Origin of the sequence: Crenalkalicoccus roseus, assembly GCF_004761865.1 — a bacterium.
Taxonomy (GTDB): domain Bacteria; phylum Pseudomonadota; class Alphaproteobacteria; order Acetobacterales; family Acetobacteraceae; genus Crenalkalicoccus; species Crenalkalicoccus roseus.
Window position 1 is genome coordinate 1 of the sequence record NZ_SJDM01000008.1, and the last position, 55,735, is coordinate 55,735.

Sequence of the window (55,735 nt, forward strand, 5' to 3'; positions counted from 1 at the left end):
CCAGCCTACCGGTTTGTCCACGCGGCCTAGAGCGGCCGGTTGGCGCGGGCGAGCACCGCTTCGAACAGCACCTGGCAGCCGGCCTCCGCCTCCTCCGGCAGGATGCTCTCCTCCTCGTTGTGGGAGAGGCCGTCCTTGCAGGGGGTGAAGATCATCGCCGTCGGCACGCGGCGGGCGACATAGACCGCGTCATGCCCGGCGCCGGAGACGATCTCCCGCGCCTTGTAGCCGAGCCGCGCCGCGGCCTCGCGCACCAGCGCCACGCAGTCCGCATCGAAGGGCTGGTGGGCGAAGCGGAACAGTTCGGCAAGCCGCAGCCGGCAGCCGGTCTCGGCGACCAGTGCCGCGGCCTCCTCCGGAAAGCCTTCGGCCAGGCGCTCGATCTCCTCGGTGCGCGGGTGGCGGAACTCGACCGAGAAGCGCACCTCGCCGGGGACGACGTTGCGGCTGTTCGGCACGACCTGCAGGAAGCCCACCGTGCCGCGGCCATCCTCGCCGCGCTCGCGCATCCGACGGTCCACGAGGTCGATCACGCGCGCGGCGGCGACCAGCGCGTCGCGCCGCGCCGAGGGGGGCGTGGTGCCGGCATGGCTGTCGCGCCCGGTGATCACGGCGTCCCACCACACCTGCGCCTGGGCGCCGGTGACGATGCCGATCATCCGGCCCTCCCGCTCCAGGATCGGGCCCTGCTCGATGTGCAGCTCGAAATAGGCGTCGGCGGGGAAGGGCTCGGCCTTGTGCTCCCCCTTGTAGCCGATGGCGTCGAGCGCCTCGCCGACCGTGACGCCCTCCACGTCCTGCCAGCCATAGGCCTGGTCCTGCGGATAGACGCCGGCCCAGACGCCGCTGCCCATCAGGGAGTGGCCGAAGCGGCTGCCCTCCTCGTCGGTCCAGTTCACCAGCTCGAGCGGCGCCTCGGTGACGAGGCCGAGATCGTTCAGCGTGCGGATCACCTCGAGCCCGGCGAGCACGCCGAGCGCGCCGTCGAACTTCCCGCCCGAGGGCTGGCTGTCGAGGTGGCTGCCGAACAGCACCGGCGGGCGGGAGGGGTCGCGCCCCTCGCGGCGGGCGAACATGTTGCCCATGGCGTCCACGCGCACCGCGAGGCCCGCCGCCTCGCACCAGGCGCGGAAGCGGTCGCGGCCGGCCCGGTCCACCTCGGTGAGCGTCAGACGGCGGACGCCGCCCCTCGGCGTGGCGCCGATCTCGGCCATCGCCATCAGGCTGTCCCACAGCCGCCTGCCGTCGATGCGCCGGTTGGTGCCGCTCATGCCCTCTCCTCCACCCTCGCCCTGCCCTTCCCGGCCGGGAGTAGGTCCCGGCGCGGAGCCCGGCAAGCCGCCCCCGCGTGCCCGCCTCACCAGACCGGCCAGAGCCCCGGCGTCGCCAGTTCCAGGAGGTGCCCGTCCGGATCGCGGAAGTAGATGCTGATGCTGCCGCGCGGCCAGCGGGTGCGCCCCTCGATCGCGACGCCCCGGGCGGCGAGGCGCGCCTCCCAGGCCGGCAGGTCCTCCGCCGCCACGGCGAGGGCGCAGTGGATCGGGCCATGGCCGTCATGCGGCGGGATGGTGCCGCCGGGCAGGTGCGCCGTCTCGGTGGCACCGCCGCGCTGGAAGATCAGCAGGGCGCTGCGCCCGCCCACCGGATAGGCGGTGAGGCGCGCGTCGTGGAACATGAGGGAAAGCCCCAGCACGCCTTCATAGAAGGCGCGGGCGCGGTCCATGTCGTCCACGTAGAGCGCCGTCTCCAGCACGCCGGAGAGCGACGGGGGACGGTCGGGCGGGGTGTCGCTGGCCATGCGCGCGATCCTCCGCCGCTCCTCCGGGGCGTGCAACCCACGCCTTGGCGACAGGCCGAACCCCGGCCCCGCACGCGTGTTTCTGGTTCCGGCGGCCGGCGCGGCGCGGCCGCCGGCCGTGGAGAGGGAGACGGCGGAGATGAGGCGGATTCTCGGCGCGGCGATGCTGGCGGCGGCGCTCCTGCTCGGCGGGGGCGCGGCGCTGGCCCAGGGCAGCCCGGCGACGACGGTGCCGGTGCCGATGACCGACCATCAGATCGAGACGGTGCTGCGCGCCCGCGGCTACTCCGAGATCGAGGGGCTGCGGCGCGAGGGCGAGGTGTTCCGGATCGACCGCGCGAAACGCTACGGCGAGGAGGTGACGGACCTCACCGTGGACGCGGCGAGCGGACAGGTGCACAACGAGACCATGAGCGAGGCCCAGGCCCGCGCCATGCTGCGCGAGCGCGGCTTCACCGAGGTGACGGAGGTGCGGCGGGAGGGCGACCTGATCATCGCCCGCGGCCGCCGCGGCGCCGATCCGGTGGAGGTGCGCATCGACCCGAGCACTGGCGCCGTCACCCGCCAGCAGCAGGCGGTGAACTGAGGGCCCGTCCGGGCCAGGGGCGGGAAGGGGTGGCGGCACGCCGCGCGCGGGCCCCTCCCCCGCGCCGCCCCTCTCAGGCGCCCTGGTCGAGCCCCGCCCGCAGCCGTCGCCCTTCCTCGCTTCCGGGCGGGATCAGCCCCTCGCGCAGGAAGAGGTCGATCAGCACCAGGTTCACGTTGAACTTGACCTCATCGGTGTCGCGCACCGCCTCCATCACCCGCGCGGCCGGCCACAGCTCGAAGCGCTCCACCTCGTCGTCCTGCGGATGCGGCACGAACTCCTCGGGCAGGTCGAGGTCGAAGCAGTGCAGCACGTCCCGCCGCAGCCCCTCCTCCGTGCGCATGACGTAGGAGACGCGACCCACCCGCCGCGCCGTGGCGGCAAGCTCCGGCGGCACGCCCGCCTCCTCCGCCGCCTCCTTCACCAGCGTCTCCTCTGCCGTGAGGCCGGCGGGGATGCCCCCCGCCACCAGGTGGTCGAGCTTGCCCGGCGCCACCGTCTTGTGCCGCGACCGCCAGCCGACCCAGAGGTGCAGCCCGTCCGCCCGGCGCACCAGCCCGTTCACGTGCACGCCCTGGGAGATGACGCCGAAGGCGGGGATGGCGCCACGGTCGAGGGTGGCGAGCACCGCCCCCTCCGGCGTGGCGCGGATGTCGAAGGGCTCGCCCCGCAGGCGGAAGAAGCCCCGCCCGGCGAGGGAGCGGGCGATGGTGGCCAGCGCCTCGGACCGCGCGCCCGGGCTGCGCAGCCGCCCGGCCAGGGCCGCGCCCTGCGCGTCGAAATGCACCTCGCGCGGAAAGAAGGTCAGGGCGCGGGCCAGATCCGGGTCGAGCCAGCCGACCCGTGCCTCGCCGATGCGGAAGGGGATCAGCCCCGCCGGCGAGGGGAGGTTGTTGCAGGCGGCGATGTGGCGCTCGAAGCCGGAGAGGGTCATCCGGGTGATGTAGGCCGGATCGCACGGGGATGCGAAGGCGGGGGAGGGCGCCGCCCAGGGCGGCGTCCCGCGGCCCGGCCATGCGGCGGCGGCGGGTTCCCGTCCCCGCGGCCAGGACCCATCTTCGGCGGAACGAACGGAGTCGCCCTTGTCCGCCACCAGAACCGCCGTGCCCGCGCGGCGCGGCCACCTGCGCACCCTGCTCGCCCTCCTGCCCTGGCTCTGGCCGCGGCAGGAGGCGGGGCTGCGGCTGCGCGTCGTCCTGTCCCTGCTCTGCCTGGTGCTGGCCAAGGCGGCGAACGTGCTGGTGCCGATCGTCTATGCCCGGGCGGTGGACGCGCTGGCGCCGCAGGCGGGGGCGGGGCAGGTGCTGGCCATCCCGCTCGCGCTCATCCTCGGCTACGGGGTGTTGCGGGTGGCGAGCAGCGGCCTCGGGGAGCTGCGCAGCGCGCTCTTCGCCGGGGTGCAGGCGCGGGCGGCGCGGCGCATCGCGCTCGCCGTGTTCCGCCACCTGCACGCCCTGTCGCTGCGCTACCACATGGACCGGCAGACGGGGGGGCTCTCGCGGGTGATCGAGCGCGGCACGCGCGGCATCACCTTCGTGCTGAACTTCCTGCTGTTCAACATCATCCCGACCATCCTCGAGATCCTGCTGGTGGCGGGCATCCTCTGGGCGATGTTCGACGTCTCCTTCGCCGCGGTGACGCTGGCGACGATCGCCGCCTATGTCGCCTTCACCCTGGCCTTCACCAACTGGCGCCTGCGCTTCCGGCGGGAGATGAACCAGACCGACCAGGACGCCAACACCAAGGCGATCGACAGCCTGCTCAACTACGAGACGGTGAAGTACTTCGGCAACGAGGAGCACGAGGCGCGGCGCTACGACGCGAGCCTCGCCCGCTACGAGCGGGCCTATGCGCGCTCCGAGGTCACGCTGAACATGCTGAACGCCGGGCAGGCGGCGATCATCGCCCTCGGCCTGACGCTGGTGATGCTGCTCGCCGCGCGCGGCATCGCCGGCGGCGCCATGACGGTCGGCGACTTCGTGCTGGTCAATACCTACCTGATCCAGCTCTACCTGCCGCTGAACGTGCTCGGCTTCGCCTACCGCGAGATCCGCCAGGGGCTGACCGACACGGAGGAGATGTTCGCCCTGCTCGACGAGCCGCAGGAGGTGGCGGACGCGCCCGGCGCGCCCGCCCTGCGCCCCGGCCCGGGCGAAGTGGCGTTCGAGGATGTCCGCTTCGGCTACCGCCCCGACCGGCCGATCCTCAAGGGCGTCTCCTTCCGCGTGCCGCCGGGACGGATGCTGGCGATCGTGGGGCCGACGGGGGCGGGCAAGTCCACCATCTCGCGCCTGCTGTTCCGCTTCTACGACGCCACGGGCGGGCGGATCCTGGTGGACGGGCAGGACATACGCGGCGTGACGCAGCGCTCGCTCCGCGCCGCCATCGGCGTGGTGCCGCAGGACACGGTGCTGTTCAACGACACCATCCGCTACAACATCGCCTATGGCCGCCCCGGCGCGAGCGAGGAGGAGATCGTGCGGGCCGCGAAGCTCGCGCAGGTGCACGACTTCGTCATGCGCCTGCCGGAGGGCTACCGCACCATGGTGGGGGAGCGCGGGCTCAAGCTTTCGGGCGGGGAGAAGCAGCGCGTGGCGATCGCGCGCACCATCCTCAAGGATCCGCGCATCCTGATCCTGGACGAGGCGACCAGCGCCCTCGACACCCGCACCGAGCAGGAGATCCAGGCGGCGCTGCGCGAGGTCTCGGCGCACCGCACCACCATCGTCATCGCGCACCGGCTCTCCACGGTGGTGGAGGCGGACGAGATCCTGGTGCTGCAGGACGGAGAGGTGGCGGAGCGCGGCACCCATGCCGAGCTGCTGGCGCGGGACGGGCTCTACGCCGGGATGTGGCGGCGCCAGTCCGAGGCGGTGGCGGCGGCCGAGGCGGCGGCGGCGGCGCAGCGCGCGGCCGAGCTTGACCAGCCGCGGGGCCGGGCGCTGGAGGCGCCGGCCGGCTGATGCCGGCACCCGCCGCCGGCGCGTGGCACGCGGGACACGCCCCCGCCGGTTGGCGGCGGAGGGGTTCCCCCGGCACCCCGGGCGACCTATCTGCCGGCCGGAAAAGAAAGGTGCCGCATGCAGCTAGACCCCCAGGGCGTGGCCCCCGAAGATCTCAGCCACGCCGGATCGGTGGTGGACAAGGCCATCGAATACATGATGGACCAGAAGATCGCGCCGGTCTCGATCGCCTCGGCCCTGCTCGGCGGCGCCCTCGGCATGCTCGCGCGCACCCTGGACGACCGTGCGGTGGCCGCGGTGCTGCGCAACGCCCTCGCCTCGGTCGAGGCCGGGGAGCTGCGGGAGATGCGGGGGCAGATGCCGGGCCGGCCCCAGGCGGGGCTCTGACACGGCCGGCGGCCTCACCGGGCATGTCCGCGCATCGGGCTGCCGCGATCCCGTCGCGGCGGGCTGCGCCGGGCCCCGGCGTGGCGGCCGTGCCATGCCACGCGGGCCGGGGGATGCGGCCGCCGGCATGAGACGCGGCGCGCCGGCTTGACGGGCCGCCCCCGGCCGGGCCATACGCCGCCGACCCAGGACACCTTCGGCACGCGGCCCCGGCCGCGTGCGCGCATTTTCGGGAACCGCGCCATGGCCCGCCGTTGCGGCATCACCGGCAAGGGCGTGCTGACGGGCAACAACGTCAGCCACGCCAACAACAAGACCCGCCGTCGATTCCTGCCCAACCTGCAGGAGACGTCCTTCTTCTCCGACGTGCTGGCGACCAGCGTGCGCCTGCGCCTCTCGACCCACGGCATCCGCACGGTGGAGCACAATGGCGGCCTCGACGCCTTCCTGCTCGGCACCCCGGACCGCAAACTGCCGGAGGAGGCGCGGGCGCTGAAGCGGCGGATCGAGCGCGCCAAGGCGAAGAAGGACGCCACCGCCGCCTGAGCCGGCAGGCCGCGGGAGAGGCCCGCGGCGCCTCCCCGCGGAAAAGCGGCAAGGCCGCCCGGCCGGGAGCGGCCCCCTGGCCCAGCCCCCGATCCCGGCGGCCAGGGCGTGGATGGTTAGGGATTTTTCAACTTACTGCTGCTAGGCTGGGGCCATGTTCGGCCTTCCCGCCTCGCTCGCCCTCGCCCTGATCGCCGCCGTGGCGGTGCTGTTCGCCTGGCGGCTCAACCATCGGCTGAGCTTCGTGGAAGCCGCCGCCCTCCGGAAGGGGCATGAGGCGGCCATGCGGGGCCGCACCCTCGGGCTGCTGGTGCAGGAGCTGCGTGCCGCCGGCCTTTCCCTGCTCGGCCATGGCGGCACCCTGCCCCCCGCGCTCGGCGCCACCGTCGCGGCGGAGGCGGACCGCCTGCTGCGCCTCGCCGACAACCTGTCCGACTGGCTGGCGGCCGAGGCCGGCCCGCGCGTGCTGCGGCCCGAACGCCTGGCCCTGCAGCCCCTGATCGAGGAAACGGTGGCGATGGTCGCGGCCCAGCTCGGCCCCGGGCAGCGGCACTGGCGCCTCTCCCCCGATTTCGCCCCCCTGATCCTGCAGGCCGACCGGCGGGCCCTGCGCGCCGCGCTGCACCAGGTGCTCGCCCGCGCCGCGCGCATGACCCGTGACGGGGACTGGATAGACCTGCGGCCGGTGCTGACGCCGGAGAGCCTCGCCATCGTGGTGGAGGACGAAGGGGCCGGATTGCCGGCCGAGGACCTCGCCGCCGGCGCCGAGGGCACGCGCGGCCTCTGCTTCGGCCTCGCCGTGGCGCGCTCGCTGCTGGAGGCGCATGGGGGCGGGCTCCGGATCGAGAGCGCGCGCGGCATCGGCGCGCGCGCCTGGCTCACCCTGCCGCGGGAGCGCGCGCCCGGCCTCGCCTGAGCCGGGCAGCCCCCTTATTCCAGATCGGCGAGCGCGGCCGCGATCAGCGCCGCGACCCGCTCCGCGTCGTCCACCTCCCGCGCCAGGAGCAGGGCGAGCTTGGCCAGGAACAGACGCTCGCGCTCCGGCCCGGCCGCGGCCACCGCCTCCGCCAGCCGCTCCCACAGCGCCTCCAGCGCCTCGCCTTGCGCCGCCATGCTCAGCTCCCTCGTCCCATCATGCGCGCCAGCGCCGCGCCGAAGGCGGAGGCGTCGAAGCGCCGCCAGCGCCAGGCCACATGCAGGTCCGGCCGCAGCAGGTAGCCGGCGCCGGGCGCGTCGAGGCCGAGCAGCGCCACGGCGCGCGCCTCCTCCCGCCCGATGCGCAGCAGCGCGAGGCCCGGCACGGCGGCGAGATGCGCCTCGGCCGCCGCATCCCCGGCCGCGAGCAGCGCCGTGGGCGCGGGGCCGAGCAGGTCGAGCAGGTGCCCTCGCCGCCCTCCGGGCAGGGTCAGCGGCACGCTCGGCAGCACGGCGCCGGGCGGCGGGCCGGCCTCCCACTCCCCCTGCTCCGGCGTCGAGAGCGGCGAGCAGGGCAGCGCGACCGCACTGCTCTGCCGCGGGTCCACCAGGGCGCGCGCCCAGGGGTGGGAGACGGCAAGCGACAGCGCCGCCTCGCGCAGCAGGGCGTGGCCGCGCGTCGGCGGGGTCATGAACAGCGTGCTCTTGCGCGCCTCGGCGATGTTGCGGCGGGCGGCGTAGACCCGCTCGGCCGAATAGCTGTCGAGCAGCGCCTCTCCCCCCTCCCCCCGCAGCACCGCGGCGAGCTTCCAGGCCAGGTTGCCGGCATCCTCGATGCCGGAGTTCATGCCGCGCACGCCGAAGATCGGCAGCAGATGCGCCGCATCGCCCGCGAACAGCACCCGGCCGTGGCGATAGGCGGGCAGGGTCAGGCAATGCGCGCGGTAGAGGCTGACGAGGAGAAGCTCGTAGCCGCCCCGCTCGCCGAGGGCGGCGAGGTGGGCGTCGATGCGCGCCCGCACCGCCTCCTCGCGCTGCGCCGCCTCCTCGTCCTCCTCCGGGCGGAGCTGGTAGTCCACGCGCCAGATGTCGCCGGGCTGGCGGTGCATCAGCAGGGTCGAGCCGGGGTTGGAGGGCGGGTCGAACCAGGCGCGGCGCTCCGTCGGGTGGCCGGAGCGCAGGCGGATGTCGGCGATCAGGTAGCGCCCCTCATGCGACTCCCCCTCCAGCCGCAGCCCCAGCGCCTGGCGCGCCGGGCTGCGCGCGCCATCCGCCGCCACCAGCCACTCCGCCTCCAGCGCGTAGGGGCCCTCAGGCGTGGCGATGGAGAGGCGCACCCCCTCGTCCCCCTGCTCCAGCGCCCGCATCTCGCTCCGCCAGCGGATCTCGACCTCGGGGCGGGAGGCCAGAGCATCGAGCAGCGCCTGCTCGGTGAAGCATTGCTGAAGGTTCAGCATGGGCGGGTGCTTCTGGTCGGCGTCGTGCAGCATGGCGAGGCGCAGCACCTCGTGGCGGCGCCAGAAGCTGCGGCCGGAGGTCCAGGGCAGGCCGAGCGCCAGGATGCGCGAAGCGGCGCCGAACCCCTCCAGGATCTCCAGCGAGCGGCGGGAGATGCAGATGGCGCGGCTGCCGAAGCTCGCCCCCTCGCGCGCCTCGATGACCACGCAGGGGATGCCGTGGCGCGCCAGGCCCGCCGCGAGGGTCAGCCCGACCGGCCCGGCGCCGAGGATCGCCACGCGGTGCCGCACCCTCGCCCCGCGCAGCTCCGGCGGGGCGCGGAAGGGGTGGCGCGGCAGGCCGTGATAGTCGAAGGCATCCTCCGCCATGGCGGCCCTCAGCGCGACGGGGGCGTGGACAGGAAGGCGGTGAGCGCCGCGGTGTCGCGGTTCGGCCCCGCCGCGTCCGCCGCCATCTGGGCGTAGAAGCGGGCGATGGCGCGGTAGATGCCGCTCGCCGCGTCGCCCTCGCCGATGAAGCCGGCGATCTCCTCCATCTCGCCCTCCCAGCGGTAGGCCTTCTCGAAGCTGGTCGGCACCATGCGCCTGAACCAGGCGAGGAGCTGCGGCTGGCTCGCTTCCAGCTCGCGGAACAGCCCCTCCGCCGCGCCGGCGCGGCCCGCCGCCAGCATCATCGCGCTGCCGAGGGAGACCAGCCCCTTGGTGATGCCGGCATAGGACATCTTCAGCGCCGAGGCGGCGCCGACCGGGCCCGGGATCACCCGCATGTCGAGCCCGCGCGCGCCGAGCGCCGCGAGCGCGGCGGCGCCGGGGCCGGAGGCGTAGAAGACCGGGGTGTAGCCATCGGGCCGCGGCGGGCCGCCGATGATGCCGGCATCGGCGAAGCCGCAGCCGGTCGGCGCGAGGACCTCGGCGATGCCGAGCACGGTCTCCGGGCTCACCGCGTTGCAGTCGGCGTAGAGCGGCTTGCGCGGGGCGGCGGCGAGGTGCGGCGCCAGGCGCTCGGCCAGCGCGCGCGCCTCCGCCGGCGGGACGATGGAGAGGATGATCTCGGCCCCGGCGATGGCCGCATCCTCCACCGCGCGCATCCCGGCGGCGGCGGCGCGCTCGGCGCTGCGGGGGCTGCGCCCGGCGAGGGAGGTCAGCACGGTCACGCCATGCTCGGCGAGGCGGCGGGCGACACCGGCACCCATGGCGCCCTGGGCGATGACGGCGACGACGGGGGGCATGGCGTCCTCCTGCTTGGGGCGCCCCCCATGATGGCGCTCCCCGCCCGGTTTGACAGGGGCCGCCGGCCGGGCGCTGATGGGCGGGGAGGAACGCCGCCCATGGACCCGCTGTTCGACCCCGCCGAGTTCCGCATCCCGCCCGGCGTCGCGCATGTCTGCGCCGGCGGCGAGACGCCCTTCCTGCGCCGGCACGACGCCGCCCTGCTCGCCTATGCCGCGGACAAGAGCGCCGGCGCGCCCGGCCGCGCGGCGCAGGAGGCGCGGGTGGCGCGCGCGCGCGACCTCGCCGCCGCTGCCTGGGGCGTAAATCCGGCCGATATCGGCTTCTGCGCCCATGTGGCCGAGGGCGTCTCGCTGGTGGTGGAGAGCCTCGACTGGCGCGAGGGCGACAACGTGGTCATGGACCCGGACGAGTATCCCTCCGTGGTCGCCCCCGCGGCGTTGCGGCGCCACCCGCGCGTGGAGGTCCGCCACGCCCGCATGAAAGACCCGGAGGCGGTGGCAGCGGCGGTGGACGGGCAGACGCGGCTGATCGGCGTCTCCCATGTCTCCTACCTGACCGGGGAGCGCTTCGACCTGGCGCCGCTGCGGCGCATCGCCGACCGGGTCGGCGCGCTGCTGGTGGTGGACCACACCCAGGCCGCGGGCTACCTGCCGATCCGCCCGCACCTCGCCGACTTCGCCTTCGCCGCGACCTACAAGTGGCTGCTCGGCATGACGGGAACGGCCATCGCCTACTGGAACCGCGCGCGCCAGCCCGCCTGGGCGCCGGCGACGGCGGGGTGGCACTCCCTCGCCACCGGCACGGCGCGGCCGGATTATGCGGGCGGGCTGGCGCTGGTGCCGGACGCGATGCGCTTCGCCCGCGGCAATCCCGCCCATGCCTCGCTCTACGTATTGGCCTCGGCGCTGGAATGGCTGTCGCAACACGAGGCCGAGGCCGTGCGGCGCCATGTGCAGGCACTGACCACGGCGCTGCTGGCGCGGCTGCGCGAGGCCGGGATTCCGAGCACCACGCCGGAGGATCCCGCCCGGCACGGCGCCAGCGTCTGCATCGCCACGCCGGAGGCGGCCGGGCTCGCGCGCGTGCTGCAGGAGCGCGGCGTCTGGGCATGGAATGGGCGCGGCCGCGTCCGCTTCAGCTTCCACGGCTACAACGGCATGGCGGATGTGGAGCGGATCATGGCGGCGCTCCGCGCGACCTGGCGCGCCTAGGCGCCGGCGCCGCCCCGCCCTATCCTCCCGGCAACCGCCGGGAGGAGGCACCGCTCCCTTCCGGCCGCCAAGGAGGAGAGGTCCGATGCCGCCGACGCTGAGCGAGGAGCTGCAATCCTGGATCGGCCGCACCCGCGAGGTGGAGGAGGAGATCACCCTCGCCGCCGTGCGCCGCATCGCCGGCATGCTCGACTTCGACCCCGAGGGCTTCCGCCGCGGCGATCCCCTGCCGCCGCACTGGTTCACCCTGTTCTTCGGCGATGCGGTGCGGCACTCCGACATCGGCGCGGACGGACACCCGAAGCCCGGCGTGGTCCTGCCGCCTATCCCGCTGCCGCGCCGCATGGGCGCGGGGCGGCGCGTGACCATGCCGGGCACGCTGCGCATCGGCGACACGGCGACCAAGGTGGCGGAGGTCGCCGCCATCGTGCCGAAGCAGGCGCGCACCGGCTTCATCACCGTGCTGACGATGCGCCACACCATCCGCCGCGGCGGCGAGACGGTGGCGGTGGAGGAGTTCGACGCCATCTACCGCGAGGCGGTGAAGCCGGGCGAGAAGAGCGGCGTCGGCGCCCCCGTCCCCGCGCCCGCGGAGGCGGACTGGCGGGAGGAGAGGCGCCTCGATGCCGCGCTGGTGTTCCGCTACTCCGCCGTCACCTGGAACGCGCACCGCATCCACTACGACGCCGACTATGCGCGGCAGGAGGAAGGCTACCCGCACACCGTGCAGAATGGCGGGCTGACGATGCAGCTCGCCCTCGACGCGGCGGTGAGGCACACCAGGGGGCGCCTCGCCGCCTACACCGCGCGGCTGACGCGGCCGATCTATGTCGGCGACACCATCACCCTCGCCGGAAGGGCGCCGCGGGACGGCAAGGTCGCCGCCTGGGTGCAGGACCGCGACGGACATCTCTGCGCCGAGCTGGAGTGCGAGTTCGCGCCATGAGCGGCGGGCCGCTCGAGGGTGTGCGGGTGGTGGACCTCACCACCGTCGTCGTCGGGCCGATCTGCACGCGCACCCTGGCCGACCAGGGCGCGGAGGTGGTGAAGGTGGAGGCGCCAGGGGGCGACATCCTGCGCTACCTGGCCGCCGGCTGCCGCACCCCCTCCATGTCCGGCAAGTTCCTCAACTTCAACCGCAACAAGCGCTCCGTGGTGCTGGACATCAAGCGGCCGGAGGGGCTGGCGGCGCTGCGGCGGCTGATCGCGGCGGCGGACGTGTTCGTCTCCAACGTGCGGCCGGCGGCGCTGAAGCGGGCGGGGCTCGACCATGCCTCGCTGGCACCGGAGAATCCGCGGCTGATCCATTGCGGTATCGTCGCCTTCGGCACCGACGGGCGCTACGCCAACCGCCCGGCCTACGACCCGGTGATCCAGTCGCTCTCCGGCGTCGCCGGCACCTTCCATCGCGCGATCGGCGAGCCGCGCTTCGTGCCGATGGTGATGACGGACCACATCACCGGCCTGGTCGCGGCGCAGGCGATCGGCTTCGCCCTGTACCGGCGCGAGAAGACCGGCCTGGGCGAGGCGATCGAGGTGCCGATGTTCGAGACCATGGCGAGCTTCGTCGCCTCCGAGCATCTCGGCGCCGCCACCTTCGACCCGCCGGAGGGGCCGACCGGCGACGGCCGCCTGCTCTCGCCCGACTACCGCCCGCTGCCGACCAAGGACGGCTACATCACCGTCCGTCCGAACAACGACCGCCAGGCCTTCGCCTTCTTCGACGCCATCGGCCGCCCCGAGCTGAAGCAGGATCCGCGCTTCGCCAGCCCCATCCTGCGCACCGAGAACGCCGCCGACTACTTCAGGGTGCAGGTGGAGGCGCTGGCGCAGCGCACCACGGCGGAGTGGCTGGAGATCTTCGCCGCCGCCGACGTGCCCGCCGCCGGCTACAACACCATCGACGACCTGCTGGACGACCCGCATCTCAACGACGTCGGCTTCTGGAGCATCGAGGAGCACCCGACCGAGGGCCGCATCCGCCGCACCCGTACCCCTGTCACCTTCGGCGGCGGCATGCGCCGGGAGGGGCGGCCGGCGCCGCGCCTCGGCCAGCACACGCGGGAGGTGCTGGCCGAGCTCGGCTACGCGGAGGCGGAGATCGCCCGCATGCTGGAGAGCGGCGCGGCGCAGGAGCCGACGTGAGGGACATGCCATGACCGCCCGCCCCCTGCCGAACTGGCGCTCCCTGCTCTTCGTGCCGGCAACCGCGGAGCGCTTCGTCGCCAGGGCGCATACCCGCGGCGCCGACGTCATCATCCTCGACCTCGAGGACAGCATCCCGCCGGCGGAGAAGCCGGCGGCGCGCGATGCCCTGGCCGGCGCCGCCGCCGTGGTCGGACAGGCGGGCGCCGAGGTGTGCGTGCGCATCAACCGCCCCCTGGAGCTCGCCGTGGCGGACATCGCCGCCGCGGTGATGCCGCGCGTCGCGGCGCTGATGCTGCCGAAGGTGATGGGGCCGGAGCATGTGCGCCTGCTGTCGGAGGTGGTGGCGGCGCGCGAGGCGGCGCAGGGGATGGAGCCGGGCCACACCCGCCTCGTCGCCGTGGTGGAGACGCCGCAGGCGCTGCCGCACCTTGCCGCCATCGCCGGCGCGGATCCGCGCGTCGTCGCGCTCGGCCTCGGCGTCGAGGATCTGGCGACGGAGCTGGAGGCGGCGCCCTCCGCCGACCTGCTCTACCACTACGGCATGATGGTGGTGGCCGCCGCGCGCGGCGCCGGGATCCTGCCCATGGGCAGCGTCGGCGCCTTCGCGGATTTCCAGGACCTGGAAGGCTACCGCGCCTCGCTGCGGCGCTCCCGCCGCCTCGGCTTCGCCTGCGCCGCCTGCATCCACCCGCTGCACGTGCCGATCATCAACGAGGAATACGGCCCGACGGCGGAGGAGGTGGAGCGCGCCCGCCGCCTGATCGCCGCCTTCGAGGAAGCGGTGGGGAAGGGCCAGGGCGCGGTCGCCTTCGAGGGGGCGATGATCGACCTGCCGGTGGTGGAGCGGGCGCGGCGGCTGCTGGCGCGGGCGCGGTAGCGCCGCGCCGGGGCGCTCACAGCGGGGGCGGCTTGCGGGTGTGCACGAACTCGCCCCGGGCGAGATACGCCGCCTCCTCCGGCGTGGAGGCACGGCCGAGGATCGGGTTGCGGTGCGGGAACCGACCGAAGCGGGCGATCACCTCCCGGTGCCCGCGCGCCTGCCCGGCGGAGAATTCGTAGAGCGGCCGCAGCGGCGCCGCCACCGCGCGGGCCAGCGCATCGGCCATCGCCACCACCCGGTCGAGCCGCTCCAGGTGGTCCGGTCCCTCGGCGTGGACCAGCGGCAGGTAGAAGAAGAGCTTCTCCCAGGGCCAGTCCAGCGCGTCGTACTGCCCGGCGCGGATCCCCTCCTCGGCGGTGCGCAGCGCCTTGGCGTCGCAGGCATAGGCCTCGGCGGTGCCGGCGAACAGGCCGCGCGGAAACTGGTCGAGGACCAGGATCAGCGAGAGCCGGCTGCGCGCCGCGCTCTTCCACGCCTCGAGCCGGCCGGCCCGCGCCTCGTCGAGCAGCGGCGCGAAGCGGGGCAGCGCCGCATCCATCCCGCCCCCGAACCAGCGGAGGATCATGTCGCGGTGCTCCTCCGGCGGCGCCTGCTCCAGCCCCGGCGGAAACCAGAATTCGTGCACCGCCCGCCAGCCTTCCTCCATCCCCGCCTCCCTTGCCACCGGACGAGCCTGCCACGATGGCACACCGTCCTGTCCAGGGCGCAGGCAGAGCTGCCGACGCTCAAGGAAGGCGGAGGCGTGCTCCGGGAGCCGGATCATGCTGTAGCGCACGGCGCGGCTTTCGGGGCAATCTCCCGCCCCTGCGACGGCGCGGGAGCCCCTCCTCCCCGCCGTGACCGAAGGAGTTCGCCATGACCCTCGTTTCCCGCCCCCCCCGGACCGGCGCGGCCACCGAGGACGGCCTGATGCCCGGCTTCGGCAACGAATTCGCCACCGAGGCCCTGCCCGGCGCCCTGCCGATCGGCATGAACAGCCCGCAGAAGGCCCCCTACGGCCTCTATGCCGAGCAATTCTCCGGCACCGCCTTCACCGTGCCGCGCAAGGAGGCGCGGCGCACCTGGCTCTACCGCATCCGCCCGAGCGCGGCGCACCGCGCCTTCCGCAGGATCGCGCAGGGCCAGCTCTGCGGGCCGTTGGCGGAGCCCAACCCGAACCGCCTGCGCTGGGACCCGCTGCCGATCCCGGAGGAGCCGACGGATTTCGTCGCCGGCCTCGTCACCATGGGCGCCAACGCGCCGGCCGAGGCGCTCTCCGGCGTGACGGTGCACGTGTATCGCGCCAACCGCTCGATGGAGCGGGTGTTCATGGACAGCGACGGCGAGCTGCTGCTGGTGCCGCAGCAGGGGCGCCTCCTGCTCGCCACCGAATGCGGCCGGCTGGAGGTGGCGCCAGGGGAGATCGCCCTCATCCCCTGCGGCATGAAATTCCGCGTCGAGCTGCCGGAAGGGCCGGCGCGCGGCTACGTCGCGGAGAACCACGGCGCGGCGCTGCGCCTTCCGGATCTCGGCCCGATCGGCGCCAACGGGCTGGCGAATCCGCGCGACTTCCTGGTTCCCGCGGCCTGGTTCGAGGACCGCGACGAGCCGACCGAGCTGGTGGTGAAGTTCCAGGGCACGCTGTGGGCGACCACGCTCGACCACTCGCCCCTCGACGTGGTGGCGTGGCACGGCAACAACGTGCCCTGCAAGTACGACACGGCGCGGTTCAACACCATCAACACGGTCAGCTACGACCACCCGGACCCCAGCATCTTCACCGTGCTGACCTCTCCCACCGCGGTGCCGGGGGTGGCCAACATGGATTTCGTGATCTTCCCGCCGCGCTGGATGGTGGCCGAGAACACCTTCCGCCCGCCCTGGTTCCACCGCAACGTGATGAACGAGTGCATGGGGCTGGTGCACGGCGTCTACGACGCCAAGGCGGAAGGCTTCGCCCCCGGCGGGCTCAGCCTGCACCCGCGCATGAGCGCGCACGGCCCCGACGCGGCGACGACGGAGAAGGCGATCAACGCCGACCTCAAGCCGCACAAGATCGAGGGCACCCTCGCCTTCATGTTCGAGACCAGCCAGGTGATCCGCCCGACGCGCTTCGCCATGGAGTGCGCGCAGCTCCAGAAGAGCTACGATGCCTGCTGGGACGGCCTGCCCAAGAGCTTCACGGGGGCGCGCTGATGGCGGTGGACGCGACGCACGACCCGGCGCGGCGGAGCTGGGTCGCCTCGGCCAACGGCCATCCCGACTTCCCGATCCAGAACCTGCCGCTCGGCGTGTTCTCGCCCCCCGGCGGCACGCCGCGCGGCGGCGTCGCCATCGGCGACATGATCCTGGAGCTCGGCGCGGTGGCGCCGCTGCTCTCCGGCGAGGCGCGGCGTGCCGCCGAGGCGGCCGCCGGGCCCGCGCTCAATCCGCTGCTCGCCCTCGGCGCCGGGCCGCGACGGGCGCTGCGCGGCGCCCTCTCCGACCTGCTGGCGGAGGGCAGCGCGCAGCACGAGGCGGCGGCGCCGCATCTGCACGAGGCCGAGGCCTGCGCGCTGCACCTGCCGGCGCGCATCGGCGACTACACGGACTTCTTCGCCGGCATTCACCATGCCACCAACACCGGGCGGCTGTTCCGCCCGGACAATCCGCTGCTGCCCAACTACAAATACGTGCCCGTGGCCTATCACGGCCGCGCCTCCTCGGTGCGGCCCTCGGGCACCGGGGTGCGGCGGCCGCGGGGGCAGCGCAAGCCCCCCTCGGACCCGGCACCGAGCTTCGGCCCCTCGCGCAACCTCGACTACGAGATGGAGCTCGGCATCTGGATCGGGCCGGGCAACGCGCTCGGCGAGCCGATCCCGATCGGCGAGGCGGCGCAGCACGTCGCCGGCTTCTGCCTGCTGAACGACTGGTCGGCGCGCGACATCCAGGGCTGGGAGTACCAGCCGCTCGGCCCCTTCCTCGCCAAGAATTTCTGCACCTCCATCAGCCCGTGGATCGTCACGTCCGAGGCGCTGGCGCCCTTCCGCATCCCGCAGCCGCAGCGGCCGGAGGGAGACCCGGCGCCGATGGACTACCTCATGGACGCGACGGACCAGGCGGAAGGCGGACTCGACATCGCGCTGGAGGTGCTGCTGCTGACGCCGGGCATGCGTGAGAAGGGCATGAGACCGCACCGCCTCTCCCTCGGCAATGCGCGCCATCTCTACTGGACGGTGGCGCAGATGGTGGCGCACCACACCGTCGGCGGCTGCAACCTGATGCCCGGCGACCTGTTCGGCAGCGGCACCGTCTCCACGCCCGGGCCGGACGGCTTCGGCTCGCTGCTCGAGATCACCGAGGGCGGGCGCAGGCCGGTGGCGCTGCCCTCCGGCGAGGAGCGCCGCTTCCTGGAAGATGGCGACGAGGTGATCTTCCGCGCCCGCGCGGAGCGCGAGGGCTTCGCGCCGATCGGCTTCGGCGAGTGTCGCGGCACCGTCCTGCCGGCGCAAAGCTGAGGGGCGGCAGGCCGCCGCCTCCTTATTCGTAGACGAGCGAAAGCGTCTCCGCGACCAGGGCGGGGCGCTCGCTTCCCTCGACCTCCACCGTCGCCTCCATGGTCAGGCGATGGCAGCCATCGCCCAGCGCCTCGACGTTCTTCAGCGTCAGGTGGCCGCGGATGCGCGAGCCGGCCGGCACGGGGGCGGTGAAGCGCACCTTGTTCGAGCCGTAATTCACGCCCCGCTTGCGGCTGGCGATGCGGAAGATGCCCTGGTTCAGCTTCGGCAGCAGCGACAGCGTCAGATAGCCATGGGCGATCGTCCTGCCGCCCGGCATCTCCTTCTTCGCACGCTCCACATCCACATGGATCCACTGGTGATCGCCCGTCGCCTCGGCGAACTGGTCTATCATCCTCTGGTCCACGGTCAGCCAGTCGCTGGTGCCGAGCTTCCTGCCGACATGCGCCTTCAGCGCCTCGACATTCTCCACCTCGAGCATGCGGTCTCCTTCCCTCCTGCGTTCTCGTTTGGCCGCGGGCGTCACCGCGCCTCTCCACCTGCGGATTAGTCGCATATCGGCCGGGGCTTGGCCAGACGCGCCCGTTGCCATCCGCCCCGCCCCGAGGGAGGCTTGGCCCATCCGAAGGGAGGAGATGCGATGCCGGACCTGGCCTGGACCTCCGCCGCCGACCTCGCCGCGCTGATCCGCGCGCGACATGTCTCGCCGGTGGAGGTGATGCGCGCCACGCTCGACCGCGCCGAGCGCTCCCAGCCCCTGCTCAACGCCTTCATCACGCTCTGTCCGGAGCAGGCCATGGCCGCGGCGCGGCAGGCCGAGACGGCGGTGATGCGGGGAGAGGCGCTGGGGCCGCTGCACGGCGTCCCCTTCTCGGTGAAGGATCTGGTGCCCACGGCGGGCGTGCGCACCACCTTGGGCTCGCTGATCTTCAAGGACCATGTACCGGAGCAGGATGCGGCGCTGGTGGCGCGGCTGAAGGCGGCGGGCGCGATCCTGTTCGGCAAGACCACCACGCCGGAGTTCGGCCAGAAGCCGCTGACCGAGGCGCCGCTGTTCGGAAGGACCAGGAACCCCTGGGACGCCTCGCGCACCCCCGGCGGCTCCTCGGGCGGGGCGGCGGTGGCGGTCGCCACCGGCATCGGGCCGCTCGCCGTGGCGACGGATGGCGGCGGCTCGACGCGCATCCCGGCGGCCTGCAACGGCGTGGTCGGGTTCAAGCAGGGGCTCGGCGTGGTGCCGCAGGAATGGGCGCAGGACGGGTTCGGCAACATCTCCTACGTCACGCCGATGACGCGCACGGTGATGGACACGGCGCTGATGCTGGACGCCATAGCCGGCCCGCACCCCGCCGACCCCCTCACCGCCGGCCGCCCCCAGCCGCGCTTCGCCGAGGCGGCGCGGGCGGAGGGCGACCTCCGCGGCACGCGCATCGCCTGGCGCCCGCGCCTCGGCAATGCGCGCGTCGCGGCGGAGGTGCTGCGCCTCTGCGGCGAGGCGCTGCGCGACCTCGCCGGCACCGGCGCGGCGGTGGAGGAGCAGGCGGGCGCCTTCGAGAACCCGGAGGCGGTGTGGTTCGTGGTGAACGGCAGCTACCGCCTGGCGCAGTTCGGCCATCACCTGGAGCGCCACCGCGCCATCATGGACCCGGTCTTCGTGCGCCAGATGGACCGGGTGCGGAGCCACTCGGCGCAGGAGCTGTACCGCGCCATCTTCCAGCGCACCGCGCTCTACCGGCAGGTGCAGTCCTGGTTCGAGGCGGCGGACATCGTGGCCATGCCCACCCTCTCCCGCACCGCCCTGCCGCTCGACCAGGACTTCTTCGGGCCGATCGAGATCGACGGGGAGGCGGTGCCCAACCTGCGCGCCGCCTGGTATCCCTACACCATGCCCTTCAACCTCACCGGCAACCCCGCCGTCTCCCTCCCCTGCGGCGTCGCGTCCGACGGGCTGCCGGTGGCGATCCAGCTCGTCGCCCGGCCGGGCGAGGATGCGCGCCTCCTGCGCGTCGCCGCGCTGTTCGAGCAGGTGCGCTCCTGGGCGCGGCGCCGCCCCGCCGTGACGGGGCTCGACTGAGGCCATGGAGCTGGAGCCCGCCCCGGGGTCGCTGCCGCCCGGCCACCGCGTCTATGCCATCGGCGACATCCATGGCTGCTCGGACCGCCTCGCCAGCCTGCACGCGCTGATCGCGCGCGACCTCGCGGCGCGGCCGGTAAAGCGGCCGCTGCTGCTGCACATCGGCGACTACGTGGACAAGGGGCCGGACAGCGCCGGGGTGCTGGAGCGCCTGCTGGCCGGGCCGCCCGTGCCGGGTCTGCCGGTGGTGAACCTGATGGGCAACCACGAGCGCACGATGCTGGATGCGCTGACCGGCGACCGCGCCTCGATCACCGACTGGCTCCACACCGGCGGGCGCGAGGCGCTGGAGAGCTGGGGCGTGCCGGCGGAGGAGCCCGCCCTCTGGGCCGGGCGCATCCCGGCGCGCCATCAGGAGTTCGTCCGCGGCCTCGCCCTGCACCACCGGCTGGGCGACTACCTCTTCGTCCATGCCGGGGTGAAGCCGGGTGTGCCCCTGGAGCGGCAGGACCCGGACGACCTGCTGCGCATCCGCCAGACCTTCCTGAGCTCGGAGGCCGACCACGGCGCCATCGTCGTGCACGGCCATACCCCGGTGCGGCACGGGCCGGAGGTGTATCACAACCGCATCAACATCGACACCGGCGCGGTGTTCGGCCGCCCCCTCACCTGCCTGGTGCTGGAGGGGCGCCGGCTCGGCTTCCTGCAGGCCTGACGCGCCCGGCGCGCGTCAGCCGGCGAGCAGCACCGCCAGCCCCGCGGCGCCGGCCGCGGCGGCGCCGATCGCCACCCGCTCCAACGCCCCCCGCAGGGGCGGGGTGCCGGTGGTCCGCGCCTGCAGATAGCCAAGGCCGAGCAGCGCCGCGCCGGTCAGAAGGGCGGAGGCGAGAAGCGCCTCGCCCGCCGCCGCCACCAGCGCGTAGGGCAGGAGCGGCACCAGCCCGGCCAGCCCGTGGGCCAGGCCCACCCTGGACGCCGCGGCGGCGGCATGGCCGGGCAGCGGCTCCTGCAGATCGAGCTCGAACCGCATCATGAAATCCACCCAGCGCCTGCGGTCGGCGGCGATCGCCTCGGTGGCGCGCTGCAGGGTCTCGCCGCGCAGCCCGTACCGGTGCAGCAGCGCCGCGACCTCCCACTTCTCGCGCTCGGGGTAGTCGTGGGTTTCCTGCTCCTCCCGCGCGCGTTCGGCGGCGTAGTGCCGCGCCTCGGCGCGACGGGCGAAATAGAGGCCGAGCCCGTGCGCGATGCCGCCGGCGGCGGCCGCGGCAACGCCGAGGGCGAGGACCGGCCCCGCCGCGACGCCACCCATGGCCAGCGCCGCGGCCAGGGCGAAGGGCAGCACCATCCCCGCCAAGGCGCCGGCGATGAGATCGCGCACCGCCTCCGGCACCCTGACATGCTGTTCGCCTTCCGGCGGGCCGGGAGGCTGAGGCGGAAGCCCTTCGCGGTAGGGGGCGGGTACGGGAGTGTCCATGCCACTCAAGCTAGGGTGTCCGGCGGCCCATGGCGACAGCGGAGAAGGCGGACGCGGGCCGCCCCGGCGCGGGTTGCCCCCCGGAGGAGCCCCCTCTATAGGGCGCCGCGTTGCGGAGATCGAGACAGCCTTGGCCACCACCGAGCCCGATACCCAGCCAGCAACGCGCCCGACGCCCGCGCAGCATCGCCAGGCCGAGATCCTCGCCCGCCCCGCCTCCGAGGAGCGGCGCATGGCGGATGCCATCCGTGCCCTGGCGATCGACGCGGTGGAGGCGGCGAAATCCGGCCATCCCGGCATGCCGATGGGCATGGCCGACGCGGCGACGGTGTTGTTCACCCGCTTCCTGAAATACGACGCCGCCGATCCGCGCTGGCCGGACCGGGACCGCTTCGTCCTGTCGGCCGGGCACGGCTCCATGCTGCTCTACGCCCTGCTGCACCTGACCGGACATGCCGGCATGGACACCGAGGCGCTGCGCCGCTTCCGCCAGCTCCACTCGCCAGCGGCAGGGCACCCGGAATTCGGCGAGCATCCGGGAATCGAGACCACCACCGGGCCGCTCGGCCAGGGCATCGCCAACGCCGTCGGCATGGCGCTGGCGGAACGCCTGCTGGCCGCACGCTTCGGCAGGTCGCTGGTGGACCACCGCACCTGGGTCATCGCCTCGGACGGCGACCTGCAGGAGGGGGTGAGCCACGAGGCCGCCTCGCTCGCCGGGCATCTGCAACTCGGCAAGCTCACCGTGCTGTGGGACGACAACAGCATCTCCATCGACGGCGACACCGCCCTCTCCTTCTCCGAGGACGTGCTGAGGCGCTTCGCCGCCTATGGCTGGGCGGTGCGCCGCGTGGACGGGCACGACCACGCCGAGGTGGCTGCGGCGCTCGCCTGGGCCTGCCGCAGCCGCCGCCCGACGCTGATCGCCTGCCGCACCGTCATCGGTTTCGGCGCGCCGAAGAAGGCCGGCACGGCGGCGAGCCACGGCGCCCCCCTCGGCCCGGAGGAGGCGGCGGCGGCGAAGAGCGCGCTCGGCTGGAACCACCCGCCTTTCGAGGTCCCAGACGGGCTGCGCGAGCGCTGGGAGGCGGCGGGGCGGCGCGGCGGCGGCGCCCGCCGCTCCTGGCTCAAGCGCCTGGCCCGGCACCCGCAGCGCGAGGAGTTCGAGCGCGCCATGGCCGGGCGACTGCCGGAGAACTGGCATGAGCGCCTGGCGGCGCTGCGCGCCGCGCTGGCCACGGAGCGGCCGAAGCTCGCCACCCGCGTCTCCAGCCAGAAGGCGCTGGAGGCGCTGGTGCCGGTGGTGCCGGACATGGTGGGGGGCTCGGCCGACCTGACGGGGTCCAACAACACCAATGTGAAGGGTGTTCCCGCGATCGCGCCTGGCAACTTCGCCGGCCGCTACGTCCATTGGGGTGTGCGCGAGCATGGCATGGCGGCGGCGATGAACGGCATGGCGCTGCATGGCGGGATCATTCCCTATTCGGGCACCTTCCTGGTGTTCAGCGACTACATGCGCCCCGCGATCCGCCTTGCCGCGCTGATGCGTCAGCGCGTGATCCATGTGCTGACGCATGACAGCATCGGGCTCGGCGAGGACGGGCCGACCCACCAGCCGGTGGAGCACCTTGCCTCGCTGCGCGCCATGCCCAACCTCTGCGTCTTCCGCCCCGCCGACGCGATCGAGACCGCGGAGTGCTGGGAACTCGCGGTGAAGCGCGCCGACGGCCCCTCGGTGCTGGCGCTGACCCGCCAGGGCGTGCCGGCGCTGCGGACCGACGCGGGCGAGAACCGCTGCGCGCGCGGCGGCTACGTGCTCGCCGAAGCCAGCGGGCCGCGACGCGCGACGCTGATCGCCACCGGCAGCGAGGTCGCGGTGGCGATGGCGGCGCGCGAGGCGCTGGAGGCCGAGGGTATCCCCGCCGCCGTCGTCTCCCTGCCCTGCTGGGAGATCTTCGCCGCGCAGGACCTCGGCTACCGCGAGGAGGTACTGGGCGAGGCGCTCCGCGTCGGCATCGAGGCCGCCGCCGGCTTCGGCTGGGAGCGCTGGCTGGGGCCGGAAGGGATCTTCATCGGCATGACCGGCTTCGGCGCCAGCGCGCCGGCCGAGGCGCTGTTCCGCCATTTCGGCATCACGCCGGAGGCGGTGGCGGCGGCGGTGCGCAAGCGGCTGAACTGAACGAACAACCGGGAAGGAGCACCCCATGGCCGTCAAGGTCGCGATCAACGGGTTCGGGCGCATCGGGCGCCTGGTGCTGCGCGCCGCCGTCGAGAGCGGGCGCGACGATGTCGAGTTCGTCGCCATCAACGACCTCGGCAGCCCCGAGGCGAACGCCCATCTGTTCAAGTACGACAGCGTCCATGGCCGCTTCCCCGGCGAGGTGACGGTCGAGGGCGACACCATGACCATCACCATGGGCGGCCGCCGCTGGGGCCCGATCAAGGTGACGGCCGAGCGCGACCCCACCAAGCTGCCCTGGCAGGGCGTGGACGTCGCCGCCGAGTGCACCGGCATCTTCACCAAGTCCGACCAGGCGGCGAGGCTGCTGCAGGCCGGCGCGCGCAAGGTGCTGGTCTCCGCCCCAGTGACTTGGGCCGAGGAGCACGCGGACATCACCGCGCAGGCGACGATCGTCTACGGCGTGAACCACGACACGCTGAAGCCCTCGCACAGGATCGTCTCCAACGCCTCCTGCACCACCAACTGCCTCGCGCCCATGGCCAAGGTGCTGCATGAGAAGTTCGGCATCGAGCGCGGCTACATGGTGACGGTGCACGCCTACACCGGCGACCAGAACACGGTGGACACGCTGCACAAGGACCTGCACCGTGCCCGCGCCGCCGCCGTCTCCGCCATTCCCACCACCACGGGCGCGGCGAAGGCGGTCGGCCTCGTGCTGCCGGAGCTGAAGGGAAAGCTGGACGGCACCGCCATCCGCATCCCGACGCCGAACGTCTCCCTCGTCTCGCTCGACGTGAACCTGAAGGCCAAGGGCGTGACCAAGGAGCAGGTGAACCAGGCGATGAAGGAGGCCTCCGAGGGGGCGCTCAAGGGAATCCTCGCCTACAACACCGAGCCCCTCGTCTCCGTGGACTTCAACCACAACCCGGCCTCCTGCACCTTCGACGCGACGCAGACGCAGAGCGTGGACAATGGCGGGATGATCCGGGTGATGGGCTGGTACGACAACGAGTGGGGCTTCTCCAACCGGATGTCGGACACCGCCGCGCTGCTGGGGAAGCTGTAGCCTTCCGGCACGCCTGCCGGCGCGTGCCGCGGTCCTGCCGGCCACGCGCCGCCACGTCCAACACGGCCTTGGCGCGGGCCGGGAAGGTTCGCGCCACCCTTCCTGGAGCACGCGCCATGCCTCGCTTCCGCACCCTCGATCAGCTCGACCCGCGCGGCAAGCGCGTGCTGCTGCGCGCCGACCTCAATGTGCCGGTGAAAGATGGACGGATCACCGATCGCACCCGCATCGAGCGCCTCTGCCCCACCATTCGCGAACTGGCGGAGAAGGGCGGGCGCGTCATCGTCATCAGCCATTTCGAGCGCCCCAAGGGCCGGCGCGTGCCGGAGATGTCGCTGAAGCCGATGCAGGAGGCGCTTTCCGTCGCCCTCGGCCGTCCTGTCGCCTGGGCCGATGACTGCATCGGCGAGGCGGCCGAGGCGGCGGCAGCGGTGCTGAAGGACGGCGAGGTTCTCCTGCTGGAGAACACACGCTATCACGCCGGCGAGGAGAAGAACGACCCGGAGATGGCCCGCGCCCTGGCGCGCCTCGCCGATGTCTATGTCAACGACGCCTTCTCCGCCGCGCACCGGGCGCATGCCAGCACCGAGGGCGTGGCCCGGCTGCTGCCCGCCTATGCCGGGCGGCTGATGCAGGCCGAGCTGGAGGCGCTGGACGCGGCCCTTGGCAACCCGGCGCGGCCGGTGGTGGCGATCGTCGGCGGCGCCAAGGTCTCGACCAAGCTCGACCTGCTCGGCAACCTCTCGCGCAAGGTGGATGTGCTGGTCATCGGCGGCGCCATGGCCAACACCTTCCTGGCCGCGCAGGGACACGCCATGGGCCGTTCGCTGCAGGAGGCCGAGATGCACGATACGGCGCGCCGCATCCTGGAGGAGGCGCGGGCCGCCAATTGCGAGATCCTGCTGCCGCTCGACCTGGTGGTGGCGCCAAGCCTCGCTCCGGATGTTCCCACACGCACGGTGCCGGTGGGCGCGGTGCCGGAGGACATGATGGCGCTCGATGTCGGACCGGAGACGGTGGCGGCGATCGAGGCGCGGCTGCGCCGCGCCAGCACCATGGTCTGGAACGGTCCCCTCGGCGCCTTCGAGACGCCGCCCTTCGACATGGCCACGGTGGCGGTGGCGCAATCCGTCGCCGCGCTGACCCAGTCGGGAGGCATCAGGTCCATCGCCGGCGGCGGCGACACCGTCTCGGCGCTGAAGCATGCCGGGGTGGCGGAACGGATGAGCTATGTTTCCGCCGCAGGCGGCGCCTTCCTGGAATGGCTGGAGGGCAAGACCCTGCCGGGCGTCGCGGCGCTCGAGGTGGCCTGAGCTTACGGGCGGGTGGGTTCAAGGATCAGCCCCTCGGCCGGACGCAGCGGCACCTCCGGCCCCTCCACCGTGCCTTCACGGTCGAGCGCGGTGGAGAGCAGCAGCCGTGCCCGACCGGCATCCGGTGGCAGGCGCAGCGCGCGTGGCGCGTGGCCGAGATTCAGCGCCACCAGCAGCCTCTCCCCATCCCGGCCGCGCCGCTCATAGGCGAGCACCTCCTCCGCTGCCCGCAGCGGGAGGTAGCCGCCGGTGCGCAGCGCCGTCCGCTGCCGGCGGAGAGCGATCAGCCGGCGATGCAGCGCCAGCATGGAGCGCGGATCGGCTTCCTGCGCCGCCACGTTGCGCACCGGCCAATCGGGATTCAAGGGCAGCCATGGCTCGCCGGTGGTGAAGCCGGCGTTGCACGAACCGTCCCAGGGCATCGGCGTGCGCACGGGATCGCGGTTGAGGCCGAGGCCCGGCTCGTTCCTCTCCCACGGATCCTGCACGCGCCCGGGCGGTATCGGCACGTCCTCGAGGCCGATCTCGTCGCCATAATAGAGCGTCGGCGTGCCGCGCAGCGTCAGCAGCAGCATCGCCGCGACGCGCGCCTGCGCCGCTCCGACCCGGCTGGCGACGCGCCGCCGGTCGTGGTTGCCCAGTACTCAGTTGGGCCAGCCGCCCGCTGGCAGATGCGCCTCATACTCGTGGATGATGCGGCCGATCTCCTCCGCCCGCCAGGTGGCGGACAGGAGCTGGAAGTTGAAGGGCAGGTGCGCGCCCCGCATGTCCTGCCCGTAATAGGCGACCAGCCGCTCGACCGGCAGGTAGATCTCTCCGATCAGGAGGCGCTCCGGATACTCGTCCAGCACCGCGCGCATCTCCGCCACCACCTCGTGCACCTCCGGGCGGTCTGCGGAGTAGAGCTGCAGGCAGCGGCGGATCCCTGGCTGATCGGGGGTCCAGTCTGGGTTCGGAGGGTTGTTCCGGAACCGGTCGTCCTTGATCAGGTGCCACAGCACGTCCACGCGGAACCCATCCACGCCGCGGTCCAGCCAGAAGCGCAGCACCTCATACATGGCGCGCCGCACCTCTCCGTTGCGCCAGTTGAGGTCCGGCTGCTCCCGGAGGAAGGCGTGGTAGTAGTACTGGCCGGTCGCGGCGTCACACTCCCAGGCGCTGCCGCCAAAATTCGAAAGCCAATTGTTGGGCGGTCCTCCATCCGGCGCCGGGTCGCGCCAGATGTACCAGTCCCGCTTCGGACTGCTGCGCGAGGCACGGCTCTCGACGAACCAGGGATGCCGGTCGGAGGTGTGGTTGGGCACGAAGTCGAGGATGACGCGCAGGCCGCGCGCATGCGCTTCTGCGATCAGCCGGTCGAAGTCGGCGAGCGTTCCGAAGATCGGATCCACGCCGCGGTAGTCGGCGACATCGTAGCCGAAATCCGCCATCGGGGAGGGATAGAAGGGCGAGATCCAGACCGCGTCCACGCCGAGGGCGGCAAGATGACCGAGCCTCCGGCGGATTCCCTCCAGGTCGCCAATGCCGTCGCCGTTGCTATCCTGGAAGGAGCGCGGGTAGATCTGGTAGATGACGCCCTGCTGCCACCATCGTGCATCGCCTGTCATAGCGCGCTTTCCATCGAGCGGAGCCCGGCAGCTCATCCTGAGCCGCCGCGCGCCGGCAGCTTCTCCGGCGGATGCATCATCTGCACCGCCGCAGGCACCCGGTCGTCCGATGCCGGCAGCCGTATCGATGCCACCACACGAAGTGTCTCCTGGGCAAACCATGCGATGGTGGCGCGCAACCCGGCCTCCAGCGGCACGCGGGGCGACCAGCCGAGCAGATCGGCGGCGCGCGAGATGTCCGGCCGGCGACGGCGCGGATCATCCTGTGGCAGTGGCCGGCGCACGATGGCGGAATGCGAACCGGTCAGCGCCACCACGCGCTGCACCAGCTCGAGCACCGTGAGTTCCGCCGGATTGCCAAGGTTGATCGCGCCCGGCGGGCGCCTATCCAGGACCGCGAGGCGAAGCAGCCCCTCTATCAGGTCGTCCACGTAGCAGAAGGAACGCGTCTGGCTGCCATCGCCATGCAGCGTGATGTCCGCTCCGATCAGCGCCTGGGTGATGGCATTCGAGACGATGCGCCCGTCATCGGCGCGCATGCGCGGCCCGTAGGTGTTGAAGATGCGCGCGACGCGCGCCTCCACCCGCCCCGCGCGCAGGTAATCGAAGCAGAGGGTTTCCGCCGCGCGCTTCCCCTCATCGTAGCAGGCGCGCGGGCCGGTGGGGTTGACGTTGCCCCAGTAGCTCTCGGTCTGCGGATGCACCTCGGGGTCGCCATAGACTTCGCTGGTGGAGGCCTGCAGGAAGAGCGCGCCGCTCTCCTCCGCCAGCCGCAGCAGGTTGCGTGTGCCGATCACGCAGGTCAGGAGGGTATGCTCGGGGTCGGACTGGTAATGCGGCGGCGAGGCCGCGCAGGCCAGGTTGAACACCATGTCCGGGCGGCCCGCCAGGCGTGGCGGAAGGTGCTCGACGATGTCGGCCTCCACCAGGTCGAACCTCGGCTCCCGCTCCAGGTGGCGGAGATTCTGCATCCGCCCCGTGCGGAAGCTGTCCACGCAGATCACCCGCGCGCCCTCCGCGAGCAGCGCGTCGCAGAGATGCGAGCCGAGGAAGCCCGCGCCGCCAGCGACCAGGACAATCCTGCCCCTGCATCGCCTCATGAACCCACTCCTCCTGCGACCCGCGCCTGGCACCCGGCGGCACGGCTTCGCTTGGCCGCCAGCAGGTGATGTTCCAGCGCCTCGGCCCTGTGCTCCGCCGTGTGCTCGGCGAGGATGCGCCGCCGCGCCGCATCGCCGAGCGCGCGACGGTGCTCCTCGGGCATGTGCAGCAGCGCCCCCAGCACGTCCTCGACGCTGCGCACGAGGATGATCTCCCGCTCCGGGGCCAGGATGCTGCCGATCCCCTCCCAGATGTCCGAGATGATCGGCGTGGCGCAGGCGGCGGCCTCGAACAGGCGCACGCTCGGGCTCCAGCCCATGCGCGCCATGTCTGCGCGGGTGACGTTCAGGGTGAAGCGACAGGCGGCATAGAAGGCAGGGTGCTCCGCCGGTGGCACGTGCTCGATCCGCTCCACATTGGGCGGCCATGCGATGCCGGACGGATATCGCGGCCCAGCCACGGCGAAGCGAAGTTGCGGCGCGCGGCGCGCGGGTTCGATCAGCAGCCGCTCCAGCGCCGGCTGGCGATCCTCGCTCCAGGTGCCCAGATAGCCGAGGTCCCAGCGAGGCGTCAGGCCGAGCGGACGATAGGTCTCCGCATCAACGGAGCAGTAGAGCGCACACGCCGCCGGAGCGCCGTACTCGCGAACCAGGCGCCTCAGCACCGGTCCGCCGGTGAAGGAGAGGTACAGGTCGTAGCCGGGGATCAGATCGGGAGAGAGGTACTCGAAATCACCGCGCTCCAGCTTCGCGAGCGTCACCGGGGTATCTATGTCGTAGAAGGCGGTGACGCCCCGCGCCTCCGCCTGCACCATCCGTCCCACCGCCACCCCCTCGGGCACGTAGGAGCCCACGATCACCGCATCCGCCTCCGCGATCGCTCCCCGCCATTCCTTCAGACCGCCGAGATCCTCGTAAAACATCAGGCGGCAATACTCCGGTGCCGTCAGGTCCCGGTGCGCGGCGTACCAGGGCGTGTCGCGTTCCATGAACAGGATGTCGTGGCCACGCCGTGCGAGGGCGCGCAGCAGGGCGCGCCAGGTGGTCGCGTGACCATTGCCCCAGGAGGAGGAGAGGCTGAGCCCAAGCACGACGATGCGCATGCCGCCCGAGTTCATGCGGAGGCGCCTTCCCGCCTGCGGACCGCCTCGGCGCGGAGCAGCGCATCCACCTGTGCGCCACGCCGCGCGTAGGTATGCTCTGCGAGAATCCGTGCCCGCGCCGCCGCACCGATGGAACGCGCCCGATCCGGGGCGAGGTCGCGCAGCAGTTCCGCGACCTCCCTCCCATCGCGCGCCACCAGCACCTCCTTGCCCTCCGCCAGGAACAGATCGAGCCCCTCCCAGACGTCGGTGATCAGGCAGGCACCGGCGCCCGCGGCCTCGAACACGCGCGTTGCCGGCGAGAAGCCGATCGCGGCCATGCTGTCGCGGGCGATGTTCAGGATGGCGATCGGCGTGACATTGAAGGCGTTGTGATCGCGCGTGTACACGTGGCCGAGATGCCGCACGTTTGCCGGCATCGCCTTCGTCTCCCAGCCATTGCCGCCTATCAGGAAGCGTCGCTCCGGAAGCGCGGCAGCGGCACGCAGGAAGAATTCCTCCACCCGAGCCTCACGGTCCGGCAAGCGGTTGCCGAGGAAGGAGAGATCAGCCGCGAAGCGCGGATCAGGCGGCACCGGATGATGCGTCTCTGGGTCCAGCGCATTGTAGACCGGCACGCAGCGTCGTGCGCCAAGGCTCTCGTAGGCTTCCACCACCGGCGGTCCGCCACCATAGGTGAGCACGAGATCAAGCGAGGGCAGCGCACGGCGAAGCGGATGGTCAGGTGCGGCACGCAGTTCGGCGAGGGTCGCCGGCGCGTCCACGTCCCAGAAGATGCGGATCGCATCCGGACGGGCCGCCGCCATCACGCCCCGCAGCAGTGCGTCGTCGAAGACGCCGACACCGCTTGCCTTCACCACCACATCAGCCTGCGCCGCCTCGGCGGTCACGGCGCGGAGCCCGTCCTGGGTGGGCGGCCATACCTGCACTTCCGCCCAGCGGGGCGGCTCGATGTCGCGGTGCTGCTGGCGCCCGAAGGCATCGGGTTCGTAGAAGGTGATGCGGTAGCCGCGCCTCGCGAGGTCATGGAGCATGCCACGGTAGTATGTGGCGGCGCCGTTCCAGTAGGAGGAAAGCAGGCTCGATCCGTAGAAAGCGATCCTCATGCGGAAATCTCCGGAAGCGCCTCTGCCTTCCCAAGAAGCGCCAGAATGGCGAGAAGCTCCTCCGCCCGGTGATCGCAGCTGTGCCGGGCGGCGATGGTGGCGAGGCCATGCGCAACGAGGGCACGGCGCAACGCGCCATTGGCCTGTAATTCCCTAAGATGATGCGTCATTTCCGCTTGGTTGCGAGCCACCAGGAAATCCTCACCCGGGCGGAACAGGCCCTCCGTGTCCTCCCAAGGGGCACAGACCAGTGGAATGCCGCAGGCCAGCGCCTCGAAGACGCGGATGGTGGGGATGCCGGGCAGCGCCTGCGCATAGAAGCGGCGCGGCACATGCACGGTAGCGAGATGGCGCGCGAATACCTCTGGCACGCGCGCGTTGGGTAGCCAGCCGCGGTAGCGCGCACCATGCGCGCGCAGCGTCGCCAGCGCCGGCTCCGGGTAGCGCACGCCATGAACGTCGAGGGGCAGGGCAGCGGCCCTTGCCGGCCGCAGCAGGAATGCCTCCAGCTCGGCGCTGCGCTCCCCGTCGCCCCAATTGCCGATCCAGACCAAGCCTTCACGCCTGCTGTCCGGCGCCGGCGGGCGGAACAGCCGCGTGTCCGCGGCCTCGTGCCAGACGAAGACGCGTTGCCCCCATCCCTGGCGACGATACACCTCGGCCAGCGATCCTCCGAAGGCGAGGACACCGTCATAGCCGCTCAGGTCGAAGACGCGGATCGAGTCCGGGTCGCTTACCGCACGGTGATGCGTGTCGTGGAACAGCAGAATGAAGCGCCCGCCCTGGCGCCGCGCCCGCCCGAGGGCGGACACCAGCCATGGCTCGTTCCATTCGTGCACGATGACCGCGTCGGCACCTTCGATGGCGGCGCCGATCGCGTCCTCGCCCGCATAGGCGTGGGAGGACAGTTCGGGATAAGCCTCCCGCCAGGCACGCAGCCCGGTCTCGCCATGATCCCGCAGGAGATTGGCGAGGCTCCAGCCGCCCTCCGGCTCCCAGGCCGCGACGGCATGGCCGCGTGCGATCAGGGCGCGCAGCACGCCGCGCAGGAAATGCGCATTGCCGTGATTCCAGCAAGAGGCCAGGGAGTGGGTGAAGTAGACGATCCTCACGCCGCGCTCTTCCTTCCGCTGCCGCGTTCCGCGGCGGCCTGCAGCACCTGACGGTGGATCGCCAGAATGCCTTCCGCCATCGTCTCGGCGTCGTAGCGGGCGGCACGTTCCCGCGCTGCCCCGCACAGCCGCGCACGCAGGGCGCGGTCGCGCAGCGCCTCGGCGAGCGCGGCGGCAAGCGCCGCGTCGTCCCCGGGCGGAACGAACAGTGCCGCCCCATCCCACAGCTCCCGGAAGCTTGGAATGTCCGAAAGCACCAGGGCGCAGCCTGCCTGCGCCGCCTCGAGCACCGCGAGGCCGAAGGGCTCGTAACGGGCAGCGGAGACGAAGATGGGGCCGCGTGCCAGCCAACGCCGCACCTCCGCCTCGCCGAGCCGGCCCAGGGGCCGGACATGCCGGAGCGCCACGCGCGCCCCGTTCGGCCCCTCGACAGATCCGGCGGCGAGGACAGGAAAGGCCAGACGCGCCGCCGCACGATCCAGGCCCATCAGGTTCTTGCCTTCATCCCACAGCCGCCCTGCGGTGAACACGAAGCTCGCCTGACGACTCGTGGCGGTCCGCGGGGGCTGGCGGCCATTGCGCACGACATGCGGCGCCTGTGGCAGGCCATAGGCTTCGGCGGTGGCGGCTGCGAAGGCGGCGGTGGGGGCGATCAGCGCATCCACGGCGGCACAGCCGCGCGCGGTCAGCGCGATACGCCATCGGAATTCCGCCGGCGGCGGCCCGCCGCGAACGGCCTTCCACCAGGTCGCCAAGCAGGAATGGCACACGCCGATCACGGGCACGCCGAACCGTTCCGCCGCTGCCAGAGCCGGGCTGCAGAGATGGACGATGTCGGCCCGCGATCCTGCGGCCATCTCGGCCAGCGCGTTGCCAGTGGTCTCCAGCGCCTCGGGTGTTTCCGCCGTCCATTCGAGCGGCAGGCCGGTCTCGATCATGCGCAGCTTTGGCACCGCGGCCGCCGCCTCCCGCTGATCCTCTGCGGGAGGCGGGCCAAGCACGGCAAGGACCGCATCGCCGCCGCGCTCCGCGATCCCACGCGCGAGATCAAGCGTGTAGGACCAGACGCCGCCGACCGCGTCGGCCACGAGCAGAACCCGCGAGGCAGGAGCCGCCATCATGCCGCGCATGACGTCTCCAGCGTGGCCAGGGGCAGCGGCCGCTGCTCCTGTATGTCGCTGAAGGCGTCGAACTGGGCGAGGTAGTGCGCATGCGCGCGCTCCCACGCCATGTCGTCGGGCGCTCCCCACAGGCGGTGGTAGTCGGGAGAGCTGGGATAGGGGTAAAGGGGAACGGGATCATTGGCCCAGACGCCGCCCCGCCGCAGCCGTTCCCGCCAGGCGGCGATCAGCGCCGGATCGTCGGTTCCCGTGCGGATGAGGTTCGCTTGCACGAAGGGCACGGAGCGCCGGGCATAGAGCAGCCGCTCCGCCAGATCGTCCGTGCTCATGCGGCAATTCTTGTCGAGCGCTGCCCGCCCCTCCTCGGTCAGGCTCTCCACACCCGCCTCGATCGAGACGCAGCCGGCCCGCCCGAGCAGGTCGAGCATTTCAGGCTTCCACAGGTCTATGCGTGTCTGGATGCCGAAGGAGAGGCCGCGCTCCGCCAATGCTTCCAGCAGGGGGCGCTGCGGCAGGAAGATTTCGTCTATGAAGTAGAGATAGCCGACCCCCTGCGCGCGGAGAGCGTCGATCTCTTCCAGCAGCGGTGGCAGGGCACGCCGGCGGTACCTGTCGCGGAAATCGATCTTGGCGCAGAAGGTGCAGCTATAGGGGCAGCCGCGCGACGCCTCCACCTCCGCGCCCGGCGCGTCCGGCTGCGCGTCGAAGCGATGATGGTGATGCCGGTGGCGCGCCACCCAGGCGTCCGGCCAGCGCAACGCCGGAAGGTCCACGAAGGCGCCGGCATGCGGAGCGCCGGTGACGCGAACCTCTTCGCCCTCTCTGTAGGCGATGGCGGGCACCCGGGAAAGGTCCCCAGCCCCGGCCATCAGGGCTATGATCTCCTCACACTCGCCGCGCACCACCACATCCGCGTCGAGCTTGCGCAGGACCACACCCGGCGTCGCCGAGCCGTGCGGACCGACCGCCACGGAACGTCCGCCGCGCCCTCCGAGCGCGATGAGGAACTCGCGCGGCACGCGCAGTTCCGGCGGTGCGCAGCGCCAGAACAGGTAGCTCGGCGCGGTGGTGACCACGGTCATGTCCGGCGCGAACTCGGCCACCATCTCCGCGGCCGCGTCCATTGCGATGCCGCAGAGATGCGCGTCGAGCATCAGCACATGATGGCCGGCTGCCTCGAGAAGGGCGCGGGCATAGCCGAGCTCAAGCGGCAGATGAGACTCGCGGCAGCCGAAATAGATGCTGCCGTCGAAGCTCCAGGGCGGGTTGACCAGAGCGACCTTCACGGCAGGGCCTCGGTAAGGGAGCGGTGATCGCGCTCCTCCTGCAGCCATCTGGCAAGGATCGCGATACCGCTTCTCCAGGAGGTGGGTGTGGCGAGCCCAAGCGCCTGATGCGCGCGGCGGGTATCCGAGACGTACCAGCGCTGGTCTCCGGCACGCCACGGCGCATGGCGAACCTCTGGCCTTCGCCCCGCGAGTTCGCCGATCAGCCCGATCACCTGGCGCAGGCTCACAGCGTTAGACGGCCCGCCGCCGAGGTTGAAGGCGCGACCGGAAACGGCCCCGATGCACCGCCAGGCAGCCAGATAGGCATCCACCACATCGTCCACCAGCATGACATCGCGCACCTGGCAGCCATCGCCGAATACGGTGATAGGCTCGCCGCGCAGGGCGCGGATCAGGAAATGCGCCACCCAGCCCTGATCCTCGGTTCCCATTTGCCGCGGGCCGTAGATGCAGCTCATCCGGAACACGACGCCGGGAATGTCGAAGCTGCGTGTCCAGTCCAGCACGTACTGGTCCGCCGCGCCCTTGGAACAGCCATAGGGCGTGTGGAAGTCGAGCGGCCGCTCCTCAGGCACGCCGAAGGCGCGCAGCATCCCATCCTGGGGCGCATAGGCATCCCCTTGCAGAACCAGCGCCATGTCCCCCAGGCTGCCGTAGACCTTGTTGGTGCTGGCAAAGATCACCGGCACCGCTCCGCCTCTCCTGCGCAGCGCCTCGAGGAGCAGCACCGTCCCCTTCAGGTTCACCTGGAAGTCCGCATACGGGTCGAGCAAGCTGGTCGTGACCGCCACCTGGGCGGCGAGATGGAAGACCGCTTGCGCATCAGCCGCCGCTTCCGCCAGCGCGGCCTCGTCGCGCACATCGGCGATCATGGCGGAGATGCGGCGAGGGTGGCGCTGCCGCAGCCATTCCAGGTTGGCCTCCACACCCGTCCGCGCCAGAGCGTCGTAGACGAGCACGTCATGACCTTCCGTCGCCAGGCGATCGGCGAGGTTGGCGCCGATGAAGCCGGCGCCACCGGTCACCAGAACCGGCCGCCGGTCCAGGATCGCCGTCACGCCACCAACCCTCTCGCCTCAAGCTCCCGCCGCGCCTGCTGCACACGGTCCTCCGCCTGCTGGCGCCTCACCCATTCCGCGAGTTCCGCGAGGCCCTCCGCAAAGACGCGACGCGGCGCGTAGCCCAGAACCTGCTGCGCCAGGGAGATGTCGGCGATGCAGTGGCGGATGTCGCCGGCGCGGGCGCGGCCCGTGATCTCGGGCCGGATGTCCGCGCAGTCCATGGCTGCCGCGAGCAGCGCGGCGACGTCGCGCACCGTGCGGTCCTCGCCGCTGCCGATGTTGAAGACGCCGCCCGCGGCGCGTGGTCGTTCGAGGGCAAGGGCGAAGGCCTCCGCGACATCCTCGACATGCACGAAATCCCGGCGCTGCAGGCCATCCTCGAAGATCATCGGCGGCTGCCGGTTGTGCAGGCGGGCGGCGAAGATCGCCAGCACGCCGGTGTAGGGGTTCGACAGCGCCTGGCCGGGGCCGTAGACGTTCCAGAGGCGCAGCGCGACACCCTCCATCCCATAGGCGGGGGCGAGGGTCAGCGTCAGCCGCTCCTGCACGTATTTGGTGATGGCGTACACTGACGCGAGCGCCGGCCGCTTGTCCTCGGGTGTCGGCACCGGCCGCAGCGGCCTGCCCTTCGCATCCAGCGGGTCCCAGGACATGTCAGGACCCGTGCGCGGCTTGCGTACAGCATGGTCCACCACGAGACCTTCGGGGTCGAGATAGCGCCCTTCGCCGTAGATGCTCATGGAGGATGCGACGACAACCCGCCGCACCGGATGCTTGATCAGCGCCTCGAACAGCACCGCCGTACCGCGGTCGTTCGCGTCCACATAGCGGTCCACGGCATACATGCTCTGCCCGACGCCGACCTCGGCAGCGAGGTGCACCACCACATCGGTGCCGGCCACCGCACGACGCACCGCATCGGGATCCCGCACGTCCCCAAGCAGGAACTCCGCCTCGGGGTCGAGACCTGGCGCCGTCCCATTCTCCCCATGCACCTGCTCGATCAGGCTGTCGAGCACCCGCACATGATGCCCACGGCGCAGCAGGGCACGCGTGAGATGCTGCCCGATGAAGCCCGCGCCTCCGGTGATCAGGATCCTGTCTGACACCCTTGCCTCCGAATGTCCCCACCCGGACGGGCGGGACCTGCCCACAGCCGGCCTGCGGCAATCCGACAACGTGTCGCCAGCGGCGGCAACAGCGGGTCTGCTCCAGCCGTAACACCAGTTGGCGGCAAAGCGCGCAGGAGGCGCGTATCACCCTTGCGTGCGCTTGATCAAAGCGCCCAGAATGTCGGGAAGCGCACATAAGTGCCTCGGTGAATGAGCTTCGGGGAGCCCGCCGCCAGCGTCACATTCCGTTGTCTCTGCGGCGACAGGCATCGGCCAGCGCGGCCATCGCGTGCTACTCGCATTGCTCACGGGCAGCATGGCCGGACGGCGCCTTGTGCGCCGCACACAAGGATGGAGGCGCCGCCTTGGGCTTGGGATCGCTGCGTGTCGGCCTGGTCGGCATCGGGAATTGCGCGTCCTCCTTCGTCCAGGGGCTGGTCCATTATCGTGCGGCCAAGGCCAACGAGCCGGTGCCCGGCCTGATGAATGCCGAGATCGGCGGCTACCACGTGTCCGACATTCTCCTGTCGTCCGCCTTCGACGTGCATGCCGGAAAAGTCGGACGCGATCTTTCCGAGGCGATCCTGGTTCCGCCCAATAACACCGTTTCCTTCGCGCCGGTCCCGCCGAGCGGCATCGTGGTGCGGCGCGGCCCGACCCTTGACGGGCTCGGGCGCTACATGGCCGGCGAGATCGAGGAGTCGAAGGAGCCGCCTGTGGATGTCGCTGGCGTGCTGCGCGAGACTCGCACCGAAATCCTTGTCTCCTATCTTCCGGTGGGTGCGCAGCGCGCGAGCGAGTGGTATGCCGAACAGGCCCTGGAGGCCGGTTGTGCCTTCGTGAACTGCATTCCGGTCTTCATCGCCTCCGACCGCACCTGGCGGCGGCGCTTCGAGGAGCGGGGCCTGCCCCTCATCGGCGACGACATCAAGAGCCAGGTGGGCGCCACGATCGTGCATCGCGCGCTGGCCACCCTGTTCCGGGAGCGCGGCGTGCGGCTGGACCGGACCTACCAGCTCAATTTCGGCGGCAACGCCGACTTCAAGAACATGCTGGAACGGGAGCGCCTGGAGAGCAAGAAGATCTCCAAGACCCGCGCCGTGACCAGCCAGCTCGGCATGGAGCCCGCGCCGGAAGACGTGCATGTCGGCCCCAGCGATTTCGTGCCCTGGCTGACCGACCGCAAATGGGCCTACATCCGCATGGAGGGCACCGGCTTCGGCGGCATGCCGCTCAATCTGGAGCTGAAGCTCGAAGTCTGGGACAGCCCGAACTCCGCCGGGGTGGTGGTGGATGCGGTACGCTGCGCCAAGCTGGCGCTGGACCGGCGCATCGGCGGCGCTCTGATCGGACCCTGCAGCTACTTCATGAAGTCGCCTCCCCAGCAATTCACGGATCAGGAGGCCCGGGAGCGCACGCTGCGCTTCATCGCCGGCGACGCCTAGGGCGGGGCGGCATGGCCACCGTGGTGTTCCTGGTGCGGCACGCCGCGCATGGGCTGGTGCGCAGCGTGCTGTGCGGCCGCATGGAAGGCGTGCATCTCAGCGAGGAAGGGCGGCTCCAGGCGGCGGCGCTGGCGCGGCGGCTGGCGCGGGAGTGCCCCGACGCGCTCTGCACCGGGCCGTTGCCGCGTGCCCGCGAGACGGCGGAGGCTATCGCCCGCGCCACCGGCCTTGTGCCCGTGGTGGAAGCGGCGCTGGACGAGATGGATTTCGGCACCTGGTCCGGGCAGAGCTTCGTCGCGCTGGAAGCGGATCCCGAATGGCGCCTCTGGAACGAGGCGCGTGCATCCTCCCGTCCGCCCGGCGGCGAGTCCATGGCCGAGGCGCAGCGGAGGATCCTGTCCTGGCTGGAGGCGCGGCGGAAGCGGCAGCCGGAAGGCAGGGTGGTCGCCGTCACCCATGCCGAGGTGATCAAGGCGGCGCTCGCGGGGGTGCTGGGCCTGTCGCTCGACGCCCATGCGCGCTTCGACATCGCCCCCGCGGGGCTGAGCGCCATCGCCCTGTGGGAAGGAGGCGGCAAGGTGCTCTGGATGAACGAGGTGGCCCCGACATGATACCGACGCGCAAGCCCCTTGACGTCGAGGAGATCCGCCGGCGCGTGGAGGCGCTTGGTCCCTGGTTCCACAATCTCGACCTCGGCGGCGTGCGCACCGCGCCCGGGCACTTCCTCTACGACTATCCCGAGCAGAAATGGCGCCGCTTCGCCCACGCCCTACCCGCCGACCTCTCCGGCCGCAGCGTGCTCGACATCGGCTGCAACGCCGGCTTCCACGCCATGGAGATGAAGCGGCGCGGCGCGGCCCGCGTGCTCGGCATCGACAGCGACGAGCGCTACCTGGCCCAGGCGCGCTTCGCGGCGGAGGTGAATGGCCTCGACATCGAATTCCGACCGCTCTCCGTCTACGACGTCGGCTCGCTCGGGGAGCGTTTCGACATCGTGCTGCTGATGGGCGTTCTCTACCATCTGCGCCACCCGCTGCTGGCGCTGGATCTGGTGCATGAGCACGTGGCGCGGGACCTCCTGGTGTTCCAGTGCATGCAGCGCGGCTCCCCGCGCTGCGAGGCGCTGGAGGAGGATTACGACTTCTACGAGACCTGGCCGTTCGAGCTGCCGGGCTTCCCGCGCCTGCACTTCATCGAACGGCGCTACGCCGGCGATCCCACGAACTGGTGGGTGCCGAACCGTGCCTGCTCCGCGGCCATGCTGCGCAGCGCCGGCTTCGAGATCCTCGATCATCCCGAGGAGGAGGTGTTCATCTGCCGGCGCGTCGCGGCCCCGTCCGGCGCCGGTGCCGTCTATCCGGCCAGGGGAAGCGCGGCATGATCGAAGCGGCGATGATCTGGAACGAACCCAACAACAAGTCGCACTGGGATCCCGAGATAGATCCCGACTGGTCCATGTTCGCCGAGATGGCGAAATGCGCCGCGGATGCCATCGCCGCCGAGCGTCCCGGCCTGCCGCGCGTGCTCGGCGGCATCTCTCCGATCGACCCCATGTTCATCCGCAACATGGCGGACCGCGGCGTGCTCGACCGGGTGGACGCGGTCGCGGTGCACGGTTTCCCGCTCGACTGGAATCTCTGGCAGATCCACGAATGGCCGGCCAAGATCGAGGAGATCCGCGCCGTCACCCCGCTTCCGGTCTGGGTATCGGAGGTCGGCGTCTCCTCCTTCGGCGCCGAGGAGGTGCAGGCCTGGGGGCTGCAGCGCACCGCCGAGCTGCTGAGCGGCCGCGCGCCGCGCATCCACTGGTACAGCCTCTACGACCTGCCGCGCGCCTGGGAGGCGACGACCCGGCACAAGGAGGCCGAGGGCTCCTCCTACTACCGTCACTTCTACATGGGCCTCCTGCGCGAGGACGGAACGCCGAAGCCGGCGCTCGAACTGTTCGGCCGTCACGCACCCGAATTCGGCCTCTGCCAGTGGTTTCACTTCGAGGACCACCGGCTGCACGATGCCGTCGCCTGGATGCGTCGGCTCGGCGTGCGGCATCTGCGCACCGGGCTGTCCTGGGCCGACAGCTTCCGCCCGAACGCGCTCGGCTGGTTCGACCGGCAGATGGAGGCGCTGGCCGAATTCCAGGTTACCGTCACCTTCTGCTTCACGCCCGAGCATCGCGGCCTGGCCCCGCACCATACCAGCCCGCCGATCGTGAAGGAGGAGTTCGCGGAGTTCTGCGCCGCCATGGTGCGGCGCTACGCCTGACTCAGGCCGGGGCTTCGCCAAGCTGTGCACGCCGCCCGGCAGGCGAAACGCAACCTTTCCAGGCCGCCTCCGTTTCGCGGTGGTCACATGGGGCAGAGAACGTCATGAACAGCATCATCTGGCTTGTCGGCGCGGTGGTGATCGTCCTCGTCATCCTGTCCGTGCTCGGCCTCCGCTGAACGGCGGACAGGGCGGCCACGGCGCGCCTTGATCGTTCTTCCGGCGATCACCCCCGGAAGCGAAATGTGGCCGCCCCTTGGGGCGGCCACATTCCTGTCGGGCCCAGAGTTCCGATCACCTGGCAAGGAGCGGAAGCGTGATCCCCTTCGGGGATCACGCCGCAGCGCCCGGGCTCAGCCGCTCGCCTTTTTGTAAAGCTTCTGCGCGATCTCCAGGATCTCCTGCGGGTGGTAGTCCGGCACGAAGGCCTCGGGCACGGCTGCGAGGTCGTATTGCGGGCCGCCTTCCGGCGGACCATCCCGCACCTCGAGCGGGCCGGAGCCATCAAGCGCCTGGCCCTGCCAGATCATCTTGATCTCGTCATAGTCGGTGGTGCTGAAGCGGTAGAGGCGGCGATGCCAGCCCTCCTCCAAGAAGGGGCGGCTTTCCGGGATCTGATCCGGCTGCAGGTTCGGGATCGGCAGCATCTTCTTCATGTCCACGCCGGTGAGCTGCTCGAGCGCCCGCGCATAGGCCTCGGCATGCACCCCGCCGCGCGTGAACAGATAGCCCAGCATCCGCCGCGCCGCGGGATTGTCGGTCATCTGGTAGACGCGGAGCTTCGCCGTGCGGGCACCGTTCTCCAGGAAGAAGTTGTGCAGCAGGTCGAGGATGAGGTTTCCGGAGTTGAAGATGTACTCGCCGCTCCAGGGCCGGCCGAGGCTGTCGGCACACATAATGCCGCCGAAGGGCCCCGGCGCCACATGCGTCTTGATCGAGCCGCCGGCGCCGATCATGTGCTTGAAGGAGGCGTCGCCCTTGGACATATCGCCCTTCGGCTCCGCGCCGTTCAGCAGCCCGTTCACCGCGGCCCCCACCAGCTCGATATGGCCGAGCTCCTCGGTGGCGATGTTGGCGATCAGCGCGTAGTAGGGGCGCAGCTTCCCACGCTCGCGGAAGTTGAAGCTCTGGTACATGTAGGTGTTGAGCGTGGTCATCTCGCCGAAGCGGCCGCCCATCAGCTCCTGTACCGCCGCGGCGGCGCTCGGATCAGGATCCTTGGGCATCGGCATCTCGACCTGCAGCCGGTCAACGCGCAGGAACATGCTGACTCTCCTCTCGCCTGATTGCGGCCTGCGCAGTCTGGCGTCGGAGACAGGCGGAATGCCAAGCAAACCGGCCACCCTCGATTGGAATTGATGATATTGCGCGAAACAATCGGAATACTCGATTGAGCGCATCGCCACGCATGAAGAGCGCCCGGAGAGCCCCCATGCAGCCTCTGCGGTCGTGAAAAAACGAGGGGGCGGCCCGGAAGCCGCCCCCCATCCAATCCCGCCGGAACCGGTTGCGGCCCGGTGGGTCGCCTTCCGCGGTCCGCGTCAGCGCGAAGGCGCCGCAGGCGGCTGCGTCGCCGCGCCACCCCCGGCCGCATCGCCGCGCGGGGCAACGCCGGTGCCGGCGGTGCCGGCCGGCGCCGTCGTGTCGCGGCGCGCCGCCGTGCCCGTATCGCCGCGCCGATCCTCGGCGTATTCGAAGCTCGGCCGCTCGCGCAGGCTGTCACGGGTCGCGCCCGGCAGGACCCAGCGCTCGCGCTCGGCATTCCACTGCAGCTGCTCGAAGGGCACCGCCACGCGCTTGGCACCGATCCCGAGGAAGCCGCCGACCGAGAGCACCGCCGTGGTGGGCTGCATCTGGGCGCGAGACAGCAGCAGGTCCTCCACCTCGCCGATGCGCTCGTTCTCCTCGTTGTAGACGTTGGCGCCAACCATCTTGCTGGCGCGCAGCCCGTCGCGCGCCGTCTCGGTGCCGGCGGTGCGCGGCGCGGTCGCCGCGGGGGCGGTCGTGGTCGCCGGCGCCGTCGTCGTCGGCGCAGCCGGCGTGGTCGCGGTCTGGCCCTGCGGGTTGGCGCCGCTCATGTTGGTGCCCAGGGCGCGGTCCGCGGCACGCTCCGCGGCGGTGCCGGGGGGGTTGCCGGGGGTGCCGTCGGGCACCGAGGGCCGGCCCTGCATCTGGTCCACCGCCCGCCCGGTCACGGTGCTCGGCGGGTTGCCCGGCGTGCCGTCGCGCTGCGCGAGGGCGGGAGCGGCGGCGAGCACGGCCGCCGCGGCGGCGGCCAGCAGAGAGGCGGAATGACGGGGTTTCATGCGGGTCGCTCCATGTCCTGGATCCCCTTCGGCAGGGGAACACCTGCGAGTAGCGCACCAGGGGTCGTTGGGTTGCCGGACCGCTACGGCGACGGTCCCCTCTCCGCCTACTCTTGATGACAACGCCCCCCAGCGGAGATGGTCGGGCGGCGCGCCGAAAGGGTGGCGAAAGGATGCGGCGCCGCACGGCGGGACTTCCGCCCGCGCGCAGGGTAAGGACCACGCATGGACGAAGCAGGCGGCCGCGCCGAAGCGCGGTCCATCCGCGTCACGCCCGTCACGGGCAGGCGCGACCTCGAAACCTTCCTGTCGCTTCCGAGGCGGCTCTACACGGATGATCCCCATTTCGTGATGCCGCTGCTGATGGAGCGCCGCCGGCATCTGAGCCCCCGGACCAACCCCTGGTTCGAGCACGCCGAGGCGCGGTTCTGGCTCGCTTGGCGCGATGGCCGCCCGGTTGGGCGGATCAGCGCGCAGGTGGACCGGCTCGTCGTCGAGCGCCATGGCGCCGGCCATTTCGGCCTGCTGGAGGCGGAGGACGATCCGGAGGTCTTCGCCGCCCTGCTCGGCACCGCCGAGGAGTTCCTGGCCGGGCATGGGCTGCGGCGCGTTCTCGGCCCCTTCAACCTCTCCATCAACCACGAATGCGGTCTTCTGGTGGAGGGTTTCGACAGCCCGCCGCGCTTCATGATGGGCCATGCCCGCCCCTGGTACGGGCCGCGGATCGAGCAGGCCGGCTACGCCAAGGCCAAGGACCTGCTGGCCTATCGCTGGCCCTTCGCGCCGGAACTGCCGCCGCGCGGGCACCGCCTGCTGCGCCGCTTCGACGGCGCCGGCCGCCTCCTGGTGCGCGACCTGCGCGGGCGCCGGCGGGACGAGGAGCTGCGCACCGTCCTCGACATCTTCAACGACGCCTGGGGCGGCAATTGGGGCTTCGTCCCCTTCACCGAGGCCGAGCTCGCACATCTCGTGCGCAGCCTCAGCCCGCTGATCCAGGATGACCTGGTGGCGATCGCCGAGGTGGACGGCGAACCGGCGGCGATGATGGTGGTGCTGCCCAACCTGAACGAGGCGATCGCCGATCTCGACGGCCGGCTCCTGCCCCTCGGCTGGCTGCGTCTGCTCTGGCGCCTGCGGCGCCAGCGCTTCGCCACGGCGCGGGTGCCGCTGATGGGGGTGCGCCGGCGCTATCACGGCACGCCGCTCGGCGCGCTGCTGATGGTGCGGGTGTTCGAAGCCATGGGCCGCGCCGGCTGGCGGCGCGGCCTGCGCGAGGCGGAGCTCTCCTGGGTGCTGGAGGACAACCGCGCGGTGCACAACGCCGCGCTCGCCGTGGGCGCGGAGGTCTACAAGACCTACCGCATCTACGGAAAGGCGCTTGGTCCGGCCTAGAGCCGTTTTCACTCGGCCATGACCGCGGAAACGGCTCCAGCCCATCGTTTGTAGAGCAGAGTCACGCTCCCGGCTGTTTCCAGCCGTCCGCGCTCTGCTCTAGCCGCTATGCCGCCCCGGCCAGATCCTCGCCGAGGCCGCGCGCCACCTCGGCGAAGGCGGTGCAGACCTGGTCGAGCTGCTCCTCGGTGTGCGCCGCGCTGACGCTGCAGCGGAGGAGGTGGACGCCGGCCGGCGTCGCGGGCGGCATCGCCAGGTTGACATACACCCCTGCCCGCAGCAGCGCGCCCCAGAAGGTGAGCAGCCGCTCCAGCCCCTCCACGCGCAGGGCAATCACCGGCCCGGGCGGGGCGATGGAGCGCAGCCCGAGCGCGGCGAGGCCGCGGTGCAGCCGCTCGATGTTGCGCCAGAGGCGGGCGCGGAGGTCGTCGCCCGCCTCGATCCGCTCCAGCGCCGCCTGCGCCGCCGCCACCACGGCGGGGGGGAGCGAGGCGGTGAACATGTAGGGCCGGCTGACCATGCGCAGCAGCTCGAGCCGCGGATCGTCGGAGACGCAGAAGCCGCCCACCGTGCCGACGCTCTTGCTGAAGGTGCCGACGATCAGGTCCACCTCGCGCCCGACGCCCGACTCCTCCGCCACCCCGCGGCCCTTGGGGCCGAACACGCCGAAGCTGTGCGCCTCGTCCACGATCAGCGCCGCGCCATGGCGGCGCTTCACCTCCACCAGCTCGCCGATCGGCGCGCGGTCGCCGAGCATGCTGTAGATGCCCTCCACAACCACCAGCACGTTGCCGCCGCCGCTGCGGTCGAGCCGGCCGAGCCGGCGGTCGAGGTCGGCCGGGTCGTTGTGGCGGAAGCGGATGACGGTGGCGCCGCTGAGGCGGCAGCCATCGTAGATGCAGGCGTGGCTGTCGGCGTCGATCAGCACCGTGTCCTTCGGCCCGGCCAGCGCCGAGAGCACGCCGAGATTGGCCTGGTAGCCGGTGGTGAAGAGCAGCGCCGCCCTGCGGTCGTAGAGCCGCGCCAGGGTGCGCTCGACGGCGCGGTGGCCGGCATAGGTGCCGTTCGCCACGCGCGAGCCGGTGGAGCCGGTCCCCTGGCGTTCCAGCGCCTCGCGCGCCGCGGCGATGCAGCCGGGATCGAAGCTGAGGCCGAGGTAGTTGTTGGTGCCGACCAGGATGGTCCGCCGTCCGTCGATCACCGCCTCGGTGGCCGAGGGCGTCTCCTCCATGCAGACGCCGAGCGGGTTGACGCCGAGCCGCTGCAGCAGCGCCCGCCCCTCCTCGAGCGCCGCGAAGCGGGCGAACAGGTCAGCCATGGACCGTGTCCCGCCGCAGCGCCGCCACCATCCGCGCGAAATCCCCGACCGTGCGCACCTCGGGCAGCGCGTTGAGCGGCACGGAGACGTCGAAGCGGTCCTCCGCCTCGGCCACCAGCTCCATCACTGTGACGCTGTCGAGCCCGAGGTCGTCCACGAAATCCGTCCCGGCGTCCAGGGCGACCTGGTGCCTGTTGTAGCGCTGCAGCAGCGCGCAGACCTCCGGCAGCAATTCCGACGCGGCGTCGCGATCGCTCATCTCCGGTCCCCTTCTGGTGTGCGTGTTCGCGGCGGCACCGCGCGCGGTCATGCCCCGGCGCGCGGCTGCCCGGCCTGCCCCTGGTAGAGACCGGCCAGGTAGTTGGCGCGCGCCCGCGTCCGGCTAAGCTTGCCGGAGGAGGTGCGCGGCAGGCTGCGCGGCGGCACGGGTACCACCTCGCACTCGACCCCGCAGGCGCGCAGCACCGCCTGGCGCGCCGCGGCGACGAGCGCCTGCCGCTCGGCGGGGTCCTGGCTGCGGCACTGCACCAGCAGCACCGGCCGCTCGCCCTCCGCCCCCTCCACCGCGAAGGCGGCGCAGTCCTGGGCGCGCAGCCCCGGCAGGCGCTCCACCGCCCATTCCAGGTCCTGCGGCCAGATGTTGCGGCCGTTGACGATGATGCTGTCCTTGGCGCGGCCGATCACCACCAGCTCCTCCCCCGCCCAGTAGCCGCGGTCGCCGGTGTCCAGCCACCCGTCGGGGCCGAGGACGCGGGCGGTCGCCGCGTCGTCGCCGAAATAGCCGGTCATGACGCTCGGGCCGCGCACCATGATCCGCCCGACCCGCCGCTCGCCCAGCACCCGGCCCGCCTCGTCCTGGATCGTCACCTCGCAGCCCTGGACCGGGCGGCCGCAGCGCACCAGGGCGCGTCCCCCTTCCACGACCGGCAGGGCGCGCCCCTCCTCGGCCAGGGCCTGGCGCTCCACCCGGTCGAGCGCCAGCCCCTCGCCCAGGGGGGCGATGCTGACGGCGAGCGTCGCCTCGGCCAGGCCGTAGCAGGGCAGCATGGCGCGCGGCCGGAAGCCCGCGGGCGCGAAGGTCTCGGTGAAGGCGGCGATGGCCTCAGGCCGGATCATCTCCCCCCCGATGCCCGCCACGCGCCAGTGCGAGAGGTCGAGCTCGGCCACCAGCTCTCGCGTGGCGCGGCGGCTGCACAGCTCGTAGCCGAAGCAGGGGGCGGAGGAGATGGTGGCGCGGTTGCGCGCGATGAGGCGCAGCCAAGTGGCGGGGCGACGGGCGAAATCCTCGCTCGCCATCAGGTCCACCGAGCGCTGGCAGGAAAGGCCGCCGAGCAGGATGCCGACCAGGCCCATGTCGTGGTGCAGCGGCAGCCAGCTCGCGATCCGGTCGTCCTCGCGCAGCCGGAGAGCGTGGGCGATGGCGTGGCAATTCGCCATCAGCGCCTGCTGTGTCACCGCGACGCCGGTGGGGAAGCGCGTGCTGCCGGAGGAATACTGCAGATAGCAGAGCTCCCCGGGCCCGAGCGGCGCGCCGGGCGGCGCGGCCGGCCGCTCCAGCAGCGCCGTCCAGCTCTCCCAGGGGATTTCCCCCTCCTCTCCGCCGCGCCACGCGCGGGCCAGGGATGCGGGGAGGATCACTCGCCGCGCCCCGCACTGGGCAAGCTGGCGCCGGATCTGGTCGAGATGTGCCGCGCGGTCGCTGAAGGCGCCGGGGCCCGGCAGGGGCACCGGCACCAGCCCGGCATACTGGCAGGCCATGAAGGCGGCGACGAAATCGGGCGAGGCGGCGGCGATCAGCCCGATGCGGTCGCCGCGGGCAAGGCCGAAACCAGCGAGGCGCGCGGCGCCGGCCAGCGCGCGGCGGCGCAGCTCCGCATAGGTCAGCACCGCCTCGAGACGCCCCGCCGCGCCGTAGAAATTCAGGCCGCTCGCTCCGCGCGCCGCGTAATCCAACGCCTCCGCCAGGCAGCCGAAGCCGGCGGGGCGGAGGGGCAGCGCCGACCAGGTCGGGGTGGAAGCGGCGATGGTGACCGGGGCGCCGCTTCCGCGTGGCAGGGGCAGGATGTCGGGCGAGGCGGTGTCCAGGGCTGTCACGATGTCGGCATCTCCGTCCGCAGGGGGTGCCCGGGCCAGGCTCCGGCCTCGCCGGCGCCGGGCAGCCCGGCCTTGCGGCCGGCGACCTGCTCCAGCAACCCCGACAGGCGCTCGGCGCAGTGCTCCCAGCGCCAGCCCAGGGCGAATTCGCGGCAGCGGGCCGGATCGATGGCCAGCGCCGCGCGCGCGGCGCGGCCGAGATCCTCGTCGAGCACGCCGACGCCGCTGTCGCCGATGATGTCCTTGGGGCCGGTCACCGGATAGGCCGCGACCGGCAGGCCCGAGGCCAGGGCCTCCAGCACCACCAGCCCGAATGTATCGGTGCGCGAGGGAAAGACGAAGACGTCCGCGGCCGCGTAGTGGCGCGCCAGCTCCTCGCCCCGCTTGAGCCCGACGAAGCGGACCTCCGGGTGGCGGCGGCGCAGCGCCGGCAGCAGCGGCCCGTCGCCGACGACAAGCTTGCTGCCAGGCAGGTCCAGCTCCAGGAAGTCCTCGATGCTCTTCTCCACGGCGATGCGACCGACATAGAGGAACACCGGCCGCGGAAGATCGAGCCAATCCTTCGCGCCGGGCCGGAACAATTGCGTGTCCACCCCGCGCGACCAGCGCACCACCCTGGCGAAGCCGCGCCGGTGCAACTCGTCGCAGAGCGAGGGGGTGGCGGCCAGCACGGCGCGGGAGGGGCGGTGGAACCAGCGCATCGCCCCCCAGGTCCAGGCGGCGGGGATGCGCAGGCGCAGCTCCACCGCCTCGGGGAATTTGGTGGTGAGGAAGCTCACGAAGGGCACGCCCTGGCGCAGGCACCAGGCCCGGCCGGCGAGGCCGAGCGGCCCCTCGGTTGCCAGTACCACCACCTCCGGCGCCAGGGCCGCCATGTGGCGCGCGAGACGGCGGCCGGGCAGCAGGGCGAGGCGGATACCGGGGTCGGTCGGGCAGGGCAGGGTGCGGAACATGTCAGGCTCGATCATGTTCACCCGGTGGCCGAGGCGCTGCAAACCCTGGCGCACCATGCCAAGCGTGCGGCTGACGCCATTCGCTGGCGGATCGCAGGCATCGGAGACGATGACGATGTGCATCGCGGATCTTCGGCAATGACAACCGGTGACGGAGAGGCCATGCGCGGCCACCGGCCGGGGCCGGCCGGCCCCCACCCCCGCCCGCAACGTGCCCTCCTCCCGAAGGTTGCTGGTGCGTCAGGGTCTCGCCCAGCCGGCGCGGATCCGCAATCCCTGCTGATCACCGGCGCCAGCAGCGGCATCGGCGCGGCGCTGGCCCGGGCCTATGCCGCGCCGGGGCGGGTGCTGTTCCTCACCGGCCGCGACCGCGCGCGGCTGGACGCGGTGGCGGAGGCCTGCCGCGCCTTGGGAGCGAGGGTGGAGACGGCGCTGCTCGACGTCACCGACGCCGCCGCCACCGCCGCCTTCCTGCGGGCGGCCGACGCGGCGTACCCTCTCGATCTCGTGATCGCCAATGCGGGCATCGCCGAAGGCGTGTCGGAGCCGGCGACCGATCTCGAGGCGGCGCGGCGGCTGATCGAGGTGAACCTGTTCGGCAGCCTGAACACCCTCGCCCCCGCCATCGCCGCCATGGCAGGGCGCGGGCGCGGCCAGGTGGTGCTGATGAGTTCCATCGCCGCCCTGCGCGGCCTGCCGGGATCGCACGGCTACAGCGCCAGCAAGGCGGCGCTGAAGGCCCTGGCCGAGGGGCTGCGGGCGCCGCTCGCCGCCCGCGGCGTGGCGGTGAACCTGGTGCTGCCCGGCTTCGTGCGCACGCCGATGAATGAGGGCCGCGGCTTCCCGACACCGCTGCGCATCGAGCCCGACCGGGCGGCGGCGATCATCCGCCGCGGGCTCGCCGCCAACCGGGCGGTGATCGCCTTCCCGCGCCTGACCTGGTGGGCGGCGCGTGCCCTGGCGCTGTGGCCGCGCCTGGCGGACGCGCTGGCGATGCGGGTGGCGCGCCACGGGGCGCCCCCTTCCCCGCCGGGATCCTGAGGACACACGGCCGCCGCCGGGACCGGCATCACAAGCACTTGAGGCGCGCCGGCGTCCGGTTCCGGGCGGCGCGCCCGCGCCGCGTCACTCCGCCACCACCGCGCGGTACAGGTGCCAGGTCGCGTGGCCGAGCACCGGCACCGCCACGGCGAGCCCCACGAAGAAGGGCAGGCTGCCGAGCGCCAGCAGCAGGGCGACCACCAGCCCCCACAGCGCCATCGGCCCCGGATTCGCCAGCACCGCCCGCACCGAGGTGCGCACCGCGGCGCCGGCGCCGAGTTCCGGCCGGTCGAGCAGCATCGGGAAGGAGACCACGGTCAGCATCAGCACCGCCACGGCGAAGAGGAAGCCGACGCCGTTGCCGATCAGGATGAGCTGCCAGCCTTCGGCCGTGTTGAACAGCCGCCACGCGAACTCGCCGATCGTGGCCGGCACGTAGCCGCCGAAGGTGGCGCGGTAGATCGCCTGCGCGGCCACGATCCAGGCGGCGAAGATCGCCACCAGCATCAGCCCGAGCGCGAGGATGGACGGCAGGGCCGGCGAGCGCAGCACGTCGAAGGCGTTGAGCCAGGAGGTGGGCAGCCCCCGCTCCCGCCGCCGGCTGAGCTCGTACACGCCGAGCGCGGCGACCGGCCCGACCAGGGCGAAGCCGGAGGCGAGCGGCCAGACCAGCGGCATCAGGTCCCGCCCCGCGGCGGCGGTCGCGGCGACGATGCCGACCAGCGGGTAGATCAGGGCCAGGAACACGAGCTGGGTCGGGTTGGCGCGGAAATCCTCCCAGCCCCGGGCGAGGGCGGCGCGGATCTCGGCGGTGCCGATGCGGCGCACCGCGGGCTCCGCCTGCGGCAGCAGGGCCCGGTCGGCAGTGGGCGCGTTGGCCATGGCTCATTCCCTCCGCGAATGCCGCGGAGCGCCCGGCGGTGCCGGCCGCGTCGGGGAATGACCGCCGCGCTGCACACAGCCGGCCGTCCACGCAGCACGCAGCTAGGCAGCCCGGCGGACCTTGCCAAGAGGATCCTGGAGGCGCAGGCAGGGCGGCGGGCCGGCTTGCCTCGCGGCATCCGGCCACGTTACGCCTGCGGCCGCCGCGAAGGCGGGCCGGCCGGCGGGTCCGGGACGCGCCCGGCACCCCGCACCACAGAGAGAACGACCCAGCAGGGAGAGAACAGCATGCTGACGCGGCGCCACACCTTCGCCCTCGCGGGCGCCCTCGCGGCGGGCCCGCTCGCCCGCCCGGCCATCGCCCAGCAGCGCAGCCTTCCCGGCCTGCCGGCCACCATGGTCTGGTCGGTCTACGACGTCGGCTCCACCGGCTATGTCGAGGCCTCGGCCATCGCCGACGCGCTCGGCCGCGCCTATGGCACGCGCGTCCGGCTGCAGCCCTCGGGCACCTCGATCGGCCGCGTGCTGCCGCTGCGCCAGGGGCGCGCGAGCCATGGCTGGCTCGCCAACGAGCTGTTCTTCGCCGTCGAGGGTCTCCACGAATACGCCGCGCCCGACTGGGGGCCGCAGGAGTTCCGCACCCTGTGCGGCCGGGTGAACGCCTTCTCCGTGGTGGCGACGCGGGAGAGCGGCATCACCCGCCCCGAGCATCTCCGGGGCAAGCGCTTCGCCTACGTGCCCGCCAACTCCTCGGTGAACGTGAAGGTGGAGCCGGTGCTGGCCTTCGCCGGCCTCACCTGGAACGACATGCAGCTCATCCAATTCCCCTCCTACGCCGCCAGCCTGCGCGCGCTGATCGAGGGGCGGGCGGACGCCGCCGGCGCCGCCCCCGCCGCCGCCGTGCTGCGCGAGCTGGAGGCGAGCCCGCGCGGCATCTCCTGGGTCCAGCTCGACCCGGCGAACGCCCAGGGCTGGCAGGCGGCGCAGCGCGCCGTGCCCTTCGTCGAGCCCTTCCAGGAGACGATCGGCGCCGGCCTCTCCGAGGCCAGCCCGGCCTGGGTCATGGGCTACCGCTACCCCATGATCACCGTGAAGGCGGAGGCGCCGGAGGAGGAGGTCTTCGCGCTGATGAAGGCGGTGCACGAGACCTTCGACCTCTACAAGGACGTCAACCCGATCATGGACCGCTGGGCGATGCAGCGCGCCGGCACGCCGCCCATGGACGCCGCCTTCCACCCGGCCGCGGTCCGCTACCTCCAGGAGGCGGGCCTGTGGAAGCCCGAATACCAGCAGTGGCAGGAGCGCACCCTGCGGCGGCACGAGGTGGTCCGGCGCGCCTGGCAGGAGTTCCTGCCCGGTGCGCGCACCCTCCAGCAGTCCGAATTCGAGCGCGCCTGGGGCGAGCGCCGCGAGGCGGCGCTGGCGACCCTCGGCTGATCCGCCCCGCCTGACCCGCGCCGGCTCGCTCCCCGCCGGGGCGCGGCCGGCGCCCCCGTTTCCGACACCGGGCCGCGCCGGCGCGCCCGCTGCAACCGCGAACCGAGATCCCTGCCCGCATGTCGGAAGCCCGCACCGCCCATGCCAGCGACGCCACGCAGCCGCCCGAGGATCCGGAAGCGCGCTCCGGCCGCCTGACCGGGACGGCCTTCTGGGTGGTCTTCGCGCTGTCCGCCGCCGGGCTCGGCATCGCGGTCAACCAGATCTTCAACCTCGGCATCGGCGGCTTCCGGCCGATCAGCACCGCCTACTACTACCTCGTGATCGGCATCTTCGGCGCCGTCGCCTACCTCGCCTTCCCCGCCCGCCGCTCGCAGCGGCACCGCGTGCCCTGGTTCGACTGGCCGCTCGCCGCCCTGGTGCTCGGCCTCGGCCTGTGGCTGGCGAGCGAGGCGCTCACCATCCAGCTCCGCGGCTGGCAGGCCATGGCGCCGGACTGGGCGGTGCCGCCGGCGGCGCTGTTCATCCTGCTGGTGCTCGAGGGGGTGCGGCGCACCGGCGAGACCATCCTGTTCTTCGCCTGCCTGATCTTCGCCGCCTTCCCGCTTTTCGCGGGCGGGATGCCGGGCTTCCTCTGGGGCGTGCAGCTCGACCTGCCGACCACGGTGCAGGAGCATGTCTTCGGCACGGAGAGCATCATCGGCATCCCGATGCAGGTGGTGGCCGACACGCTGATCGGCTTCCTGGTCTTCGGCGTGGTGCTCTCGGCCACGGGCGGCGCCACCTTCTTCATGGATTTCGCGCTCTCGCTGATGGGCACGAGCCGCGGGGGGCCGGCCAAGGTCTCGGTCGTCTCCTCGGCGACCTTCGGCATGCTCTCGGGAAGCCCGACCTCGAACGTGCTCACCACCGGCACCCTGACCATCCCGACCATGAAGCGCTGCGGCTACGCGCCGCACTACGCCGGGGCGGTCGAGGCCTGCGCCTCCACCGGCGGGGCGCTGATGCCGCCGGTGATGGGGGCCGCCGCCTTCATCATGGCGAATTTCCTGAACGTCCCCTACGCCGAGGTGATGATCGCCGCGGCGCTGCCCTCGCTGCTCTACTACCTGGCGCTGTTCCTGCAGACCGACCTCTACGCCGCACGCAACGGCCTGCGCGGGGTGGGGCGGGAGGAGGTGCCGCCGCTGCTGCCCACCCTGGCCGCGGGCTGGTACTACATCGCCGCCATCGTCGGCCTGACGGTGCTGCTGCTGTTCTTCCGCATCGAGGCGGAGGCGCCCTTCTGGGTGGCGCTGTTCCTGCTCGGCGTCGCGGTGCTGCGCCGCCGCGCCATCGGCTTCGGCTGGCGGCGCTTCGCCGGGCTGGTGGTGGATGCGGGCCAGACGGTGGCGCACCTGATCGCGCTGATCGCCGGCATCGGCCTGATCATCGGCGCGCTCTCGGTGACGGGGGTGGCGAACTCCTTCTCCCGCGAGCTGGTGCAGTACGCTGCCGGCAACATCGCGCTGCTGCTGTTCTTCGGGGCGCTGACCAGCTTCATCCTCGGCATGGGCATGACCGCCTCGGCCTGCTACATCTTCCTCGCCATCGTGCTGGCGCCGGCCCTGGTGCAGGCGGGGCTCGATGCCATGGCCTCGCACCTCTACGTGCTCTACTGGGGCATGGTCTCCTTCATCACGCCGCCCGTGGCGCTCGCCGCCATCGCCGCCGCCTCGATCGCCAAGTCGAGCCCGATGCGCACCGGGCTGATGGCGCTGCGCATCGGCATCCTGCTGATGCTGCTGCCGGTGCTGTTCGTGCTGCAGCCGGCGCTGATCCTGTGCGGCGACACCCTGCTGATCCTGCAGACCGTGGTCACCGCCGTGGCGGCGGTGCTGCTGCTCGCCTCGGCCTTCGAGGGGTATGTCTATCGCCTCGGGGCGGCTCCCGCCTGGGCGCGCCTCGTCATCGGGGCGGGCGGGCTGCTCATGCTGGTGCCGGAGGGGAGGACGGACGCCTTCGGCTTCGGCCTCGCCGTCGCCGGCATCCTGGCGATGGGGGCGCGGCGCCTCGTCGCCCGCTGAGGGAAGGGAGGGCAGCGCGTGCATGCGAAGGGCCTCACGCCCGAACAGGCGGTCGAGCGGCTGGAGGCGCTCCACGCCGCCATGGTCGGCGCGCTGCGCGGCGCGCTGGAACGCTTCGTCTCCGGCGGGCCGCCACCGGGGCCGGAGGAGCGCGCGCGCTTCCGCTACCCGGAGCTTCGCCTCTCCTACGACCCGCACGGTCCCCAGCCGCCGGCGACGCGCCGCGCCTTCGCCAAGTTCCAGGCACCCGGCGAATACGCCACCACCATCACCCAGCCCGGCTTCTTCCGCGCCTATCTGCTCGAGCAGCTCCGCCCGCTGGCCGAGGATTTCGGGGCCACGATCGAGGTCGGGGTGAGCGGGCAGGAGGTCCCCTACCCCTACGTGCTGGCGCGGGGCGACGAGTTCTCGGGCGATGCCGGCATCGCCGCCGCCCTGGCCCGCCACTTTCCCACGCCCGCCCTGGCCGCCGTGGGCGACGAGGTGGCCGACAGCCTCTGGCGCTTCGAGCCCGGCCGGCCGCGCCCCCTCGCCCTGTTCGACGCGCCGCGGGTGGACTACTCGCTGCGCCGGCTGATGCACTACACCGGCACCGACTGGCGCTGCGTGCAGCCCTGGATCCTGCTCACCAACTACCACCGCTACGTGGACCAGTTCGTGCAATGGGGCATCGGCCAGCTCCGGCGGGAAGACGGCCCCTGGCAGCGGCTGGTCCTGCCCGGCGGCATCGAGATCGCGCGCGGCCAGGACCTGACGGAGGCGGAGGCGATGGCCGCCACCGTACCCTGGCACCGCTACCAGATGCCGGCCTACCACCTGCTGCGCGACGACGGGGCGGGCGGCACGACGCTGGTCAACATCGGCGTCGGCCCCTCCAACGCCAAGAACATCACTGACCACCTCGCGGTGCTGCGCCCGCATTGCTGGCTGATGGTCGGGCACTGCGCGGGGCTGCGCCAGTCGCAGCAGATCGGCGACTACGTGCTGGCGCACGGCTACCTGCGCCGCGACCGGATCCTCGACGACCTGGTGCCGCCCGAGGTGCCGATCCCGGCGCTGGCCGAGGTCCAGCTCGCCCTGCAGGAGGCGGCGGCGCGCGTCACCGGCGAGCGCGGCGACAGGCTGAAGGAGCGGCTGCGCACCGGCACCGTCGTCACCTATGACGACCGCAACTGGGAGCTGCGCTGGTCGCAGGAGCGGCGGCGCATCAACCTCTCCCGCGCCATCGCCGTGGACATGGAGAGCGGCACGCTGGCGGCGCAGGGCTATCGGCTGCGCGTGCCCTACGGCACGCTGCTCTGCGTCTCCGACCGGCCGCTGCACGGGGAGATCAAGCTGCCCGGCACCGCCGGGGCCTTCTACGAGCGGGCGGTCAGGGAGCACCTGATGATCGGCCTCGCCGCGCTCGACCTGCTGCGCGGCGAGCTCGCCTCGCTGCACTCGCGCAAGCTGCGGAGCTTCGACGAGCCGCCGTTCCGGTAGAGAGGCTGCGCGCGGCCGTCAGCCCGGCGGCAGCAGCCCGCGCGCCCGGATCTCCGCGGCGACCCGCCCCGTCTCGTCGAGCGGCGCGCGCGCGAAGGGCGCAGGCGCGGCGGCGAGGGGCCGGGCCTGGCCGGCGGCGTAGAGGCTGTCATGCAGCGCCCGGTGCCGCCGGCCGAGGCCACCGGGATCGGCCACGAAGACCGGCGCCGCGGTGACCAGCGCCTCGGACAGCATGGACACGGAATCCCCCGTCACCACCACCGCATCCGCCCAGGCGAGGAAGCCGAGGAAGGGGTTCGGCCCCGCATCGCCCCAGCGGAACAGAAGGTGCGGCAGGGGGGCGAGCGCCGCCGCCAGCGCCTCCGTCGCCGCCCGGCCGGTGCGGCGGCTGGCGGTGGCGAGCACGCTGCCGGCGAAGCCCCCCACCCTTCGGCCGAGCGACGCCGCCACCTCCGGCGCCATGCCCTCCGCCCGCACCGGGCCGCCCAGCAGCAGCGCCACCCGCGGCGCGGGCAGGGCCGACAGCGCCGCCCAGGCCGCCCGCGCCGCCGCGAGCCCGGCCGGCGAGAGGCGGTGCGTGGCGCCGAGGATCGGCAGCACGTTCGGCGCCGGGGGCGGCGCGTCGTGGCGGCCGAGGACCAGCAGGTCGAAGCGCGCCGCGCCAAGGCCGGGGCGCATGCAGTGCACCGTACGGGCGCCCCGCCGCGCCAGCCACAGCGCCAGCGGGGCGGAACGCC

The 55,735-nt window shown here is 72.5% G+C and carries 50 protein-coding genes and 1 pseudogene (1 of these 51 cut by a window edge); 25 read left to right on the forward strand and 26 right to left on the reverse strand.

What is annotated here, in order from left to right; genetic code table 11:
* Positions 1-26: 26 nt before the first annotated feature.
* Entirely contained in the window at positions 27-1,271 is a 1,245-nt protein-coding gene (locus ET526_RS08745) for a Zn-dependent hydrolase (protein WP_135467314.1), read from the reverse strand.
* Positions 1,272-1,357: 86 nt separating this feature from the next.
* Positions 1,358-1,798 carry a VOC family protein gene (locus ET526_RS08750; protein ID WP_135467315.1) on the reverse strand — a complete coding sequence of 147 codons (441 nt, stop codon included), beginning with the start codon at positions 1,796-1,798 and terminating at the stop codon, positions 1,358-1,360.
* 139 nt (positions 1,799-1,937) lie between these two features.
* Between ET526_RS08750 and ET526_RS08755 the strand changes: the two genes are divergently transcribed.
* Positions 1,938-2,384, forward strand: coding sequence for a PepSY domain-containing protein (locus ET526_RS08755; RefSeq protein WP_158295530.1), 447 nt, complete (start codon positions 1,938-1,940; stop codon positions 2,382-2,384).
* Between the two features lie 73 nt (positions 2,385-2,457).
* Here the strand turns inward: ET526_RS08755 and ET526_RS08760 are convergent, their stop codons facing one another.
* Entirely contained in the window at positions 2,458-3,318 is an 861-nt protein-coding gene (locus ET526_RS08760; RefSeq protein WP_135467317.1) for an NUDIX hydrolase, read from the reverse strand.
* A gap of 148 nt (positions 3,319-3,466) precedes the next feature.
* Between ET526_RS08760 and ET526_RS08765 the strand changes: the two genes are divergently transcribed.
* The 4 genes from ET526_RS08765 to ET526_RS08780 all read left to right on the forward strand — a co-directional run bounded on the left by ET526_RS08765 (position 3,467) and on the right by ET526_RS08780 (position 7,196).
* Positions 3,467-5,347 carry an ABCB family ABC transporter ATP-binding protein/permease gene (locus ET526_RS08765; RefSeq protein ID WP_240048324.1) on the forward strand — a complete coding sequence of 627 codons (1,881 nt, stop codon included), beginning with the start codon at positions 3,467-3,469 and terminating at the stop codon, positions 5,345-5,347.
* Between the two features lie 117 nt (positions 5,348-5,464).
* A complete protein-coding gene (locus tag ET526_RS08770) occupies positions 5,465-5,734 on the forward strand; it encodes a hypothetical protein (RefSeq protein ID WP_135467318.1) in 270 nt (89 codons plus the stop codon).
* A gap of 243 nt (positions 5,735-5,977) precedes the next feature.
* Positions 5,978-6,280, forward strand: a complete 303-nt coding sequence (gene rpmB, locus ET526_RS08775) for a 50S ribosomal protein L28 (RefSeq protein WP_135467319.1) — start codon at positions 5,978-5,980, stop codon at positions 6,278-6,280.
* 154 nt (positions 6,281-6,434) lie between these two features.
* A complete protein-coding gene (locus tag ET526_RS08780) occupies positions 6,435-7,196 on the forward strand; it encodes a sensor histidine kinase (RefSeq protein ID WP_135467320.1) in 762 nt (253 codons plus the stop codon).
* A 14-nt stretch (positions 7,197-7,210) separates the two neighbouring features.
* Here the strand turns inward: ET526_RS08780 and ET526_RS08785 are convergent, their stop codons facing one another.
* Genes ET526_RS08785 through ET526_RS08795 form a run of 3 tightly spaced genes read right to left on the reverse strand, consistent with a single transcriptional unit; the run spans position 7,211 to position 9,881 of the window.
* A complete protein-coding gene (locus tag ET526_RS08785) occupies positions 7,211-7,393 on the reverse strand; it encodes a DUF2783 domain-containing protein (RefSeq protein WP_135467321.1) in 183 nt (60 codons plus the stop codon).
* Positions 7,394-7,395: 2 nt separating this feature from the next.
* Positions 7,396-9,021 (reverse strand): FAD-dependent monooxygenase, encoded by a 1,626-nt coding sequence (locus ET526_RS08790; protein ID WP_135467322.1) that lies wholly within the window; start codon positions 9,019-9,021, stop codon positions 7,396-7,398.
* Positions 9,022-9,029: 8 nt separating this feature from the next.
* Complete coding sequence (locus tag ET526_RS08795) at positions 9,030-9,881, reverse strand: NAD(P)-dependent oxidoreductase (protein WP_158295531.1); 852 nt, start codon at positions 9,879-9,881, stop codon at positions 9,030-9,032.
* A 99-nt stretch (positions 9,882-9,980) separates the two neighbouring features.
* Here ET526_RS08795 and ET526_RS08800 point away from each other — a divergent pair, with 99 nt between their 5' ends.
* The 4 genes from ET526_RS08800 to ET526_RS08815 all read left to right on the forward strand — a co-directional run bounded on the left by ET526_RS08800 (position 9,981) and on the right by ET526_RS08815 (position 14,121).
* Positions 9,981-11,096, forward strand: a complete 1,116-nt coding sequence (locus ET526_RS08800) for an aminotransferase class V-fold PLP-dependent enzyme (RefSeq protein ID WP_158295532.1) — start codon at positions 9,981-9,983, stop codon at positions 11,094-11,096.
* 85 nt (positions 11,097-11,181) lie between these two features.
* The gene (locus tag ET526_RS08805) at positions 11,182-12,042 is read left to right on the forward strand and encodes a MaoC/PaaZ C-terminal domain-containing protein (protein ID WP_135467325.1); all 861 of its coding nucleotides are present in this window, start codon (positions 11,182-11,184) and stop codon (positions 12,040-12,042) included.
* Positions 12,039-13,241 carry a CaiB/BaiF CoA transferase family protein gene (locus ET526_RS08810; protein WP_135467326.1) on the forward strand — a complete coding sequence of 401 codons (1,203 nt, stop codon included), beginning with the start codon at positions 12,039-12,041 and terminating at the stop codon, positions 13,239-13,241. Before ET526_RS08805 ends, ET526_RS08810 begins: the two co-directional genes overlap by 4 nt.
* A 10-nt stretch (positions 13,242-13,251) precedes the next feature.
* Positions 13,252-14,121: an HpcH/HpaI aldolase/citrate lyase family protein gene (locus tag ET526_RS08815; protein ID WP_135467327.1), complete on the forward strand. Its 870-nt coding sequence runs from the start codon at positions 13,252-13,254 to the stop codon at positions 14,119-14,121.
* A gap of 16 nt (positions 14,122-14,137) precedes the next feature.
* Here the strand turns inward: ET526_RS08815 and ET526_RS08820 are convergent, their stop codons facing one another.
* The gene (locus ET526_RS08820; protein WP_158295533.1) at positions 14,138-14,770 is read right to left on the reverse strand and encodes a DUF924 family protein; all 633 of its coding nucleotides are present in this window, start codon (positions 14,768-14,770) and stop codon (positions 14,138-14,140) included.
* A 209-nt stretch (positions 14,771-14,979) separates the two neighbouring features.
* Between ET526_RS08820 and hmgA the strand changes: the two genes are divergently transcribed.
* Both hmgA and fahA read left to right on the forward strand, forming a co-directional pair.
* A complete protein-coding gene (gene hmgA, locus ET526_RS08825) occupies positions 14,980-16,299 on the forward strand; it encodes a homogentisate 1,2-dioxygenase (protein ID WP_135467329.1) in 1,320 nt (439 codons plus the stop codon).
* Positions 16,299-17,600 (forward strand): fumarylacetoacetase, encoded by a 1,302-nt coding sequence (gene fahA, locus ET526_RS08830; RefSeq protein WP_192898674.1) that lies wholly within the window; start codon positions 16,299-16,301, stop codon positions 17,598-17,600. The genes hmgA and fahA overlap by 1 nt, the downstream gene beginning before the upstream one ends.
* A 22-nt stretch (positions 17,601-17,622) precedes the next feature.
* Here the strand turns inward: fahA and ET526_RS08835 are convergent, their stop codons facing one another.
* Positions 17,623-18,081: a MaoC family dehydratase gene (locus tag ET526_RS08835; protein WP_135467330.1), complete on the reverse strand. Its 459-nt coding sequence runs from the start codon at positions 18,079-18,081 to the stop codon at positions 17,623-17,625.
* Between the two features lie 159 nt (positions 18,082-18,240).
* Between ET526_RS08835 and ET526_RS08840 the strand changes: the two genes are divergently transcribed.
* Positions 18,241-19,674, forward strand: coding sequence for an amidase (locus tag ET526_RS08840; RefSeq protein WP_135467331.1), 1,434 nt, complete (start codon positions 18,241-18,243; stop codon positions 19,672-19,674).
* 4 nt (positions 19,675-19,678) lie between these two features.
* Entirely contained in the window at positions 19,679-20,389 is a 711-nt protein-coding gene (locus tag ET526_RS08845; protein ID WP_135467332.1) for a metallophosphoesterase family protein, read from the forward strand.
* Between the two features lie 15 nt (positions 20,390-20,404).
* On the opposite strand, the gene ET526_RS08850 is transcribed toward ET526_RS08845, so the two are convergent.
* Positions 20,405-21,064 (reverse strand): VIT1/CCC1 transporter family protein, encoded by a 660-nt coding sequence (locus ET526_RS08850; protein WP_240048325.1) that lies wholly within the window; start codon positions 21,062-21,064, stop codon positions 20,405-20,407.
* Between the two features lie 316 nt (positions 21,065-21,380).
* Between ET526_RS08850 and tkt the strand changes: the two genes are divergently transcribed.
* The 3 genes from tkt (at position 21,381) to ET526_RS08865 (ending at position 25,709) form a co-directional block, all read left to right on the forward strand.
* Positions 21,381-23,327: a transketolase gene (tkt, locus tag ET526_RS08855; RefSeq protein ID WP_240048328.1), complete on the forward strand. Its 1,947-nt coding sequence runs from the start codon at positions 21,381-21,383 to the stop codon at positions 23,325-23,327.
* Positions 23,328-23,352: 25 nt separating this feature from the next.
* Entirely contained in the window at positions 23,353-24,396 is a 1,044-nt protein-coding gene (gene gap, locus ET526_RS08860) for a type I glyceraldehyde-3-phosphate dehydrogenase (protein ID WP_135467335.1), read from the forward strand.
* A gap of 116 nt (positions 24,397-24,512) precedes the next feature.
* A complete protein-coding gene (locus ET526_RS08865) occupies positions 24,513-25,709 on the forward strand; it encodes a phosphoglycerate kinase (protein ID WP_135467336.1) in 1,197 nt (398 codons plus the stop codon).
* Positions 25,710-25,711: 2 nt separating this feature from the next.
* On the opposite strand, the pseudogene ET526_RS21945 reads toward ET526_RS08865, so the two are convergent.
* The 9 genes and pseudogenes from ET526_RS21945 to ET526_RS08910 form a co-directional block, all read right to left on the reverse strand.
* A pseudogene (locus ET526_RS21945) lies at positions 25,712-27,352 on the reverse strand (alpha-amylase family glycosyl hydrolase).
* Complete coding sequence (locus ET526_RS08875; protein WP_135467337.1) at positions 27,349-28,416, reverse strand: UDP-glucuronic acid decarboxylase family protein; 1,068 nt, start codon at positions 28,414-28,416, stop codon at positions 27,349-27,351. The pseudogene ET526_RS21945 and the gene ET526_RS08875 overlap by 4 nt, the downstream one beginning before the upstream one ends.
* The gene (locus tag ET526_RS22350) at positions 28,413-29,519 is read right to left on the reverse strand and encodes a CgeB family protein (RefSeq protein ID WP_204623569.1); all 1,107 of its coding nucleotides are present in this window, start codon (positions 29,517-29,519) and stop codon (positions 28,413-28,415) included. Before ET526_RS22350 ends, ET526_RS08875 begins: the two co-directional genes overlap by 4 nt.
* An 11-nt stretch (positions 29,520-29,530) precedes the next feature.
* Entirely contained in the window at positions 29,531-30,625 is a 1,095-nt protein-coding gene (locus tag ET526_RS08885) for a CgeB family protein (RefSeq protein ID WP_135467339.1), read from the reverse strand.
* Positions 30,622-31,737, reverse strand: coding sequence for a CgeB family protein (locus tag ET526_RS08890; RefSeq protein WP_135467340.1), 1,116 nt, complete (start codon positions 31,735-31,737; stop codon positions 30,622-30,624). Before ET526_RS08890 ends, ET526_RS08885 begins: the two co-directional genes overlap by 4 nt.
* Positions 31,734-32,867, reverse strand: a complete 1,134-nt coding sequence (locus tag ET526_RS08895) for a glycosyltransferase family 4 protein (protein WP_204623570.1) — start codon at positions 32,865-32,867, stop codon at positions 31,734-31,736. Before ET526_RS08895 ends, ET526_RS08890 begins: the two co-directional genes overlap by 4 nt.
* Positions 32,855-34,144: a TIGR04295 family B12-binding domain-containing radical SAM protein gene (locus tag ET526_RS08900; protein WP_135467341.1), complete on the reverse strand. Its 1,290-nt coding sequence runs from the start codon at positions 34,142-34,144 to the stop codon at positions 32,855-32,857. Before ET526_RS08900 ends, ET526_RS08895 begins: the two co-directional genes overlap by 13 nt.
* Positions 34,141-35,205 carry an SDR family NAD(P)-dependent oxidoreductase gene (locus ET526_RS08905; RefSeq protein WP_135467342.1) on the reverse strand — a complete coding sequence of 355 codons (1,065 nt, stop codon included), beginning with the start codon at positions 35,203-35,205 and terminating at the stop codon, positions 34,141-34,143. Before ET526_RS08905 ends, ET526_RS08900 begins: the two co-directional genes overlap by 4 nt.
* On the reverse strand, positions 35,202-36,317 hold the full coding sequence (locus ET526_RS08910) for an NAD-dependent epimerase/dehydratase family protein (protein WP_135467343.1): 1,116 nt from the start codon (positions 36,315-36,317) through the stop codon (positions 35,202-35,204). The genes ET526_RS08905 and ET526_RS08910 overlap by 4 nt, the downstream gene beginning before the upstream one ends.
* Positions 36,318-36,685: 368 nt before the next feature.
* Between ET526_RS08910 and ET526_RS08915 the strand changes: the two genes are divergently transcribed.
* Genes ET526_RS08915 through ET526_RS08930 form a run of 4 tightly spaced genes read left to right on the forward strand, consistent with a single transcriptional unit; the run spans position 36,686 to position 40,027 of the window.
* On the forward strand, positions 36,686-37,765 hold the full coding sequence (locus ET526_RS08915) for an inositol-3-phosphate synthase (protein ID WP_135467344.1): 1,080 nt from the start codon (positions 36,686-36,688) through the stop codon (positions 37,763-37,765).
* Positions 37,766-37,776: 11 nt separating this feature from the next.
* Positions 37,777-38,376: a histidine phosphatase family protein gene (locus ET526_RS08920; protein WP_135467345.1), complete on the forward strand. Its 600-nt coding sequence runs from the start codon at positions 37,777-37,779 to the stop codon at positions 38,374-38,376.
* Entirely contained in the window at positions 38,373-39,146 is a 774-nt protein-coding gene (locus ET526_RS08925; RefSeq protein WP_135467346.1) for a TIGR04290 family methyltransferase, read from the forward strand. The genes ET526_RS08920 and ET526_RS08925 overlap by 4 nt, the downstream gene beginning before the upstream one ends.
* The gene (locus tag ET526_RS08930) at positions 39,143-40,027 is read left to right on the forward strand and encodes a glycoside hydrolase 5 family protein (RefSeq protein WP_135467347.1); all 885 of its coding nucleotides are present in this window, start codon (positions 39,143-39,145) and stop codon (positions 40,025-40,027) included. Before ET526_RS08925 ends, ET526_RS08930 begins: the two co-directional genes overlap by 4 nt.
* Before the next feature lie 353 nt (positions 40,028-40,380).
* On the opposite strand, the gene ET526_RS08935 is transcribed toward ET526_RS08930, so the two are convergent.
* Both ET526_RS08935 and ET526_RS08940 read right to left on the reverse strand, forming a co-directional pair.
* Positions 40,381-41,292, reverse strand: a complete 912-nt coding sequence (locus tag ET526_RS08935; RefSeq protein WP_135467348.1) for a manganese catalase family protein — start codon at positions 41,290-41,292, stop codon at positions 40,381-40,383.
* A 276-nt stretch (positions 41,293-41,568) separates the two neighbouring features.
* Positions 41,569-42,333 (reverse strand): PRC-barrel domain-containing protein, encoded by a 765-nt coding sequence (locus tag ET526_RS08940; protein ID WP_135467349.1) that lies wholly within the window; start codon positions 42,331-42,333, stop codon positions 41,569-41,571.
* Between the two features lie 225 nt (positions 42,334-42,558).
* Here ET526_RS08940 and ET526_RS08945 point away from each other — a divergent pair, with 225 nt between their 5' ends.
* On the forward strand, positions 42,559-43,725 hold the full coding sequence (locus ET526_RS08945; protein WP_135467350.1) for a hypothetical protein: 1,167 nt from the start codon (positions 42,559-42,561) through the stop codon (positions 43,723-43,725).
* A gap of 106 nt (positions 43,726-43,831) precedes the next feature.
* Here ET526_RS08945 and spt read toward each other — a convergent pair whose 3' ends face one another.
* The 4 genes from spt to ET526_RS08965 are packed head-to-tail and all read right to left on the reverse strand — an operon-like array spanning position 43,832 to position 48,213.
* Complete coding sequence (gene spt, locus ET526_RS08950) at positions 43,832-45,043, reverse strand: serine palmitoyltransferase (RefSeq protein WP_135467351.1); 1,212 nt, start codon at positions 45,041-45,043, stop codon at positions 43,832-43,834.
* A complete protein-coding gene (locus tag ET526_RS08955) occupies positions 45,036-45,302 on the reverse strand; it encodes an acyl carrier protein (protein ID WP_135467352.1) in 267 nt (88 codons plus the stop codon). Before ET526_RS08955 ends, spt begins: the two co-directional genes overlap by 8 nt.
* Positions 45,303-45,349: 47 nt before the next feature.
* Positions 45,350-47,137, reverse strand: coding sequence for a fatty acyl-AMP ligase (locus tag ET526_RS08960; protein ID WP_240048326.1), 1,788 nt, complete (start codon positions 47,135-47,137; stop codon positions 45,350-45,352).
* Entirely contained in the window at positions 47,134-48,213 is a 1,080-nt protein-coding gene (locus ET526_RS08965) for a glycosyltransferase family 4 protein (protein WP_135467353.1), read from the reverse strand. The genes ET526_RS08960 and ET526_RS08965 overlap by 4 nt, the downstream gene beginning before the upstream one ends.
* Positions 48,214-48,228: 15 nt before the next feature.
* Between ET526_RS08965 and ET526_RS08970 the strand changes: the two genes are divergently transcribed.
* On the forward strand, positions 48,229-49,131 hold the full coding sequence (locus tag ET526_RS08970) for an SDR family NAD(P)-dependent oxidoreductase (RefSeq protein WP_240048327.1): 903 nt from the start codon (positions 48,229-48,231) through the stop codon (positions 49,129-49,131).
* 84 nt (positions 49,132-49,215) lie between these two features.
* Here ET526_RS08970 and ET526_RS08975 read toward each other — a convergent pair whose 3' ends face one another.
* Positions 49,216-50,013: a DUF2189 domain-containing protein gene (locus ET526_RS08975; RefSeq protein WP_135467354.1), complete on the reverse strand. Its 798-nt coding sequence runs from the start codon at positions 50,011-50,013 to the stop codon at positions 49,216-49,218.
* Positions 50,014-50,301: 288 nt separating this feature from the next.
* Between ET526_RS08975 and ET526_RS08980 the strand changes: the two genes are divergently transcribed.
* From ET526_RS08980 to ET526_RS08990, 3 genes are all read left to right on the forward strand, one after another.
* Entirely contained in the window at positions 50,302-51,450 is a 1,149-nt protein-coding gene (locus ET526_RS08980; protein ID WP_135467355.1) for a TAXI family TRAP transporter solute-binding subunit, read from the forward strand.
* 119 nt (positions 51,451-51,569) lie between these two features.
* Complete coding sequence (locus tag ET526_RS08985; RefSeq protein ID WP_135467356.1) at positions 51,570-53,516, forward strand: TRAP transporter permease; 1,947 nt, start codon at positions 51,570-51,572, stop codon at positions 53,514-53,516.
* Between the two features lie 18 nt (positions 53,517-53,534).
* Entirely contained in the window at positions 53,535-54,998 is a 1,464-nt protein-coding gene (locus ET526_RS08990; protein ID WP_135467357.1) for an AMP nucleosidase, read from the forward strand.
* Positions 54,999-55,016: 18 nt separating this feature from the next.
* On the opposite strand, the gene ET526_RS08995 is transcribed toward ET526_RS08990, so the two are convergent.
* Positions 55,017-55,735: the 3' portion of a mitochondrial fission ELM1 family protein gene (locus tag ET526_RS08995; RefSeq protein WP_135467358.1), read on the reverse strand. 223 nt of this gene lie beyond the right edge of the window; only the last 719 of its 942 coding nucleotides appear in the window; its start codon lies off the right edge, out of view — the gene reads right to left on this strand; its stop codon occupies positions 55,017-55,019.

Bases quoted from the DNA above. Each gene is read 5' to 3' on its own strand.
- ET526_RS08745 (WP_135467314.1), bottom strand. From the start codon at position 1,271: ATGAGCGGCACCAACCGGCGCATCGACGGCAGGCGGCTGTGGGACAGC.
- ET526_RS08750 (WP_135467315.1), bottom strand. From the start codon at position 1,798: ATGGCCAGCGACACCCCGCCCGACCGTCCCCCGTCGCTCTCCGGCGTG.
- ET526_RS08755 (WP_158295530.1), top strand. From the start codon at position 1,938: ATGAGGCGGATTCTCGGCGCGGCGATGCTGGCGGCGGCGCTCCTGCTC.
- ET526_RS08760 (WP_135467317.1), bottom strand. From the start codon at position 3,318: ATGACCCTCTCCGGCTTCGAGCGCCACATCGCCGCCTGCAACAACCTC.
- ET526_RS08770 (WP_135467318.1), top strand. From the start codon at position 5,465: ATGCAGCTAGACCCCCAGGGCGTGGCCCCCGAAGATCTCAGCCACGCC.
- rpmB (WP_135467319.1), top strand. From the start codon at position 5,978: ATGGCCCGCCGTTGCGGCATCACCGGCAAGGGCGTGCTGACGGGCAAC.
- ET526_RS08780 (WP_135467320.1), top strand. From the start codon at position 6,435: ATGTTCGGCCTTCCCGCCTCGCTCGCCCTCGCCCTGATCGCCGCCGTG.
- ET526_RS08785 (WP_135467321.1), bottom strand. From the start codon at position 7,393: ATGGCGGCGCAAGGCGAGGCGCTGGAGGCGCTGTGGGAGCGGCTGGCG.
- ET526_RS08790 (WP_135467322.1), bottom strand. From the start codon at position 9,021: ATGGCGGAGGATGCCTTCGACTATCACGGCCTGCCGCGCCACCCCTTC.
- ET526_RS08795 (WP_158295531.1), bottom strand. From the start codon at position 9,881: ATGCCCCCCGTCGTCGCCGTCATCGCCCAGGGCGCCATGGGTGCCGGT.
- ET526_RS08800 (WP_158295532.1), top strand. From the start codon at position 9,981: ATGGACCCGCTGTTCGACCCCGCCGAGTTCCGCATCCCGCCCGGCGTC.
- ET526_RS08805 (WP_135467325.1), top strand. From the start codon at position 11,182: ATGCCGCCGACGCTGAGCGAGGAGCTGCAATCCTGGATCGGCCGCACC.
- ET526_RS08810 (WP_135467326.1), top strand. From the start codon at position 12,039: ATGAGCGGCGGGCCGCTCGAGGGTGTGCGGGTGGTGGACCTCACCACC.
- ET526_RS08815 (WP_135467327.1), top strand. From the start codon at position 13,252: ATGACCGCCCGCCCCCTGCCGAACTGGCGCTCCCTGCTCTTCGTGCCG.
- ET526_RS08820 (WP_158295533.1), bottom strand. From the start codon at position 14,770: ATGGAGGAAGGCTGGCGGGCGGTGCACGAATTCTGGTTTCCGCCGGGG.
- hmgA (WP_135467329.1), top strand. From the start codon at position 14,980: ATGACCCTCGTTTCCCGCCCCCCCCGGACCGGCGCGGCCACCGAGGAC.
- fahA (WP_192898674.1), top strand. From the start codon at position 16,299: ATGGCGGTGGACGCGACGCACGACCCGGCGCGGCGGAGCTGGGTCGCC.
- ET526_RS08835 (WP_135467330.1), bottom strand. From the start codon at position 18,081: ATGCTCGAGGTGGAGAATGTCGAGGCGCTGAAGGCGCATGTCGGCAGG.
- ET526_RS08840 (WP_135467331.1), top strand. From the start codon at position 18,241: ATGCCGGACCTGGCCTGGACCTCCGCCGCCGACCTCGCCGCGCTGATC.
- ET526_RS08845 (WP_135467332.1), top strand. From the start codon at position 19,679: ATGGAGCTGGAGCCCGCCCCGGGGTCGCTGCCGCCCGGCCACCGCGTC.
- tkt (WP_240048328.1), top strand. From the start codon at position 21,381: ATGGCGGATGCCATCCGTGCCCTGGCGATCGACGCGGTGGAGGCGGCG.
- gap (WP_135467335.1), top strand. From the start codon at position 23,353: ATGGCCGTCAAGGTCGCGATCAACGGGTTCGGGCGCATCGGGCGCCTG.
- ET526_RS08865 (WP_135467336.1), top strand. From the start codon at position 24,513: ATGCCTCGCTTCCGCACCCTCGATCAGCTCGACCCGCGCGGCAAGCGC.
- ET526_RS08875 (WP_135467337.1), bottom strand. From the start codon at position 28,416: ATGAGGCGATGCAGGGGCAGGATTGTCCTGGTCGCTGGCGGCGCGGGC.
- ET526_RS22350 (WP_204623569.1), bottom strand. From the start codon at position 29,519: ATGCGCATCGTCGTGCTTGGGCTCAGCCTCTCCTCCTCCTGGGGCAAT.
- ET526_RS08885 (WP_135467339.1), bottom strand. From the start codon at position 30,625: ATGAGGATCGCTTTCTACGGATCGAGCCTGCTTTCCTCCTACTGGAAC.
- ET526_RS08895 (WP_204623570.1), bottom strand. From the start codon at position 32,867: ATGCGCGGCATGATGGCGGCTCCTGCCTCGCGGGTTCTGCTCGTGGCC.
- ET526_RS08920 (WP_135467345.1), top strand. From the start codon at position 37,777: ATGGCCACCGTGGTGTTCCTGGTGCGGCACGCCGCGCATGGGCTGGTG.
- ET526_RS08925 (WP_135467346.1), top strand. From the start codon at position 38,373: ATGATACCGACGCGCAAGCCCCTTGACGTCGAGGAGATCCGCCGGCGC.
- ET526_RS08930 (WP_135467347.1), top strand. From the start codon at position 39,143: ATGATCGAAGCGGCGATGATCTGGAACGAACCCAACAACAAGTCGCAC.
- ET526_RS08935 (WP_135467348.1), bottom strand. From the start codon at position 41,292: ATGTTCCTGCGCGTTGACCGGCTGCAGGTCGAGATGCCGATGCCCAAG.
- ET526_RS08940 (WP_135467349.1), bottom strand. From the start codon at position 42,333: ATGAAACCCCGTCATTCCGCCTCTCTGCTGGCCGCCGCCGCGGCGGCC.
- ET526_RS08945 (WP_135467350.1), top strand. From the start codon at position 42,559: ATGGACGAAGCAGGCGGCCGCGCCGAAGCGCGGTCCATCCGCGTCACG.
- spt (WP_135467351.1), bottom strand. From the start codon at position 45,043: ATGGCTGACCTGTTCGCCCGCTTCGCGGCGCTCGAGGAGGGGCGGGCG.
- ET526_RS08955 (WP_135467352.1), bottom strand. From the start codon at position 45,302: ATGAGCGATCGCGACGCCGCGTCGGAATTGCTGCCGGAGGTCTGCGCG.
- ET526_RS08965 (WP_135467353.1), bottom strand. From the start codon at position 48,213: ATGCACATCGTCATCGTCTCCGATGCCTGCGATCCGCCAGCGAATGGC.
- ET526_RS08970 (WP_240048327.1), top strand. From the start codon at position 48,229: ATGACAACCGGTGACGGAGAGGCCATGCGCGGCCACCGGCCGGGGCCG.
- ET526_RS08975 (WP_135467354.1), bottom strand. From the start codon at position 50,013: ATGGCCAACGCGCCCACTGCCGACCGGGCCCTGCTGCCGCAGGCGGAG.
- ET526_RS08980 (WP_135467355.1), top strand. From the start codon at position 50,302: ATGCTGACGCGGCGCCACACCTTCGCCCTCGCGGGCGCCCTCGCGGCG.
- ET526_RS08985 (WP_135467356.1), top strand. From the start codon at position 51,570: ATGTCGGAAGCCCGCACCGCCCATGCCAGCGACGCCACGCAGCCGCCC.